Origin of the sequence: Paracoccus versutus, assembly GCF_029909795.1 — a bacterium.
In the GTDB taxonomy this organism is placed as follows: Bacteria; Pseudomonadota; Alphaproteobacteria; order Rhodobacterales; family Rhodobacteraceae; genus Paracoccus; species Paracoccus versutus.
Map to the genome: position 1 here is coordinate 1664391 of NZ_CP038197.1, position 56388 is coordinate 1720778.

At 65.7% G+C, this 56388-nt stretch carries 54 protein-coding genes (2 of these 54 running past the window's edge); 19 read left to right on the plus strand and 35 right to left on the minus strand.

What is annotated here, in order from left to right; genetic code table 11:
- Positions 1 to 225 carry the 5' portion of an FdhF/YdeP family oxidoreductase gene (locus tag E3U25_RS19510; RefSeq protein WP_116221804.1) on the minus strand. 2040 nt of this gene lie to the left of the window's left edge, so 225 of the gene's 2265 nt are visible here — the first part of the coding sequence; the start codon lies at positions 223 to 225; its stop codon lies off the left edge, out of view.
- Positions 226 to 414: 189 nt separating this feature from the next.
- Between E3U25_RS19510 and E3U25_RS19515 the strand changes: the two genes are divergently transcribed.
- Both E3U25_RS19515 and E3U25_RS19520 read left to right on the plus strand, forming a co-directional pair.
- Positions 415 to 1785, plus strand: coding sequence for a sigma-54-dependent transcriptional regulator (locus tag E3U25_RS19515; RefSeq protein WP_116222411.1), 1371 nt, complete (start codon positions 415 to 417; stop codon positions 1783 to 1785).
- The gene (locus E3U25_RS19520) at positions 1778 to 3739 is read left to right on the plus strand and encodes a sensor histidine kinase (RefSeq protein WP_116221803.1); all 1962 of its coding nucleotides are present in this window, start codon (positions 1778 to 1780) and stop codon (positions 3737 to 3739) included. Before E3U25_RS19515 ends, E3U25_RS19520 begins: the two co-directional genes overlap by 8 nt.
- A 44-nt stretch (positions 3740 to 3783) precedes the next feature.
- On the opposite strand, the gene E3U25_RS19525 is transcribed toward E3U25_RS19520, so the two are convergent.
- The 9 genes from E3U25_RS19525 to E3U25_RS19565 form a co-directional block, all read right to left on the minus strand.
- Complete coding sequence (locus E3U25_RS19525; RefSeq protein ID WP_116222410.1) at positions 3784 to 5436, minus strand: OFA family MFS transporter; 1653 nt, start codon at positions 5434 to 5436, stop codon at positions 3784 to 3786.
- Positions 5437 to 5712: 276 nt separating this feature from the next.
- Positions 5713 to 7020 carry a hypothetical protein gene (locus E3U25_RS19530; RefSeq protein WP_116221802.1) on the minus strand — a complete coding sequence of 436 codons (1308 nt, stop codon included), beginning with the start codon at positions 7018 to 7020 and terminating at the stop codon, positions 5713 to 5715.
- A gap of 15 nt (positions 7021 to 7035) precedes the next feature.
- On the minus strand, positions 7036 to 8616 hold the full coding sequence (locus E3U25_RS19535; RefSeq protein WP_208861597.1) for a S8 family peptidase: 1581 nt from the start codon (positions 8614 to 8616) through the stop codon (positions 7036 to 7038).
- Positions 8617 to 8892: 276 nt separating this feature from the next.
- Positions 8893 to 9657, minus strand: coding sequence for an ABC transporter ATP-binding protein (locus E3U25_RS19540; RefSeq protein ID WP_244295146.1), 765 nt, complete (start codon positions 9655 to 9657; stop codon positions 8893 to 8895).
- Positions 9654 to 10670 carry a FecCD family ABC transporter permease gene (locus E3U25_RS19545; RefSeq protein ID WP_116222408.1) on the minus strand — a complete coding sequence of 339 codons (1017 nt, stop codon included), beginning with the start codon at positions 10668 to 10670 and terminating at the stop codon, positions 9654 to 9656. Before E3U25_RS19545 ends, E3U25_RS19540 begins: the two co-directional genes overlap by 4 nt.
- Positions 10639 to 11670 carry an iron ABC transporter substrate-binding protein gene (locus E3U25_RS19550; RefSeq protein ID WP_116221801.1) on the minus strand — a complete coding sequence of 344 codons (1032 nt, stop codon included), beginning with the start codon at positions 11668 to 11670 and terminating at the stop codon, positions 10639 to 10641. The genes E3U25_RS19545 and E3U25_RS19550 overlap by 32 nt, the downstream gene beginning before the upstream one ends.
- On the minus strand, positions 11667 to 12128 hold the full coding sequence (tsaA, locus tag E3U25_RS19555; protein ID WP_116221800.1) for a tRNA (N6-threonylcarbamoyladenosine(37)-N6)-methyltransferase TrmO: 462 nt from the start codon (positions 12126 to 12128) through the stop codon (positions 11667 to 11669). The genes E3U25_RS19550 and tsaA overlap by 4 nt, the downstream gene beginning before the upstream one ends.
- Positions 12121 to 12330 (minus strand): TOBE domain-containing protein, encoded by a 210-nt coding sequence (locus E3U25_RS19560; RefSeq protein WP_072463037.1) that lies wholly within the window; start codon positions 12328 to 12330, stop codon positions 12121 to 12123. The genes tsaA and E3U25_RS19560 overlap by 8 nt, the downstream gene beginning before the upstream one ends.
- A 29-nt stretch (positions 12331 to 12359) precedes the next feature.
- Positions 12360 to 12872 carry a DUF2478 domain-containing protein gene (locus tag E3U25_RS19565; RefSeq protein WP_116221799.1) on the minus strand — a complete coding sequence of 171 codons (513 nt, stop codon included), beginning with the start codon at positions 12870 to 12872 and terminating at the stop codon, positions 12360 to 12362.
- A 204-nt stretch (positions 12873 to 13076) separates the two neighbouring features.
- On the opposite strand from E3U25_RS19565, the gene E3U25_RS19570 reads away from it, so the two are divergent.
- Positions 13077 to 15194, plus strand: coding sequence for a TonB-dependent receptor plug domain-containing protein (locus tag E3U25_RS19570; RefSeq protein ID WP_116221798.1), 2118 nt, complete (start codon positions 13077 to 13079; stop codon positions 15192 to 15194).
- A gap of 52 nt (positions 15195 to 15246) precedes the next feature.
- Here the strand turns inward: E3U25_RS19570 and E3U25_RS19575 are convergent, their stop codons facing one another.
- From E3U25_RS19575 to ytfE, 5 genes are all read right to left on the minus strand, one after another.
- Positions 15247 to 16572 (minus strand): MFS transporter, encoded by a 1326-nt coding sequence (locus E3U25_RS19575; RefSeq protein ID WP_072463040.1) that lies wholly within the window; start codon positions 16570 to 16572, stop codon positions 15247 to 15249.
- 524 nt (positions 16573 to 17096) lie between these two features.
- A complete protein-coding gene (gene ctaD, locus E3U25_RS19580) occupies positions 17097 to 18767 on the minus strand; it encodes a cytochrome c oxidase subunit I (RefSeq protein ID WP_116221797.1) in 1671 nt (556 codons plus the stop codon).
- A gap of 213 nt (positions 18768 to 18980) precedes the next feature.
- Positions 18981 to 19319 (minus strand): carboxymuconolactone decarboxylase family protein, encoded by a 339-nt coding sequence (locus E3U25_RS19585; RefSeq protein WP_116221796.1) that lies wholly within the window; start codon positions 19317 to 19319, stop codon positions 18981 to 18983.
- A 19-nt stretch (positions 19320 to 19338) separates the two neighbouring features.
- Positions 19339 to 19662, minus strand: coding sequence for a hexameric tyrosine-coordinated heme protein (locus E3U25_RS19590; protein ID WP_116221795.1), 324 nt, complete (start codon positions 19660 to 19662; stop codon positions 19339 to 19341).
- A 103-nt stretch (positions 19663 to 19765) separates the two neighbouring features.
- Positions 19766 to 20437 (minus strand): iron-sulfur cluster repair protein YtfE, encoded by a 672-nt coding sequence (gene ytfE / locus E3U25_RS19595; protein ID WP_116221794.1) that lies wholly within the window; start codon positions 20435 to 20437, stop codon positions 19766 to 19768.
- 140 nt (positions 20438 to 20577) lie between these two features.
- On the opposite strand from ytfE, the gene E3U25_RS19600 reads away from it, so the two are divergent.
- Both E3U25_RS19600 and E3U25_RS19605 read left to right on the plus strand, forming a co-directional pair.
- Positions 20578 to 21015, plus strand: coding sequence for an RrF2 family transcriptional regulator (locus E3U25_RS19600; protein WP_036761398.1), 438 nt, complete (start codon positions 20578 to 20580; stop codon positions 21013 to 21015).
- A gap of 21 nt (positions 21016 to 21036) precedes the next feature.
- Complete coding sequence (locus tag E3U25_RS19605) at positions 21037 to 21480, plus strand: DUF6522 family protein (protein WP_147304499.1); 444 nt, start codon at positions 21037 to 21039, stop codon at positions 21478 to 21480.
- Positions 21481 to 21488: 8 nt separating this feature from the next.
- Here E3U25_RS19605 and E3U25_RS19610 read toward each other — a convergent pair whose 3' ends face one another.
- From E3U25_RS19610 to E3U25_RS19620, 3 genes are all read right to left on the minus strand, one after another.
- Complete coding sequence (locus E3U25_RS19610; RefSeq protein WP_157034119.1) at positions 21489 to 21650, minus strand: hypothetical protein; 162 nt, start codon at positions 21648 to 21650, stop codon at positions 21489 to 21491.
- 161 nt (positions 21651 to 21811) lie between these two features.
- Positions 21812 to 23044: an aldehyde dehydrogenase family protein gene (locus E3U25_RS19615; RefSeq protein ID WP_116221792.1), complete on the minus strand. Its 1233-nt coding sequence runs from the start codon at positions 23042 to 23044 to the stop codon at positions 21812 to 21814.
- A 276-nt stretch (positions 23045 to 23320) separates the two neighbouring features.
- The gene (locus tag E3U25_RS19620) at positions 23321 to 24220 is read right to left on the minus strand and encodes an MFS transporter (RefSeq protein WP_181180983.1); all 900 of its coding nucleotides are present in this window, start codon (positions 24218 to 24220) and stop codon (positions 23321 to 23323) included.
- On the opposite strand from E3U25_RS19620, the gene E3U25_RS19625 reads away from it, so the two are divergent.
- The gene (locus tag E3U25_RS19625) at positions 24192 to 24548 is read left to right on the plus strand and encodes a hypothetical protein (protein WP_208861596.1); all 357 of its coding nucleotides are present in this window, start codon (positions 24192 to 24194) and stop codon (positions 24546 to 24548) included. The genes E3U25_RS19620 and E3U25_RS19625 overlap by 29 nt on opposite strands.
- Positions 24549 to 24918: 370 nt before the next feature.
- Here E3U25_RS19625 and E3U25_RS19630 read toward each other — a convergent pair whose 3' ends face one another.
- Positions 24919 to 25539, minus strand: coding sequence for a TetR/AcrR family transcriptional regulator (locus E3U25_RS19630; RefSeq protein ID WP_166435509.1), 621 nt, complete (start codon positions 25537 to 25539; stop codon positions 24919 to 24921).
- Between the two features lie 111 nt (positions 25540 to 25650).
- On the opposite strand from E3U25_RS19630, the gene E3U25_RS19635 reads away from it, so the two are divergent.
- Both E3U25_RS19635 and rarD read left to right on the plus strand, forming a co-directional pair.
- Positions 25651 to 26040, plus strand: a complete 390-nt coding sequence (locus E3U25_RS19635; RefSeq protein WP_166435508.1) for a cupin domain-containing protein — start codon at positions 25651 to 25653, stop codon at positions 26038 to 26040.
- 953 nt (positions 26041 to 26993) lie between these two features.
- A complete protein-coding gene (gene rarD, locus E3U25_RS19645) occupies positions 26994 to 27926 on the plus strand; it encodes an EamA family transporter RarD (RefSeq protein ID WP_116221790.1) in 933 nt (310 codons plus the stop codon).
- A gap of 291 nt (positions 27927 to 28217) precedes the next feature.
- Here rarD and E3U25_RS19650 read toward each other — a convergent pair whose 3' ends face one another.
- Entirely contained in the window at positions 28218 to 28826 is a 609-nt protein-coding gene (locus tag E3U25_RS19650) for a TetR/AcrR family transcriptional regulator (RefSeq protein ID WP_140849312.1), read from the minus strand.
- Positions 28827 to 29845: 1019 nt separating this feature from the next.
- On the opposite strand from E3U25_RS19650, the gene E3U25_RS19655 reads away from it, so the two are divergent.
- Complete coding sequence (locus E3U25_RS19655; protein WP_140849310.1) at positions 29846 to 30211, plus strand: type 2 periplasmic-binding domain-containing protein; 366 nt, start codon at positions 29846 to 29848, stop codon at positions 30209 to 30211.
- 11 nt (positions 30212 to 30222) lie between these two features.
- On the opposite strand, the gene E3U25_RS19660 is transcribed toward E3U25_RS19655, so the two are convergent.
- From E3U25_RS19660 to E3U25_RS25085, 4 genes are all read right to left on the minus strand, one after another.
- A complete protein-coding gene (locus E3U25_RS19660) occupies positions 30223 to 30840 on the minus strand; it encodes a plasmid pRiA4b ORF-3 family protein (protein WP_116221786.1) in 618 nt (205 codons plus the stop codon).
- Between the two features lie 18 nt (positions 30841 to 30858).
- Positions 30859 to 31176 (minus strand): H-NS histone family protein, encoded by a 318-nt coding sequence (locus E3U25_RS19665; RefSeq protein ID WP_116221785.1) that lies wholly within the window; start codon positions 31174 to 31176, stop codon positions 30859 to 30861.
- 78 nt (positions 31177 to 31254) lie between these two features.
- Positions 31255 to 31686 (minus strand): SAM-dependent methyltransferase, encoded by a 432-nt coding sequence (locus E3U25_RS19670; RefSeq protein ID WP_114537464.1) that lies wholly within the window; start codon positions 31684 to 31686, stop codon positions 31255 to 31257.
- Positions 31687 to 31691: 5 nt separating this feature from the next.
- Positions 31692 to 31817 (minus strand): VOC family protein, encoded by a 126-nt coding sequence (locus E3U25_RS25085; protein ID WP_425355730.1) that lies wholly within the window; start codon positions 31815 to 31817, stop codon positions 31692 to 31694.
- Between the two features lie 486 nt (positions 31818 to 32303).
- Here E3U25_RS25085 and E3U25_RS19675 point away from each other — a divergent pair, with 486 nt between their 5' ends.
- The 4 genes from E3U25_RS19675 (at position 32304) to glnT (ending at position 36590) form a co-directional block, all read left to right on the plus strand.
- Positions 32304 to 33191, plus strand: a complete 888-nt coding sequence (locus E3U25_RS19675; protein ID WP_116221784.1) for a class II glutamine amidotransferase — start codon at positions 32304 to 32306, stop codon at positions 33189 to 33191.
- Position 33192: 1 nt separating this feature from the next.
- A complete protein-coding gene (locus tag E3U25_RS19680; protein WP_036761223.1) occupies positions 33193 to 33876 on the plus strand; it encodes a GltB/FmdC/FwdC-like GXGXG domain-containing protein in 684 nt (227 codons plus the stop codon).
- 11 nt (positions 33877 to 33887) lie between these two features.
- On the plus strand, positions 33888 to 35213 hold the full coding sequence (locus tag E3U25_RS19685) for an FMN-binding glutamate synthase family protein (RefSeq protein WP_072464342.1): 1326 nt from the start codon (positions 33888 to 33890) through the stop codon (positions 35211 to 35213).
- 72 nt (positions 35214 to 35285) lie between these two features.
- Positions 35286 to 36590, plus strand: a complete 1305-nt coding sequence (glnT, locus tag E3U25_RS19690; RefSeq protein WP_116221783.1) for a type III glutamate--ammonia ligase — start codon at positions 35286 to 35288, stop codon at positions 36588 to 36590.
- Here glnT and E3U25_RS19695 read toward each other — a convergent pair.
- The gene (locus E3U25_RS19695; RefSeq protein ID WP_116222407.1) at positions 36511 to 36948 is read right to left on the minus strand and encodes a helix-turn-helix domain-containing protein; all 438 of its coding nucleotides are present in this window, start codon (positions 36946 to 36948) and stop codon (positions 36511 to 36513) included. The genes glnT and E3U25_RS19695 overlap by 80 nt on opposite strands.
- Positions 36949 to 37047: 99 nt before the next feature.
- Here E3U25_RS19695 and folD point away from each other — a divergent pair, with 99 nt between their 5' ends.
- The 3 genes from folD (at position 37048) to E3U25_RS19710 (ending at position 39684) form a co-directional block, all read left to right on the plus strand.
- Complete coding sequence (gene folD / locus E3U25_RS19700; RefSeq protein WP_116221782.1) at positions 37048 to 37953, plus strand: bifunctional methylenetetrahydrofolate dehydrogenase/methenyltetrahydrofolate cyclohydrolase FolD; 906 nt, start codon at positions 37048 to 37050, stop codon at positions 37951 to 37953.
- 132 nt (positions 37954 to 38085) lie between these two features.
- Complete coding sequence (gene purU, locus E3U25_RS19705) at positions 38086 to 38970, plus strand: formyltetrahydrofolate deformylase (RefSeq protein ID WP_116220436.1); 885 nt, start codon at positions 38086 to 38088, stop codon at positions 38968 to 38970.
- A 72-nt stretch (positions 38971 to 39042) separates the two neighbouring features.
- Positions 39043 to 39684 carry a helix-turn-helix domain-containing protein gene (locus tag E3U25_RS19710; RefSeq protein ID WP_036750938.1) on the plus strand — a complete coding sequence of 214 codons (642 nt, stop codon included), beginning with the start codon at positions 39043 to 39045 and terminating at the stop codon, positions 39682 to 39684.
- 51 nt (positions 39685 to 39735) lie between these two features.
- Here E3U25_RS19710 and E3U25_RS19715 read toward each other — a convergent pair whose 3' ends face one another.
- The 10 genes from E3U25_RS19715 to E3U25_RS19760 all read right to left on the minus strand — a co-directional run bounded on the left by E3U25_RS19715 (position 39736) and on the right by E3U25_RS19760 (position 49885).
- Entirely contained in the window at positions 39736 to 41127 is a 1392-nt protein-coding gene (locus tag E3U25_RS19715) for an ammonium transporter (protein ID WP_116222406.1), read from the minus strand.
- A gap of 308 nt (positions 41128 to 41435) precedes the next feature.
- Positions 41436 to 42479: a heme-dependent oxidative N-demethylase family protein gene (locus E3U25_RS19720; protein WP_116221781.1), complete on the minus strand. Its 1044-nt coding sequence runs from the start codon at positions 42477 to 42479 to the stop codon at positions 41436 to 41438.
- A gap of 9 nt (positions 42480 to 42488) precedes the next feature.
- A complete protein-coding gene (locus E3U25_RS19725; RefSeq protein WP_072462273.1) occupies positions 42489 to 43436 on the minus strand; it encodes a PDR/VanB family oxidoreductase in 948 nt (315 codons plus the stop codon).
- Complete coding sequence (locus E3U25_RS19730; protein ID WP_072462274.1) at positions 43433 to 44035, minus strand: dimethylamine monooxygenase subunit DmmA family protein; 603 nt, start codon at positions 44033 to 44035, stop codon at positions 43433 to 43435. Before E3U25_RS19730 ends, E3U25_RS19725 begins: the two co-directional genes overlap by 4 nt.
- A gap of 59 nt (positions 44036 to 44094) precedes the next feature.
- Complete coding sequence (locus tag E3U25_RS19735) at positions 44095 to 45231, minus strand: aminomethyl transferase family protein (RefSeq protein WP_036750924.1); 1137 nt, start codon at positions 45229 to 45231, stop codon at positions 44095 to 44097.
- Between the two features lie 67 nt (positions 45232 to 45298).
- Positions 45299 to 45937: an ABC transporter ATP-binding protein gene (locus tag E3U25_RS19740; RefSeq protein WP_052095731.1), complete on the minus strand. Its 639-nt coding sequence runs from the start codon at positions 45935 to 45937 to the stop codon at positions 45299 to 45301.
- A complete protein-coding gene (locus tag E3U25_RS19745; protein WP_036750919.1) occupies positions 45937 to 46656 on the minus strand; it encodes an ABC transporter ATP-binding protein in 720 nt (239 codons plus the stop codon). Before E3U25_RS19745 ends, E3U25_RS19740 begins: the two co-directional genes overlap by 1 nt.
- A complete protein-coding gene (locus E3U25_RS19750; protein WP_116221780.1) occupies positions 46653 to 47711 on the minus strand; it encodes a branched-chain amino acid ABC transporter permease in 1059 nt (352 codons plus the stop codon). The genes E3U25_RS19745 and E3U25_RS19750 overlap by 4 nt, the downstream gene beginning before the upstream one ends.
- Positions 47708 to 48574 (minus strand): ABC transporter permease subunit, encoded by an 867-nt coding sequence (locus E3U25_RS19755; protein ID WP_072462276.1) that lies wholly within the window; start codon positions 48572 to 48574, stop codon positions 47708 to 47710. The genes E3U25_RS19750 and E3U25_RS19755 overlap by 4 nt, the downstream gene beginning before the upstream one ends.
- Positions 48575 to 48643: 69 nt before the next feature.
- Positions 48644 to 49885 carry an urea ABC transporter substrate-binding protein gene (locus E3U25_RS19760; RefSeq protein WP_116221779.1) on the minus strand — a complete coding sequence of 414 codons (1242 nt, stop codon included), beginning with the start codon at positions 49883 to 49885 and terminating at the stop codon, positions 48644 to 48646.
- Positions 49886 to 50662: 777 nt separating this feature from the next.
- Here E3U25_RS19760 and E3U25_RS19765 point away from each other — a divergent pair.
- The 3 genes from E3U25_RS19765 to E3U25_RS19775 form a co-directional block, all read left to right on the plus strand.
- Entirely contained in the window at positions 50663 to 52846 is a 2184-nt protein-coding gene (locus E3U25_RS19765) for a hydantoinase/oxoprolinase family protein (RefSeq protein ID WP_281029289.1), read from the plus strand.
- A 35-nt stretch (positions 52847 to 52881) separates the two neighbouring features.
- Entirely contained in the window at positions 52882 to 54969 is a 2088-nt protein-coding gene (locus tag E3U25_RS19770; protein ID WP_116221777.1) for a hydantoinase B/oxoprolinase family protein, read from the plus strand.
- 198 nt (positions 54970 to 55167) lie between these two features.
- Positions 55168 to 56388 carry the 5' portion of a transporter substrate-binding domain-containing protein gene (locus tag E3U25_RS19775; protein WP_116221776.1) on the plus strand. It continues 51 nt past the right edge of the window, so the window shows 1221 of its 1272 coding nt (coding positions 1–1221); its start codon is at positions 55168 to 55170; its stop codon lies beyond the right edge, outside the window.

Below are 56388 nucleotides of genomic sequence, written 5' to 3' on the forward strand. Positions count from 1 at the left end.
CGCCTTGGCGCCGTTTTCGCAAAACTCCAGCTTCTTGCGGCAATCGGCATCGGGAAAGGCGCAGCTGGGGCATTTGAACCCGCCGGGCTGGTTCATCGACAGCAGCGCGCGCGAGCCCTTGGTCAGCACGCTCTGCTCCATCAGCACCCTGGCCGTCGCCGCCGCCGCGCCCCAGCCTCCGGCGGGATGGTGATAGGCCTTGTAGACGGGTTTGCGGTCGGGCATCGGCGCGGTTCTCCTGTCGGGCCGTGCAGGCCCCTGCCCCCGATGGCAACAGACAGGCGCCGCGATTTCAACGGACAGCCTGTCGGCCCGTCCTGGACAATCTGTCCGTTGATCTTGCCCCCGCCCCCTGCATCCGATGCTTGCCAAGCAAGGCGGGCCGGTGCCACTGTCCCGCCGAGGGAGAGGATGATGGGAACCCAGAACGACCCCCGCCAGGAAGCGCATGCCGCCCAGGGCGACGCGCTGGCGCAGGCCACGATCCTGGTGGTCGAGGACGAGCCGGGGATGCGCAATTTCCTGGAACGCATCCTGTCGTCGAAATGCCGCGCCATCCGGCTGGCCGCGAACACGGCCGAAGCCACGGCCCTGGTCGCCCAGACCGATTTCGACCTGGTGATCCTCGACAACCTGATGGAGGGCCAGCGCGGGGTCGACTGGCTGCGGGAACAGCGGCCGCTGGGCTTTTTCCCGCCCGCGATCCTGATGACCGCCCATGCCGACCTGGACACGGCCATCCAGGCGCTGCAGGCCGGGGCCTCGGATTTCCTGCTAAAGCCGTTTCGCACCAACCAGCTGCTGAACACCATCGCCCGCTGCCTGGAAGGCGAAAGGCTGCGGCGCGAGAACCTGATCCTGCAGCAGGAATTGCGCAACAATATCGACCTGGGCCGCCTGCGCAGCGAGTTGATCGGCAGCTCGCCCGCCATCGAGCGCGTGCGCCAGGTCATCGCCCGCGTGGCGCCGACCCCGTCCTCGGTGCTGATCACCGGCGCCTCGGGCACGGGCAAGGAGGTCGCGGCGCGGATGATCCACGCCCTGTCCGACCGGGCGCGGATGCCCTTCGTTGCGGTGAACTGCGCCGCCATCCCCCGCGACATGCTGGAAGACGAGCTTTTCGGCCATGTGCGCGGTGCCTTTCCCGCCGCCGACCGGAACCGCGAGGGGCTGTTCAGCTCGGCCCGCGGCGGGACGCTGTTTCTGGACGAGATCGCGGAACTGCCGGTCGCCTTGCAGGCCAAGCTGTTGCGCGCGATCGACGATCGCCGGATCCGGCCGCTGGGGTCCGAGCGCGAGACGGCGGTGGACCTGCGCCTGATCTTTGCCGCGAATGCCGACCTGGACCGCACCGTGGCCGAGGGGCGGCTGCGCGCGGACCTGCTTTACCGCATCAACGTGCTGCATATCCACATGCCGACCCTGGCCGAACGCGGCGGCGACATGTTCGACCTGGCGGAACTGTTCATGGACACCCTGTCCCGGACGCTGGCAGCGCCCAAGGTGCCGATCACCCCCGAGGTGCGCGCCGGCATGGCGACCTATGACTGGCCGGGCAATGTCCGCGAATTGCGCAACGCCGTCGAGCGCGCGCTGATCCTGGGCCGCTTCACGCCGCTGGTCGCATCGCTGGGCAGGCGCGACGGCCAGACGCTGGCCGAGATCGAGCGGCGGGCGATCCTGGGCACGGTGGCCGCCTTCGACGGCGACCGCGAGGCGGCGGCGGCGCAGCTGGGCATTTCGCGCAAGACCATCGACCGCAGGCTGGCGGACTGGAATGGCTGAGCCGGCGCGTCCGCTCAGCCGCTCGGTGCGTCACAAGCTTCTGGCCATCGCCCTGCTGCCGGTGCTGGTGATCCTGCCGGTCTTTCTGGGGGCGACCATGCATCAATGGTCACTCAAGCTCGACCGGCTGCTGCTGGTCAAGGTCAACAGCGACCTGACCGTGGCGCAGCAATACCTGGGCCGCATCCTGGAAACCACCGGCGAGCGGATCGAGATGCTGGCCCGCTCCGAAGAATTCGCGCGCACGGCCGATCCGGCCGCGCTGCTGGACAGCCATCGCCACAGGCTGGGGCTGGATTACCTGTATCTGGCCCGCCCGGATGGCCGCGTGGTGGCGTCCAGCCCGCAAGGCATCCGCCCCGCACCCCCGCGCGACGCCGCATCCGCGCGAAACACGCTGGAGGTTTTCGACCGGAACCAGCTGCGCGCCCTTTCCCCGGCGCTGGCCGCGCGCGCCGAAATGGAACGGCCCGGCAATCCGGCGGCAGGCCGGGCCCCGGTCGAGACGCGGGGCATGGTGGCACAATCGCTCGTCCTGGCCAGGCTGCCCGGCAGCGAGGCCGAGGCGGTCCTGGTCGGGGGGATCCTGCTGAACCGCAACCTGTCGGTGATCGACAGCATCAACGCCCTGATCTATCGCCCCGAAAGCCTGCCCGAGGGCAGCCACGGCACCACCTCGCTGTTCCTGGGCGACATGCGCATCGCCACCAACGTCACGGTCCCCGGCGGCGTCCGGGCGCTGGGAACCCGCGCCTCGGCCGCGGTGCGCGAGCGGGTGATCGGCCAGGGGCAGGTCTGGCTGGACCGGGCGCAGGTGCTGGACGACTGGTATGTCTCGGCCTATGCCCCGCTGGCCGACGGCGCGGGCCGCACCATCGGCATGATCTATGTCGGCATCCTGGAACGCCCCTTCGCCGAAGCCCGGCGCCGCACGGTGGGCTGGGTGCTGGTCGGCTTCCTGTGCGTGGCGCTGGTGACGGTGCCGCTGTTCTTGCGATGGGCGCGCGGCATCTTTCGCCCGCTGGAGCGTATCGGCGCCACCTTCGAGCGGGTGCGGTCGGGCGACCTGGCCGCCCGCACCGGCATCAGCCGCGGCGACGACGAGATCGCCGAACTGGCCCTGGCCCTGGACGGGGTGCTGGCGCAATTGCAGGACCACGACTGGCAGATGCGGGCCTGGAACGACGAGCTGAACCGGCGCGTGGACGAGCGCACGACGGCGCTGCGGCGGGCCGCGCAACAGCTCGAGACCGCGACATACCAGCTGGTCCAATCCGAAAAGCTGGCCGCCCTTGGCGAAATCTCGGCCGGGATCGCGCATGAGGTGAACAACCCGCTGGCGGTGATCCAGGGCAACCTGGACGTGCTGCGCGAGGTGCTGGGCAAGGCCGCCGCCCCGGCCGAGACCGAATTGCGGCTGATCGACGAGCAGGTGCAGCGCATCTCGCGGATCGTCGCGCAATTGCTGGACTTCGCCCGGACGGACCAGACCGCGGAAGAGCATCCCCTTTCCGATCCGGGCCGGGCCGTGGCCGATTGCGTGCCGCTGGTGGCGCATATGCTTGCCCGGTCCTCGGTCTCGCTGCGCCGGGACATCCGCTCGGATCGGCCGGTCCGCATCAGCCGCATCGCCCTGCAGCAGGTGCTGGTCAACCTGATCGTCAACGCGGTCCATGCCATGCCGCGGGGCGGCGAGATCCGCATCCTGGTGCAGGACCAGGACCGCGACGGCGCGGCAGGGGTGATGCTGCAGGTCTCGGACCAGGGCGAGGGCATCCCGCCCGAAGTGCTGAAGCGCCTGTTCGAGCCCTTCGTCACCAGCCGCGGGCGCAGCGGCGGCACCGGGCTGGGCCTGTCGATCTGCCGCAGGCTGGTCGAGCGGCAAGGCGGCAGCATCGCCGCCAGCAGCGATGCGGGTGGCAGCACCTTCCGCATCTGGCTGCCCGCCGCGTGATCCCGCCGCCCGGCCTTGCGGGCCATGGGCGGCGGGCGCAGCCATCAGCCGAACAGGGCCGCGGTCTTCATGATCGTCGTCCACACCCCCCAGGCCAGCGGGATGCCGACCGCCGCCCAGGCCAGCATCGCCGGCAGGTCGAACCGGCCCCGGTCGATCCCGAACGATCCGCTCTGGACCTGGCCGGCGGTTGCCTCGCCGGCCTGCAGGGCCGCGACCTCTTCGGGCTTCATGAACCACTTCTCGTCCAGCGGCCGCACCAGCGCGTTGCAGACCAGCCCGACGGCCAGGAACCCGGCAAGGATATACATCGTGTAGTCGTAGGCCTGCGCCCGCGGCACGCCCGCCGCGATCTGCGCCTCGCGCAGGTAGTTCACGACGACCGGGCCGACGATCCCCGCCGTCGCCCAGGCGGTCAGCAGCCGGCCGTGGATCGCGCCCACGAATTGCGTGCCGAAGACATCCGCCAGATAGGCCGGCACGGTCGAGAACCCGCCGCCATACATCGAGATGATGACGCAGATCATCGCCACGAACAGCACCTGGTTGCCCGAGTGCGCGGCACTTGGCGCCAGCAGGTAAAGCACGATCCCCAGGCCGAAGAAGATGAAATAGGTGGTCTTGCGCCCCAGCCGGTCCGAGGCCGAGGCCCAGCACAGCCGCCCGGCGATGTTGAACAGCGACAAGAGCCCCGCGAAACCCGCGGCGATGGCCGCGATGGCCGCTTTCTGGCCGGCGTCCAGCTGGGTAAAGCCCAGGTCCGGCCGGCCGACCAGCGATCCGGCGAAGATTTCCTGCAGCATGGGCGAGGCCATGCCGATCACCCCGATCCCGGCCGAGACGTTCAGGCACAGCACCAGCCAGATCAGCCAGAACTGCCGGGTCTTGTGCGCGTCCCTCAGGTGGACGTGATGCCGGGTGATCATCCCCGCCTTCCGGGCCGAGACCTTGGGCTGCCAGCCTTCGGGCTTCCAGCCGGCGGGCGGCACCCGATAGCCGAAGGCGCCGGCCAGCATGAAGACGAAATAGACCGCCGCCATGACGAAGAAGGTCTGCCACACGCCGACGCCGGTCACGGATTGGAAATGGTTCATCAGCCGGTCCGCCAGCGGCGCCCCGATCATCGCGCCGCCGCCAAAGCCCATGATCGCCATGCCGGTCGCCAGGCCGCGCCGGTCGGGAAACCACTTGATCAGCGTCGAGACCGGCGAGATATAGCCCAGGCCCAGGCCGATGCCGCCGATCAGGCCCGAGCCGAGCCACATCAGCCACAGTTGATGCGTCATCACCCCGAAGCCCGAAACGACCATGCCGCCCGACCAGCACAGGGCCGCGACGACGCCCGCCCTGCGCGGGCCGGCGGTTTCCAGCCAGCCGCCCCAGATCGCGGCCGAGGAACCCAGCAGCACGAAGAACAGCGTATAGATCCAGCCCAGATCGGCGACGCGCCAGTCGCAGCTGGTCGTGAACAGGGCCGAAACCAGGCCCATCCCTTCGCAGACGACCGGGTCGCTGATGCCGATGGCGCGCGACAGCGGCAGCCAGAACACCGAAAAGCCATAGGCCATGCCGATGCACAGGTGGATCGCCAGCGCGGCGGGCGGCACCAGCCAGCGGTTGAAGCCCGGCCGCGCTATCGTGCGCTCGCGGGACAACAAGGGTGCCCGGAATCCTGGAAAATCTTCTATGGCCGTCATCATTCCCCTCCCTGAAACGAATATGCGCGCGCGACCCGTCGGAACCGGCCGCCGCCTGCCCTTTTTCTTGCGAGCATGGACGCTTATCCCCCCGTCCCGCTCCCCTCGGGTTTTGGCACAAGGTGCGGAATGCATAGGGTTGATTTCAATGGACAATCTGTCCAGCCGCCAGGACAGGTTGTCCGGCGCGCCCCGGCCCAGGCCGGAAACCGTCAGGAAATCAGGCCGTTTTCGCCCGGCACGGAAGGGTCAATGCAGGTCCGGGCGACCCGGCAGTCAGAGCGAAACGATGCTTCCCAGCAATGCCCCGATCCCGGCATTGCCGATATTGTTATGCGCATCCGTTCCGCCCGGAACCGCCACTACCACCTTGTCGGCCAGATAGTTGTTCACCCTGCCCGCGACGGGCCGATGGCCGGACGAGGGGGGAAAGCCGCCATGGCGCAGGGCATCCACATGCTGCGCGCCATTGGCCCCCATCGCGCCATAGCGGTCGTTGGCGTCCCCGATCGCCATCGTCCCATCGCCCGCCAGGCGCGAGGCAAGTGCATAGTAGAAGGTGCAGGCCCGGTCGTTATGCGTATGGGTGATCGCGATCGGACCGCGGACCCGCTGTTCGGCCAGCACATCGGCAAAATATCCCGGCCCCGCCGGCGAACTGGCCGCCAGCCCGTTATGCGAGAAGGCGGCTTGCAGCAGGGTCAGGCTTTGCGGGCGCAGCGATTTCATCTGGGACGCGCAGGCCGTGACCAGCCTGCCGCCGAAACTGTGGCCCGCCAAGTGAAGCCGGGTATTCGCCAGGAAGGGCTGGGGGTCCAGGTAGCCGCCCAGCATGCGGCCGACCTTTCCCGCACGGCGCTTCATCGGGTAATAGGTGAACTGGTTCGCCAGCCGCGCGATGCTGGCCAGGGGGCCGCGGACGACCTGCCCGGCGCCCTCCCCGCCGGCCGCGCCACCGTCTTCGCCATCCCGCGGCACGAAGGGTTTCGCGCTGATCTGGAACAGCAGCTCGGGGTTGCTGTTGGCCCGGCGGGCGATCAGCTCCGCCTCGTCCGAAAGCTCGGCATCGTCCCCGGCGGCCAAGGCCTGCATCCGCCTGGCCAGTTCCGCGGCCAGGGCGGCTTTCGTCTCGGCGCTGGGATCGCTGGCCGCGGCGCGGGCCAAGCTGCGCAGCCTGGCGTTCTCCTTGCCGGGCAAGGACTGGCGCAGGATGCGTTCAAAGGTCCGGGGGTCGAGGTCGGACGGCCCCCCCGCCAAGGGCGCGGCCAGCGCCCCGCCTGCGGTCTCGCGCCCGGCCCGGTCGTCGAAATCCGTGGGAAAGGCGACCGAAGGCCAGGCGATGCCGGCCAGCACGAAGCGGCGCGAGGACGGGATATGCGGCCGGGCATTGCGCCAGATCGCCTGGTAAAGCCGCGCCGCCTGTGCCTGGGTGTTCTTCCAGCCGTGGGAAAGGACCAGCACATCGGTCGCCTGCACCCTCTGCATGGCCTCGTGCAGCGCGTGCAGGGGCTTGGGGTTGTCGCCCAGGCGGCCCTCGCTGTCGAAGCTCAGCCAGACCAGGGGGGTTCCGTCGATATCGGGCATGGTTCGCTCCTGCGGTCAGATGGATTGCAGCGCACGCATCAGGTCGGCCAGCCCGGCGCCCTGGAAGCTGGGAACGCGGCCCAGGTCGGTCGCGCTGTCCATGAGGATCTGCTTGACGCGCTCGGGCTGGCCGATGAACTCGCGCCGCACGGAAAGCAGCGCCGCGACAAGGCCCGAGACATGGGGCGCGGCCATGCTTGTGCCCGAGCGCTCCTTGAAGCTGGCGATGCGGTCCTTGTCGCCCGGATGGCACGAAACGATCCGCTCGCCCGGCGCCAGAAGATCCGGCTTCATCCGGCCATCGACGGTCGGCCCCTTGGCGGAAAAGAACGAGACCCCGTATTCATGCGGCCGGTCGCGATGGGTCGAGCCGACGGTGATGGCCAGCTCGGCATTGCCGGGATCGGCGATGGTCGAGGCGTTGGCGCTGGAATGCAGCCTGCTGTTCTGGTCGTCGACATAGCCGAAGCCCGCATTTCCCGCCGCGACCACCACCACCACGCCCGAGCGCACCAGCCGGTTGACCTCCTTGCAGATCGAGCTTTGCCCCGCTGCGAACCAGGTCGGGTCGAAGCTGTAGCCAAGGCTCAGGTTCAATCCGTGGATGCGCAGGTTGCGACCGTATTCGTTCAGCCGCTGCACATAGCCGATGGCGGCGATGACATTGCTGATGCCGCTGTCGTCGCGGGCGCGCGACAGCACCTTGAGGCTGATCAGCCGGGTTCGCGGCGCCACGCCCAGGATCACCTCGGGCGGCCGGGCAAGCGAGCTTTCCTCGACCCTGATGCCGTCGGGGCGGGTGTCGATGCTGATGTCCATGCCGTCGATCAGCGGCTTGCCCTCGGGCGTCTGCATCCTGACGTTGGTTTCGCCGGCGATGATGCCGGCGACATGGGTGCCATGCCCGTCCTGGTCGCACAGCGCCGCCTTGGCCGCGGCGCTGTCGCTTTCATGCGTCCGGGTGAAGTCGTAGTGGTTCAGGCCCGCCGGCGGCTCCAGCGTGTCGTAGGGCCGGAAATGCGGATGCGTGCCGTCGATGCCGGTATCGGCAACCGCCCAGACGATATCCTCGCCCTGCGCGCCGAAGGCGACCCGCGCGGCATCGCATTTGATGGTCTTGTAGGATTTATAGACGCTCGCCTGGAAAGGCTGGTCCAGCCACAGCTTGTAGATCGGCCCGTCCCGCTCTTCCTGGCAGTTCTGCGCGATGCGCCGGATGGTGCCGCGCGACAGCCGCCCGAAAAGATAGCCTTCGGTAAAGGACGAGGTAACAAGGTTGAGTTCGTCAGACGCGTTGAAGCCGATCTTTTTCCACGGACCCTGAATCTCGGCCAAGGCCAGGATTTCGGCAACGAATCCCAGCTTTCGTTCGTTCGCGACATCGGCCTTTTCCCGATAGCTCGCGACGAGCGCCGCCCGAGCCATGCGCGCGCCACCTGGGAAATTATTGTTCATCTCGATCATGACGGAAAATGCGTCCCTGGCCGAGCCGGGCGGTTTTCCTTGCGTCATTGCCTCGTAGAGATCCCGCGACACGCAGCTATGAAGCAGGATGCTGTTCGGATCCATATTGCCGGGGGTCTCTTCAGCGGTCATGAAGTCCACCTCATGCAGCCTTTGCAGCATATTGAGATTACCGGGGTTTTTCGAAGCGCGCAACGAGAATGGGGGCAATCCGCAAAAGCAAGGCGCCCGTTTTCGCGCGGTGAAATTGGGGACGCCGCTGAAATCCCCTTCCTTTGAATCAGCCTATGACGTGCCTATTCGGACCGAAATGCATTGCCTGGAAGGCCGGTCAATCGCCCGCGCGGCAAACTGGCGGGCAATGGCAGGCATTTTGTTTGCGACGCCCCGGTTGCCGCATCGGCGCCGTCAATAAAAGCGCAGGCGGCCGTCGTCCCCCTGTTCCCTGTGAACCGGGATGCCATAGAGGCGGGACAGGTTCCCGGCCGTCATCGTCTCTGCGACCGTCCCCGAGGCGAGCAGGCCCGAACGGTTCAGGAGCAGCGCCCGGTCGGCGATGGCGGCGGCGTGGTCGGGATCGTGGCTGGACAGGATGATCCCGGTTCCCGCATCCGCGAGGCGACGGATCGCATGGCCGACCTGCCGGCGGTTGGCGAAATCCAGGCTGGCGGTGGGCTCGTCCATCACCATTGCCGCCGCCTCCTGCGCCAGCGCCCGCGCGATCAGCACCAGCTGGCGCTGGCCGCCCGAAAGCCGGGTGACTTCGGCCCCGGCCAGGTCGGCGATGCCAAGCCTGTCCAGCGCCGCCATCGCCCGTTCCGCCTCGGCCCGGCCCGGACGGGCAAAGGGACCAAGCCGGGCCGCCGCCCCCATCAGCACGATGTCGAGGGCGGTAAAGGCAAAGGGCGTCGCCAGCGCCTGCGGCACATGGGCCAGCCGGGCGGCGACCTGGAGCCGCGACAGGCGGGACAGCGGCTCGCCGCCCAGCGCGATCCGGCCATGGACGGGCGGGATCAGCCCCAGCAGGGTCCGAAACAGCGTGGTCTTGCCGGCGCCGTTCGGTCCCAGCAGGCAAAGCACGCTTCCCCGATCCAGGCTCAGATCGATGCCCCGGATCAGCACCTTGCCGCCATGGCCGATGGCAAGGCCCGTGGCGGTCAGCAGCGGGGTCATTCGCTCCATGCCTTCGCCCCCCGCGCCAGCAGCCAGACGAAAAGCGGCGCGCCGAGGACCGCGGTCAGGATGCCCAGCGGCACCTCGACCGTGGCGATGCTGCGCGCGCTGGTATCGACCAGCACCATGAAGCCCGCGCCGATCAGGACGGCCGCCGGCAGCAGCCGGTCGAAGCGGGGGCCGGTCAGCAACCGCGCCATATGCGGCACCATCAGCCCGATCCAGCCGATCACCCCCGCCAGCGCCACCGCCGCGGCCGTCATCAGCGTGGCGCAGGCGATGACCAGCAGCCGCAGGCGGGTGGCGTCGATGCCCATCGACCGCGCCTCGTCGTCGCCCATGGCCAAAAGCCCGATCCGCCAGCGCAGCGCCAGCAGCGGCGCAAGCCCGACCAGCAGCGCAGGCAGCGCCGCCGCGATGTCCGGGCGCTTGACCCCGGCCAGGCTGCCCATCAGCCAGAAGGTGATGGCGGGCAATTGCTGCTCGGGGTCGGCCAGCAGCTTGACCAGCGAGATCCCGGCCCCCGCCAGCGCGCCGATGGCGATGCCGCACAGCACCATGACCAGCACCTGTCCCGCACCGCGCAGCACCATGGTCAGGCCCAGGACCATCGCCACGGTGGCAAGCCCGGTGCCGAAGCCCAGCATCTGGATGGCCATGACCGGCCAGCCCAGCAGGATGCCCAGCACGGCGCCGAACCCCGCCCCGGCCGACACGCCCAGGATGTCCGGCGAGACCAGCGGATTGCGGAAGGTGGTCTGGTAGGCCGCCCCCGCCGCCGCCAGAGCCGCGCCGACCATGGCCGCCGCCAGCACCCGCGGCAGGCGGATGTTCCACAGCACCGTCACCGCCTGCGGGTCCGAGCGGTCCCCCGACAGGACAGCCACCAGCTGCTGCGGCGCGATCGCATAGGGGCCGACCGCGGCGCCGATCGCCAGCGTGGCGATCAGCCCCAAAGCGAGCCAGCCGTTCAGCCGCCGCTCAGTCACCCAGCAAGGCCGCCAGCGCGGCATCGTCCGGGCGCCGGCCATAGAACAGCGCGTAGAACTCGGCGATCTTGGCGTGCAGGTCGCCGGTCGCGGCCTGGGGATAAAGCTTGTGCGAAAGCCAGATCAGCCCGGCCAGGCGATTGACCGAAGGCGGCGCGTCGATAAAGCCGAAGGGGACCGCGGGCGCCAGATGGACGCGCCCGTTCGCCACCGCGGGAATGCCCCGCCATTCCGGCATCTGCGCCACCTTGGCGGCGAAATCCCGGTCGATGGTGACGATCACGTCCGGCGCCCAGGCCTGCACCTGCTCGGGCGAGACGGTGGCAAGCCCGTCGCCTTCCGTCTCGACGACATTCCTTGCGCCCACGCGCTCGATGATCTCGGCATTGATCGAGCCGCGGCCGGCGGTCTCCACCCCTTCCGGCCCGCGCGCAAGATAAACCCTGGGCCGCGTGGTCTGCGGCACCTCGGCCAGAAGCGCGTCCAGATCCGCCAGCGTGGTTTCGGCATATGCCGCCAGGGCCTCGCCGCGCGCGGGGACGCCGAGCAGGTCGGCCATCTGCCGGATCGACCGCGGCATCTGCGCAAAGCTGCCGTCGATCAGCACATAGGGCACGCCCGCCTGTTCCTGGACCCGGCCGGCCAGATCGACATAGGTCGCGTTCACCGTGCCGTAATCCACGATCAGGTCGGGCCCCGCCGCAAGCAGCACCTCGAGGTTCAGCGTGTCGCCCCGGCCGGTCAGCCGCCCCAGTTCGGGCAGGTCCGCAACCTCGGGCCGCAGCCAGGCCAGATCGGCCGGCTTGGGCGCGCGGACCCAGCCGATCATCGCCTGGGGCTTCAGCGTATAAAGCAGCGTGGCCGCAGGGGGGCCGGCGGCAAAGACCCTGGCGGGATCGACCGGAACCCGGACCTGCCGTCCGCCGGCATCGGTCACGGTCTTGCCCTCCTGGGCAAGGGCGGGGCCGGCCGCGACCAGGATCGAAAGCACGCCGGCCAGGGCGCGGCGGGTCAGCCGCATCATGCCATCGCTCCGAACGCGGCCTTGATGTCAAGAAGCGGCGTGCCGTCCAGGCAATCCAGCCCGCGCACGATCAGCACCGGCCCCTCGACCGCCAGCAGCCGCACCACCGACGAGGCGATCGGGTTGGGACGCACCGGCGAGCGCAGGGCAAAGGTGCCGGTCGCGCGCTCGCCGAACTTCGGGTTCTGCAGGACCAGGTCGCGCCGCGCCCGGTCCATCCAGTAAAGGATCTGCAGGCTGGCATGCGCCTCGATCCCGGTCAGTCCCGGAACCCAGGGCTCGAACAGCTCGATCCGGCAGTCCGGCCCGTCGGCGGCATCGCCGCGATGCGGGCAGTCGCCGCGTCGGGTCCAGGGCGTGTGGATGCGGCCGATGAACCAAAGCTGCGCGTCGAAGCCCTGCGGCGGGACGACGGCCTGCTCATGCGGTCGCAGGTCGTCGGTGCCGACCTCATTCATCCACGCCCACCATCACGTCGGACGCCTTGATGACGGCCGAGGCGCGGCTGCCGACCGCCAGGCCAAGCTCCTTCACCGCGTCATTGGTGATCGAGGCTGTCACCACGCTGCCGCCCAGGTCGATGCGGACATGGCTGGTGACGGCGCCGGTGACGATCTCGACCACCGTGCCGGGCAGGACGTTTCTTGCGCTGAGCTTCATCTGGAAATCTCCCTTTCCATCGACTGGGTTTATGCGACCCGGCGCAGGCAGGCCGCCTGCAGCCAGGCCAGAACCTGATCCTCGTCGGCCGGCAGCGGTTCGGTCGCGCCGCCGGCAAAGGCCAGGAATGCCTCGCGCCATTGCGGCGACACGCCGACCAGCACCGGAAGCCCGCGCGCGCAGGCCTCGCCGATGGCACCGACCAGGCCGCGGCCCACGGCCTCTTGCTTGCCGAACTTGTTCACCACCAGCCCCTGCGCACCGGGCAGGCGGTCATGGACGGCCATCACCGCCGCCTCCAGCGCATCGGGGTCCAGCCGGCAGCCGGTCATGCCGGGGGCGAGGTCGAAACTGACATTCCGCCGCTCGCCGTCGGGCAGCAGGGCCAGGACGATATTGCATTTCTCGGGCGGGGCGTCGGGGTCCACCGGCTGCACGGTTCCCGCCAGCGCGATTCCCAGGGCGGCGGCCCTTTGCGCGACCGCGCTCAGCACGGCATCCGTCCTTCGTTCCTCGTCGGAACAGACATAGCGGATTTCCATTCGCGCCTCCCATCATCTCCGCGCCGTTATAGATACTGAAACATATCGGAGGGCGCTGGCAAGGCCCTGCCGCTTCAAACCGCCACCGCCCGGAAAGAAAGACTTCCGCGCCAATGCCCTATGTTCATCCGTCGCGATTTCATTATGTTTGCTCAAGCATAACGATTCTCTCCGCTGGTGGAGAGCTGTTCGGGAGGGACATGGATGCGGGTCACGACAAGGGCGGGATTGCTTTGCGCCACCATTCTGGGCTGGGCGGCCGCGCCGGCATCGGCGCAGGTGGCCGAGCCGTCGCAGGTCTTCGTGCTGGGCACGATCACCCTGACGGCGGAGGACGACGAAGGCCGGGGCGGCACCACGACCACCGTGACCGCCAAGGATGTCCTGCGCAGCAATCGCACCTCGCTGGACGATGCGTTGCGGGTCGCGCCGGGGGTGCAGGTCGGCAATACCGGCGGCAGCCGGAACGAGCGGCTGGTCTATGTCCGCGGCTTCGACCGCTTCCAGGTGCCGCTGTCGATCGACGGCATCCGCGTCTACCTGCCCGCCGACAACCGGCTGGACTATGGCCGTTTCCTGACCCCGGACCTGGCCGAGATCCAGCTGCAAAAGGGCCATGTCTCGGTCCTGAACGGGCCGGGGGGCATGGGCGGGGCGATCAACCTTGTCACCCGCCAGCCCTCCGCGCCCTTCGAGGGCGAGGCGCGCCTGGGCATCGAGGCCGGCAACCGGGGCGACATCGCCGCCCGCAGCGGCTTTCTGTCGCTGGGCACGCGGCAGGCGGATTTCTGGCTGCAAGGCAGCTACATGCGGCGCGACAGCGACGGCTTCTACCTGTCGCGCGACTTCGTGCCGCGGCCGCAGCAGGGCGCGGGCCTGCGCGAATATGCCGATACCGACGACAGCCGCCTGAACCTCAAGGCCGGCTGGACGCCGAACGCGACCGATGAATATGTCCTCAGCTATACCCGGCAGACCGGGGCGAAGCGCGCGCCCTACAACATCGACCTGCCGATGCGGGGCCGGCCGGACACCGGTTCTGGCGGATACCAGCGGGACTGGACATGGCCGGAATGGGACATCGACAGCCTTGCCTTTTATTCGCATACCGAACTGGCCGGCGGCTATCTGAAGACCCGCGCCTATTACAACCGCTTCGACAACCTGCTGTCGTCCTGGGACGATTCCACGCAGACCACGCAGGAAACCCTGGCGCCGCGCATTTTCGACAGCCGCTACAAGGACGCGGCCTGGGGGCTGAGCGCCGAAGCCGGAACCGAGTTCGGCCCGGATCACGAGGTCAAGGCGGCGCTGCATTACCGCCGCGACCGGCACGATTCCATCCAGTCCGTCGCCCCCGGCACCGGCCGGGAACCCGACCTGCCGGAACGGTCCGAGGAAGAGACGATCTCGGTCGCGCTCGAACATGGCTGGCAGTATTCGCAGGCCCTGAGGCTCGTCTCGGGCATCAGCTACGACAAGGCAAGGATGCTGCGGGCCGACAACAACGACACCAGCAGCTTCCCCGGCCCGGCCGTGCCCGGCAGCTATCCCACCGGCTCGACCGATGCGGTGAACTGGCAACTGGCGGCGATCTACAGCCACGACAGCGGCGAATATCACGCCAGCCTGTCCTCCCGCACCCGCTTTCCGACGCGGTTCGACCGCTACAGCACCCGCTTTGGCACGGCCCTGCCGAACCCCGCCCTGGAATCGGAACGCGCCACCAATATCGAGATCGGCTATGGCGGCCAGATCGGCCCGGCGACGGTCCAGACGGCGCTGTTCTACAGCAAGGTCAAGGACATGATCCAATCGATGCCGACCGACCAATGGGATGATGAGCGCGACCGGCCCATCGTGCAAAGCCAGAACGTCGGCGACGGCACCTACAAGGGTTTCGAGATCGCGGCGAACTGGCAGGTCAGCGACCGGCTGGGGCTGGTCGCGAACTACACCTGGCTGCATCGCGGCATCACCGACCCGGTCCGCGCCGACTACCGCCCGACCGACACGCCACGCCACAACGCCTATCTGCGGCTCGACTGGCGGGCGATGGACGCCCTGACCATCTCGCCCTCGGTCGAGCTTTCCAGCTCCCGCCTGTCGGAAAGCGCGATCCAGCCCTCGGATCCGGGACAGATCGCCTATACCCGCATGAGCGGCTTTGCGTTGGCCAACCTGGATGCGGAATGGCAGGCGAGCGAACAGGCGAGCGTCGTCTTCGGCATCCGCAACCTTTTCGACCGGGACTATCAGCTGGTCGAGGGCTTCCCCGAGCCGGGGCGCAGCTTCTTCCTGACCACCCGCATGACCTTCTGAAACGCAAGGAAGGGGGCTCGGGCTGGCGGGGGCCCGAGCCCCCGCCCGGCGTTCAGCGCAAGTGCTTGCCCTTGGTTTCCGGGGCCCAGAGGATCGACAGGACCAGCCCCAGCAAGGGGAAGGCGGCCATCATGATCACGGTCGCGGAAAAGCCGAACCTTTGCAGCAGGTAGGGCAGAAGATAGGTCACGCCCGCTGCCGATATGCGCGAGAAGGCAGCCGAAAACCCGACCCCCGTCGCCCGCACATGGGTGTCAAAGATCTCGGGCGGATAGACGAACTGGATGTTGTTCGCGGCCGGGGCGACGAACATGTAGATCGCGAACAGCGCGACGATGAACCAGGTCGGCGCCTGCGGGAACAGGCCCAGCGCCAGGAAGGTCAGCAGCACGATCACGAAGGTCCAGATCACGAAGCCGCGCCGGCTCATCCAGTGCAGCATGAAGACGCCGACCACGGCCCCGGCGATCTGGATGGCGTTCAGCGACATGTCCACCGCGGTCGCGTCCTGCAGGCCCAGCGATTCCAGCACCGGCATCATGAAGGTGAAGATGCCGAAGAACGGGCCGACCTGGCAGAACCAGAACAAGCCGGAATAAAGCGTCTGCCGCCAGGTCTCGGCCGTGAAAAGCTCGCGCGGCGAGGCGTGCCGCGGGTTCGGGTCGACGTCGGGGATGGCATATTCCGCGCCGAAATGCCGGTCGACGATCGCCTGCGCCTCGGCATCGCGGCCCTGCCCCTTCAGCCACATGGGCGTCTCGGGCAGGGTTATCCGCAAGGCGAAGGTGATCAGCGCCGGGATCACGCTCGAGGCCAGCAGCATCCGCCAGTTGTCGCCGTCATAGAACGAGCCGACGATGAAGGCGACGGTAAAGCCCACCTGCCAGCCGATCGAGAAGCAGCCCAGCAGCACGCCCCTGCCCTTGCGGCGCGAGAATTCCGCCAGCACCGACGAGCCCACGGCATATTCGACGCCGATCGCCAGCCCCAGCGCCAGCCGGATCGCGACCAGCTGCCAGACATCCTGCACGAAGAGTTGCAGCAGCGACAGCACGATAAAGGCCGCCAGGTTCCAGCCGAAGACCGGACGGCGGCCGAAACGATCCGCCAGATTGCCGAAGAACAGCCCGCCGATGAACACCCCGATCAGCGCGCTGGACGCGATCAGGCCCTGGCTGATCGCCGAAAGCTGCATTTCCTGCCTGGCGATGGACAGCGCCGGCCCCACGATGCCCAGGACGTAGCCGTCCAGCACCGCGCCGCCCAGGACGGCCGCGGCCGCCACGACATGAATGGTCTTGAGCGGCGCCTCGTCGATCGGCAGCCGTCCCGAGGCGTCGCGCATCGCGGGTCCGCCGGGTAAAATGGATATGGCCATAGAATACCTTCCTGGGCTCAGAACTGGGCGTTCCGCTGAAGGCTGGCGGAAGCGGCCCGATACGCATCGCGGTTTTCATGGCCCTTCCACCGACGTGGCTCCTCCGCAGGCCCATGAAGTCGCTGGTCGTGAAGCCCCGGAAAACCCCTGGGCCGCGCCAGCCTGTCTTGGGCCGCGGATGCCGGGACGCGGCCTGCATCCTCCCCCCAACATTCGACCTGGGCGCTTTTTCCGACCAGGCAACCGGAACCCGCGCCACCGGAGGCTCCGGCGGACGAAAGCAGGGTCCGGCATGTGAATTCAATTGGCCGGGGCTGATGACCGTTCATCTCCGCCAAGGCACCCCGCGACCCGGACAGGCGGTTTATTCCCCGATAGCCTCATTGGGGCAAACGAGAATATCCTCTCGGGAAGCATTAGAATTTCTAACGCAATTCTCTTGCCCTGGGCCGATGGTCCGCTTTGCGCATCGCGAGGAGGCCGGGCTGCCTCCGACCTCCTTATGGACCCGTGGGCCGCCTTGCCTACCGATGCGCCTGGGCGCGATCCCAGTCCTCGCGCTTGGGCAGGGTCTCGAAGGTATGCTCCGGCGGCGGCGAGGGCAGGGTCCATTCCAGCGTGTCGGCGTGTTCGTTCCAGTAGTTCGGCACGTTCACGCGCTTGCCGGCGAAGAGCGTGTAGAACACGATGCCGATGAAGAACAGGAAGGAGGCGAAGGAGATATAGGCGCCGATCGACGAGATGTTGTTCCAATAGGCGAACTCGACCGGATAGTCGATGTAGCGGCGCGGCATGCCCTGGCGGCCCAGGAAGTGCTGCGGGAAGAAGATCAGGTTCGAGCCGATGAACATCATCCAGAAATGCAGCTTGCCGGCCCATTCCGGGTATTGCCGGCCCGACATCTTGCCGATCCAGTAATAGACCCCGGCGAAGATCGCGAAGACCGCGCCCAGCGACATCACATAGTGGAAGTGGGCGACGACGTAATAGGTGTCGTGATAGACCCGGTCCAATGGGGCTTGGGCGATGACGACCCCGGTCACGCCGCCGACGGTGAACAGGAACAGGAAGCCGAAGGCCCAGAGCATCGGCGTCTTGAACTCGATCGAGCCGCCCCACATGGTCGCGATCCACGAGAACACCTTGATGCCGGTCGGCACGGCGATGGTCATGGTGGCCAGCATGAAATAGGCCTGCTGGGTCAAGGACATGCCGGCGGTATACATGTGGTGCGCCCAGACGACGAAGCCCAGGAAGGCGATGGCCGCCATGGCCAGCACCATCGGCAGGTAGCCGAAGATCGGCTTCCTGGCAAAGGTCGAGACCACATGGCTGATGATGCCGAAACCGGGCAGGATCAGCATGTAGACCTCGGGATGGCCGAAGAACCACAGGATATGCTGGTAAAGCACCGGGTCGCCGCCGCCGGCCGGGTCGAAGAACTGGGTGCTGAAATTGCGGTCCATCAGCAGCATGGTGATCCCCCCGGCCAGCACCGGCAGCGACAAGAGGATCATCCAGGCGGTGATGAAGACGGCCCAGGCGAACAGCGGCACCTTGAACAGCGTCATCCCCGGTGCGCGCATGTTCAGGAAGGTGGTGATGATGTTGATCGCGCCCAGGATCGAGCTGGCGCCCGAGACATGGACGGAAAAGATCGCCAGGTCCATCGCATAGCCGGCCTCGGTCGTGGAGAGCGGCGGATAGAGCACCCAGCCCACGCCCGCGCCGGACTGGTCGTTGCCGCCCGGCGACAGCAGCGAGGCGATGGCAAGAGAGACCCCGCAGACATAGAGCCAATAGCTGAGGTTGTTCAGCCGCGGGAAGGCCATGTCCGGGGCGCCGATGTGCAGCGGCATGAAATAATTGCCGAACCCCCCGAACAGCGCCGGGATCACCACGAAGAACATCATCAGGATGCCGTGATAGGTCACGACGACATTCCACAGATGGCCGTTGGGCGTGCATTCCGCCGAGGCGTCCGCGACCAGCCGCATCCCCTCCAGGCACATGTATTGCACGCCGGGATGCTGCAACTCCATCCGCATGTAGACGGTGAAGGTGACGGCGATCAGCCCGGCCGTCCCGGCGGTGAACAGGTAAAGGATGCCGATGTCCTTGTGGTTCGTCGACATGAACCAGCGGGTGAAGAAGCCCCGCTTCTCTTCGATGCTGTCGCTGATCTGGGCTGACATGGTCCTGTCCTTTATCTGTGCAGGCTCCGGTTTGCGGATACGCGGATGGTCGGGCGCGGCGGCAGGGCGACCTGGCCGGCCCTGCGGCTATCGGCAAGGCCAAGGGTGGCATCGAGCCTCGCGGTGATCCGCCGGGCTGCCGCCGCGCCCTTCATGCAGGCCTCGACCCCTCGCCATGTTCCGCAAGGGACGGCAGCAGGGCATGGGCAGGCTTCACGCGCCATCGATCTGGTCCAGCACCGCAAGCGCCTTGTTGGCATGGGCATGGGCGGCCCCGGCGCGCATCTCGGCCGCGACCCAGATCGCCTCCATGATCTGCTCGGGACTGGCGCCCTCGCGGCGGGCGCCCTTGACATGGCCCTCGATGCACCAGGGGCATTGCGTGACATGGGCCACGGCGACCGCGATCAGCTGCTTGGTGCGCTTGTCCAGCGCACCGTCGGCAAAGACGGCTTTGGACAGCGCCAGAAAGGCATCGTCGATGGCTGGCGCCAGCGCGTGACGTTTCGCGCCAAGCGCGGCGCTGGCCTTGGGCATGGAGATGTCGGCCATGATCGTCCTCCGTTCAGGTTCATTCGCGCCAATAGTCGTTCGCTGCGGCGATGGTCGCGAACCAGGCCGCCGCCACCCCCGAGACGTCGATCAGCCTGCCCGCATCGGCCGCATAGCCCGGCCGCCCCGCCTTCAGCGCCGCGACATCGGGCTGGGTCGTCCTGACCGCCCGCCGCGCCATGCCGATGGCCAGGTCGAAGCCCTGCTGCGGCGTCCGGGTCTGCAAACTGGGCAGCCATGTCTCTTCCGCCGCCGCGGCCGGGGCGGGCTGGCCGCTCTGGGCAAGGCCGGCAGCCGGCAGCAGCGCCAGCGAGGCGGCAAGGATGCAACCGGGTCGGACCATGGAACCTCCTCCTTGAAGGGGTGGCAAAAGGCGGGCTTCGGGGCGTCGGATGCGGCGCCGGCGGCGGGCGGCGCCGCATGAAACAGCGGGCGGGCAGCGGGCCTCATGCGGCCTTTTCAAAGCGCGGGAACAGCACGTTGTTTTCCAGATGGACATGCTCCATCAGGTCGGCCCGCAGCTGCGCGATCCCGGCGTAAAGCGCCTGCCAGGTCCGGCAGGCGCCCTCGGGCAGGGTATGGTCCTGCGTCAGCCGCGCCAGCTCCGCCAGGAAGGCGCCGTGATCGTCGTGATCGTGCCGCATCTCGGCGATGGGGGCGGCGATCCGGTCCGCCGCCTGCCGGCGCATGGCCGGGAACAGGATCAGCTCTTCCTTCTTCATGTGCACCTCCAGTTCGCCCCATATCCGCTGCAGCAGGTCGGCCAGGCCGCCGGGCACCTCCGGGTGGCCGGCATGGACCGCCTCGACCTTGCGCGAAAGCGCGATCAGCTCGGGGATCTGCCGGCGATGCGCCTGGTGATAGCGGGTCTGGATATGGTCGATCAGCGCCCCGGTCTCGCGTGGCGCATCGGGGATCGCCAGCGGGTCGAGGTCGCTCAGGACCGCCTCGAGCGCGCCAAGGTCCAGTTGGCGCCGATTGGCCGCCTCGGCCAGCGGCACCTCTCCGTGGCAGCAGAAGTCGATGCCGAAGCGGCGGAACACGCCGGACGCGCCGGGAAGCCGCGCGGCGATCTCGCCGACCGTCCGGTCGTGCAATGGGAATGTGGTCTGGGGCATGGCTGTCTCCATGAGCGGGGGATCTGACGGTGAGTCGGGCGCCGCGGGGCAGGAGGATGCGCGAAGCCCATATTCGGTACTTGCAATGCCGAATATCCGCCCACATAATCGGTATTGTCAATACCAATTCAGGAGAGCCGATGCGTCTTGCGACCTTTACCGACTACGGATTGCGGGTGCTGATGCGGCTGGCGGGGGCGCCGGAAAAGCCGATCTCGACCGGGCAGATCGCCAGGGAGTTCGCCATCTCGCAGCATCACCTGGCCAAGGTGGTCAGCGACCTGGGGCTTGGCGGTTTCGTGCGGTCCGAGCGCGGCAGGTCCGGCGGGCTGCGGCTGATGCGCCCGGCGCATGAGATCACGCTGGGGCAGGTGGTGCGCCATCTGGAGCGCAAGTTCGCCATCGTGGAATGTTTCCGCGCCGACGGCGGTGCATGCGTCCTGCGGCCGCGCTGCCGCCTGCGGCCGCAGCTTTCCGCGGCGCGCGAGGCCTTCATGGCCGAGCTGGACCGCACGACGCTGGAGGATTGCGCCTGGCCCGGAGCGGGTCCGGGAGGGCGCGTGGTGGCGGCCGAGTGAGGCCGGAAAAGAGAGGCGGCGATGCCTGGGATCGACTTGCAGCAGGACGGCGCCCGGATCGACGCGGCCGTCCTGGCCAGGGCGTTCGGGATCAGCGCCGACGATTTGCGGCAGGGCATGCGCGACGGCACGATCACCAGCCGGTTCGAGCGCGGCGCGGGCAAGGATGCCGGCACGGTGCGGCTGATCTTCTTTTCGTCCAGCCGCCGCATCCGGATCACCGCGGACGCAAGCGGCAGGATCCTGAGCTGCGGCGCGCTGGATTTCGCCCGATCGCCCGGCCCCGAAAGCCCAGGCGCGGAGGCCGGCGGGGATCACGAGACCCCCTTGCCGGCGAGGGACCGGGATCCGGGACAGGCGGCGCATGTCGAGACGTTTCTCGACCTGGCGCTGCAAGGAACCTTCCCCGCCAGCGACCCCATCGCCATCACCATCGACGTACAGCCCCGGACACACTGCACCTGAACCCCGGCTCAGAACGAGAACAGGGTCGGGGCGGCATCCGGGAGCCAATGGGCGATCGCCAAGGGCAAGAGGCACCGGAGCCGCAGATAGACGATGACCATGAACACGGAGTTCGGGATCGACGACAGGAAGCGGTGCAGCATGCAGGCCGGATCGAAGGTCAGTGGCATGAAGGCGCATGCGGGGAACAGTCGCCGTCCTCGATCAGCGCCGCTGCCAGCGTCGGTTCACCCTCGCGCATGCGGGGAACAAGGATGAAAATGGTAGCCGTTGTTTTCCACAGGACGGTTCATCCCCGCATATGCGGGGAACGCGCTGGCTCGACCCAATCTCACGGATCATCCCTAACCGAGGCGACAGGGCCGAAGATCTCTTCACGCGCGATGGTCATGTCATTGTGGACACTGCTGAAGACGGTCGGCGCGATGAAATAGCCGTCCGCCAGATCGCCCCCCAGCCGGCTGCCGCCTGTCCGCAGATCCGCGCCTTCCGAACCACCAACCGAGACATAATGCATCACCCGCTCCAATTGACGCTGCGAGACAAGAGGACCCAGTTGCACATTCGGATCGAAGGGGTCGCCCACGACGATCCCCTTGCTGAACTCGACCATCCGGGCCAGGAACTCCTCTTGGATGGTGCGCTGGACGAAGATGCGGGTCCCGGCTGAACAGATCTGGCCGGAATTGGTAAAGACACCCATGGCCGCGCCGGGCACCGCCTTGTCGAGATCCGCGTCGGCAAAGATCACGTCGGGCGACTTGCCGCCCAGTTCCACCTGTACACGCTTCATGTTGACCGTAGAGGCCTTGACGATCTCGCGACCGGTGGTGGTCGAGCCAGTAAAAGCGATGCGATCCACATCGGGATGGGCAGCCAAGGCCGCACCGGCCTCGGCGCCGAGGCCGGTGACCACATTCACCACCCCTTCTGGCACACCGATCTCGGCCAGCAGTTCCGCCGTGCGCAGCGCGGTCAGCGACGCATCCTCGGCGGACTTGATCACCACCGTGCAGCCGGTCGCCAGGGCGCCGCCCACGATTCCCCAGAAGCTGATAAGCGGCCCGTTCCACGGGATGATCCCGCCGACGACACCCACCGGCGCCTTCAGAGTAAGCGTGGTGACATTGCCAGGTAGCGAGTTCGGAATCGTGCTGCCGGTCCAGCTTACCGCCTGTGCAGCAAGGTAGCGGATCATGGCCAGCAAGCCGGCTTTCATGCCACGGGTCCGCGCAAGCGGCGCTCCCATATCGAGCGATTCCAGTGTGGCAAGCTCGTCGAAATTTTTCTCCACGACCTCGGCGACTCGCATCATCAGCGTCATCCGCTGTTGCGGAGTGAAACGGCTCCACGGCCCCTCGAACGCACGCCGTGCAGCTGCAACTGCGGCATCGACATCCTCCTTGCGACCGCGCGCCAGTGTAGTCAGGACCTTGCCGGTCGCGGGGTTGAATGTCTCGATACTCTCCCCGGAAGCGGATGGCCGCCATGTACCGTCGATAAAATGCTGCTTGTTTGGATCGGCTAGGAACTGCGGTTGTCCTGCCTTTGTCCTGTTATTCAATTTCTGTTCCTCGCTAGATCTTGCGGTTATCGAGAACGCAGTTCGAGCTGTTCAGGGCCGTTGTCATCGTGCTCCTGTAAGCCGATACGAAGGGTTTCTGCGCAATAACTATGCCAATGATGGCTCAGTGAGCGACTCCCGTTTCTTGGACAGATTTCCGACTGTGAGCTGCTGCGGTAATCCTCCCCATGGTTAAGGGGATGCGGACGTGGAGTTTTCTCGGCAGGATGGACGAGGAGATTCCGATGAAGAAGAGCCGTTTCACCGAAGCCCAGATCATGGGCGTGTTGCGTCAGGCTGAGGGCGGCCCGGCCTTCCCCCCCGCCCCGCCCCGCCAGAAGGCAGCCGATCGCGGCCAGTTGTATCGCCGCAGCGCAGGCGAACAGCAGCGCGGAACCGGATCCGCCGATCATGCCACCCCCGCGCAACAGGCCGAACGCCGCCGGAGCGAAGGCATGGCCGGCCTGGCCGATGGCGACGATCAGCGGCACGACGCGGGCCACCACGGCCCGGGTGAACCCCTGCTGCGCGATCAGCGGCGGCAGCGAGGTGGCATTGCCGATCCCCAACCCGAAGAGCGCAATGCCGAGCCCCGCCCTCGCCCGCCGCCAGAAGGAACAGCAGCGATCCGGCCACCTGCACGCCATAGCTGGCACAGGCGACCAGGCGGCGGTCGGCCGAGACCGGCATCATCCAGCCCACCACCGAACGCCCGAGGATCGCGGCGAGCGTCGCGCCGCCCATCGCCAGCCCCGCCATGCCCTCGCCCAGCACCGGCACCAGCAGCGAGAACAGATGCGCCAGCAACCCGATCTGGGCAAAGAGCCCCAGCATCATGCCGGCGGCCAGCGTCACGAACTTGCCGTCGGCAAAGAACCAGCGGCGCGCGGGCGAACCGCCTCGCGGCGCTCGTGGCCGGGGATCGGCCCCCTGCACGCCGTCCGGGCTTTGCCCCATGCTTTCGGGCGTGTGCCGGAACACCAGCACCGACAGGGTCGCGACCACGGCCACCATGACGCCGCCGACGGCCAGGGCCGCCGGCAGAAAGCCGATGCCCGCGATCAGCGCGATCCACGGCGGCGAGAAAATCACCCCGCCCAGGCTCGCGCCGTTATGGGCCATGCCGAGCGCGGCGGGACGGCGCAGGATGAACCAGGGCGCGATCAGCGCATTCACGGCGGCCGCCCCCATCGTGACCCAGCCGGCGCCGCTGGCCAGCGCCGCCGCGAGCAGCTGCCAGGGCTCGGGCCGGGCCAGGATACAGGCCCTCGGCATCCTGGCGGCGGATCGCGACATGCATAGCCGCCGCCCGCTCTGCCGTCCCTGCCTGGACTGGAGCGAGCGCCGCCCGCATCTGGCCGGGGCTCTGGGCGCCGCCATCTGCACCCATGCCCTGGATCGGGGCTGGGTGCGGCGCCGCGCCGGAACGAGGGCGCTGGAGATCACCCCGGCTGGCAGGATCGGTTTCTGGCAGGCGTTCGGGGTCACGGACGCTGCCGGCTGATCAGGGCAAAAAGCCTGCGTCCGACATTTCTCTCGCTGCGCAGCCTTAACCGCTGCGGCGAACACGAAACGCCGCGACGCGGAGGCCCCATTGCGGCACAGGGCTGTTCGCGAGTGGCCGGAATGGGTCGGGAATGTCAGCAACGCTCCGTCGCCACCTTTGCACCCTCTGTGCCTTTGGCCGCCTATCCTATTCGCGATGGCGGCACGAGGTGGTTCCCTAGAGCTGTGGCATGTCCGAGCAGCAGCTTCTGGAAACGCGACCTGGCCTGGTCTGACTGGGTTGATCCATGGCTCAAGGCCCATGAATATCCCCAGCACTTCCGATCCGCTTTGGGACACCCAAGGAGCGGCCAACATGAAAACTTCCCTCACGAGCGCCCCGCCGGGCATGTGAGATAAGCCATGATCATCCGCCGGCATTGGGCCGCGAGCCTTGCGGTCGGCAGGCCGGCGGGATGCTGTTCCAGCGCGCGGTGCGCGGCGGTTTCCAGCACGGCCTCCAGCATCGCCGCCGCCTCGGCCGGATCGAGATCGGCGGCCAACTCGTCCGCATGGCGCCGCAACCGCGCCTCGATCAGCGCGGCGATGCGGGCGCTGAGCGCCTTGCGATGCTCGGCCCGGCCGACGCGCGGCGCGATCTCGATCAGGGCCTGGTGCAGCCGGGGATCATGCGGATGGTCCTGGAAGGCGGTCGCGACCAGGGCATCGACCGCCTGGGCCAGCGTCTCGCCCGGCGCGGCAATCGCCTGGGCGAAGCGCGCGGCAAAGACCTCGCCGTAATGATCGACCACCGCCGCCGCCAGCGCCTGCTTGTTCGGGTAATACTGGTAGAGCGAGCCGATGCTGGCGCCGGCCCGCTCCGCCACCATCGCGGTGGTCATGCGCTCGAACCCGGCATGCGCCAGAACCTGAGCGGTCGCCTCGATGATGGCGCGAACCGTGGCGCGCGCCCGGCCCTGGCGCGGGATTTTGCGTGGATTCACCTCCATCTGCACCATCCTCCGGTCATGAACGGGGAATGCGAATATAAAAGCCGAGGGATTCGTCACATATTCCAGGCATCGATGCAAGGACATCGCGGCCGGAAAGGAAGAAACGCCATGACCGATACGAATTCCGGGCTCGACCTGAGCCGCTTTCACCTGCATCTCGAGGACGGGCCGCGGATCCGCCCGGTGTCGCTGGCCTCCGGCGACCGGCCGGCGGAGGGCAGGACGCTCGCCGTCTTCCCTGCCGAACGCCCCGAGGACGTTCACCCGGACTCCTGGGAGATGCATCCCGGCGGCGATGAGTTGCTGATCCTCTGCTCCGGCAGGCTGGAGCTGGATCTTGAGGATGCCGACGGCATGCGCACGGTGGAACTGGCACCGAGGACGGGCCAGGTGGTGCCGGCGGGCAGCTGGCATCGGCTGCGGCTCAGGGAACCGTCGGTCCTGCTGGCGATCACCCATCGCAGCGGCACGCAGCGCCGCAAGGATCGCGAGGCATAGCCGGTGCAGCCTGCGCGGACCTGTAACGACAGGGAAAACCATGGCTGAAGGCCTTCCAGGCGCGGGGGGCCGATCGGGAGCCCCCCTGCCCGCCATCGAGCGACGGCGCAAGGCCGGCATGCCGGCATACGGCCCAGCGGTGATGCTGGTCGCGCCCTCGGCTCTCGCCGTTGCCGCCCAAGGGCTCGTCTTGCTGGTATATGCAGCGCAGGGATCCGCCTCACCCTGACGCGACGCCGGGGCGTGGCTGCCGGTCTGCGGAACCCTGATCGACGCCCGGCTGCCTTGTCCATCGGCCCCCGATGACGGGCCCATTTTGATTGTTGGTGCAATGCTGGTCGTGTTTCCAGCGCGGACGGCGTTGCTGGCCCAGGTTGTCGAGCTGTCCGCGCTGGAAACGCGGGGATGAAGACTTCCCGAGCCGGAGGCTTGTAGCCGAGCGATCCATGCGGGCGCACGGTATTCTAGTGGCATCGCCACCTTTCCACGATGATCCTGGTCTCGGCGAGCCCTGGCAAATCGTTGCGGCAAGCACGGCTGTCCGGTCTGAGAAAGCCGCGCTGCAGCGTCGCCGGTCTCTCGACCGGCGGCTCGGGGCCGCCCTTGACTTACCGAGCATACAAGCAGCCGGCAGATCGAACCTCCTCTCCGCATCAAGTGCGGCAACGACTGCCTCGAACAGGTGATGGGCGTCATCGTCGGCCAACGGAGCATTCAACTGCTCCTTGGCCTTGCAACGGTTCGGATCATGTAGTTCAGGCACATATCCTTGCCCCATCTCGATCCTCCATCGGGCTGTTACCAAGGGAAAAGGAGAGGCCGATCGGGTCGACGCAGGTTTTTCGCGATTCTGGCGCCCCTTCACCCTTGGCGATTGTCGATCAGAGGCCAGCTTATCGGACCAGGCACCGCAGCGTCTGGCACGGCCGCGGATTGCAGCCTATGCAACCGATATGAGCAGCCCTGCCGATCTCAACAGCGATTCCCCCCGTGGCCTGGTCCTGGTGATCCTGACCTATGTCCTCTGGGGCTTTCTGCCGCTTTACATGAAGGCGCTGGCGCATGTGCCGCCGGTCGAGGTCGTCGCCCATCGGGTGATCTGGTCGCTACCCATCGCGGCGGCGGTGCTGATCTGGCAAGGGCGCGCGGCCGAGGTGATCGCGGCGCTGCGCACGCCGCGCCTGCTGGCAATGGCGGTGCTGACGGCGATGCTGATCTCGGTCAACTGGCTGGTCTATGTCTGGGCGATCATCAACGATCACGCGATGGAGGCGGCGCTGGGCTATTATATCAACCCTCTGTTCAGCGTTTTCCTGGGGGCGGTGCTGCTGAAGGAGCGCCTGGGACGGACGCAGCTCATGGCCATCGCGCTGGCCGCGGTCGCAGTTGTCATCATGACCGTGCAGGCAGGCCGCCTGCCGCTGGTGGCGCTGGGGCTGACCCTGACCTGGGGCTTCTACGCCTATTGCAAGAAGAGCCTGCCACTTGGTCCCAACCAGGGCTTTACGCTCGAGGTCCTGGTGCTGTGCCCCTTTGCGGCGGCCATCCTGCTGTGGCTGACGCTGACCGGCCAGTCGCATTTCGGCACGGGCGCGGGCGCCGACACGCTGCTCTTGCTCGGTTGCGGCGTGGTCACGGCCGTCCCGCTGATGCTCTATGCCAACGGCGCCAAGCTGGTGCGGCTGACCACGGTCGGCATCCTGCAATATATCGCGCCGACGCTGATCTTTCTGTGCGCGGTGCTGGTCTTCGGCGAGCCGTTCGACCAGTCGCGAAGGATCGCCTTTCCGCTGATCTGGGCGGCACTGGCGCTGTATTCCCTGGGGTTGTGGCGGCAATATGGTGCCGCCCGGCGCAAGGCCACCACGACCGGCCGGATGCAATAGGCGTCGCGACATGGGGACCCAGCATCTACCGGGCGAGAAGGCCGGGTTCCTCGGAGGGCATGGTTCGAGCGGCGAGTCCGAGGATCATCCCCGTCGACCGACGCCTCGCTCACAGGGCATGCTGCCGCCACGATGCCCTGCCGGGTCTGCGGGCCAGCGCGACGCCAGCAACTCAAGAAGAGCTTGCCGCGACCACCTCGAAAGCCGGTCATGGAAAGCGCGGTATCGGCCCGCCCTCATCAATCACGTCGCCGCAACCAGGCCGAAGGGAAAAGAGAACTCAGGTCGCAGCTATCCGACCAGCCGCTGCAGCAGCAACCGAAGGTTCGCACGCATCTCCGCCAAATCTTCTGGGTCCGGCTTTCCCTGTGGAAGGCGTTCCAGCATCACCTTGTGCAGCGCACCGCAGATGAGGGCGCGGATCAATTCCGCCAGTACTTCCGCATTGTCCTCACCGGCCAGCAGCCCGCCCTTCTTCGCACGGACCAGCAGCCGCTGCATCAGCACGATCACCGATCGCTCGAAGCGGGTGAAGCGATCGTTCTCCCGCAGCGCGCCGAGAGCCGGCGAATGGAAGGCCAGGAATACGCCCGGATGATCGATGGCCCGGCCGATATAGGCGTCGGCAAGTGCTTCCAGCTGGGCGATCGGGTCAGCACAGTCGATCACCGCCGTGACCCGGATGCAGCGATCGTGAAGCCGCAGCAGCGCGCTTTCCACCGCCACCTCCATCAGATGCGCCCCGTTACGAAAGACGGACATCATGGTCGAAGGCAAAACATCGAGCGCACTGGCCACCTCTTCGAGACTGGGCGGGTAGCCTGTTTCAGCCAGCAACCTGTGAAAGACGCTGGTCGCATCGGTGCAGAGATTCCTGCCGCTATGGTTTTGACGGGTCATATTCAATCCTAAGAAACAGCCAGATCGCGGAAACCGGAAGCCCGGGCACGGTGAAGCCGAGCATAATGAAATCATCCATTATGCCCCGGTCATCCGAGGCGAGTGGCTGGTTAAACATGTATCTTTGTCTGGTATTCGGATCGGTGGGATGCGGCGCGATCCAGGGTGCTATCCGCCCTTCATCGCTGCAGGAGCGGCACTTATCCGGCTCTGCGCAGATCTTTCACCGCGTCGCATTCCCACCACCTCACCCGGCTTTTTGCCCGGGATGAGACAGTCAGCCGCATCGGCATGGCGGCGATGAGGCCGGCGATGCCGAAGACGACATAACAAGAGAGTACCGCGACCCGGCCGTAGCCCAGTGCGAAAGTGATAACCGCCGACGTCATGCCTCCGATGACGCCGGCAACGAGATATGCCAACATATGCCGAATGGTTCCGCCAACAAGGGTTAAGATCGATCTAACAAGGGGTTCAGGCGTGAGGCCAAGTAAACATCGCCTGTGGTATTTCCCACAGACGCTCTCATGCCCGTCGAGTTATCGTCCAAGTTGTGTTTGCTTCAATATTTTCACCTAAGCCTCTGCGAGTCATGCTTTTTTCTCCTGGTCTCCGTGCATTGAACTCACTTGTCCTGGGTGAAGACATTGGCAAACATACAACTGTAGATTGGTCATCCCTTGGAGATTCCTCGCAGGTGGTTGACATTATTAGGAGGGTAATAATTTGCTTTACACTAATAACCCTGACATGATCGCCTTTACATTCGGTCGCGTGATTCTGCGCCTTGCACAGGACGGGACCCCGATCGGCGCGGATACCGTCACTCAGGCACTCATCCGAATTGCAAGCGGTGCCTCCGTCGACAGGGTTTCCCCGGAAATGGCGAAAAGCGCCCTCATGGCGCTGAGGAAACTTGATATTACAGACGAGATGGCACCCTCAGCGCCTACCCCGAAACGTCGCCTGACAGCGATGGCGAACCGGTTGGTGGCGTAGAGGTCTTAGGACCTGTCGGCTTGGGGCGCTATGCTTGGGAGTTGGAAAAGGGCGGACAGGAATTGTGGGGTCGCGTGAACGGACGACGAACCAACAACTGCTCCGCCATGATCGATGCGCCTGTTAACGGCTTCGGCATCGCCTATGCCCCCGAGGATATCGCCGCCGCGAATATCCCAGCCGGCGCGCTGGCGCGGGTGCTGGATGACGGGTCGCCGATGCTCGACGGCTGTTCCTCTACCATCCAAGCCGACGCCCGAGCCTTCACGCTTCCAAGGCCATGGTCATCAGCGCACGGCGGTATCGCGACGGGCCAAGCCGGTGGGAGACCCGTCACAACCAATCCATCACCCCGACCAGGTGATCCGGCGATCAGGTGTCGGTGATATACGCGCTGCTAACCCCTCTGCGCCTTCGGCCTCGGCTGATACAATCGGCGCCACGCGTTCACGCGCAGCGCATTGCGCAGATCCTTGTTGATCAGGTCGAGATCGAACCATTCCGGATCGAAATGCCCGCCCGCCCATCGCAGCGTGGAGCGATGGTCCTCGTGCGCCGGATCGCGGATGATCCCGAGGAAATCCGCGTAGCCCCGCGGCCCGCCGACAGCCTCGGACGGCCTTGCCTGCCCGCCTTCGAGGCAGAGCGCATGGCGAGGCGCCGGGTCGAGCGCCAGCCAGTCCTCGATCCGGATCAGGTGCTGCCAGCCGTCCCCGAAATCGTAGGCATAGGTGAAGCCGGCGTCGCGCCCGACGAAATCCTGCAGCCGGACCTCGGCATAGTCGAAAACGGGGGGGCCGCCGAAGCCGTCGTCCAGCAGGGCCGGATCGCCGTAGCGCAACCCGCCGATGCGGAATTCGTGCAGATGGCTGTCGGTCCAGCCGAAGGCCGCCTGCAGGACCAGGTGCAGCCGGTCCAGCGTCCAGCCGGAGGGAACGACCAGGCGCCGCCAGATCTCCGGCTCGATCCCGGCCAGGGAGACATGCAGCCGCACCGCATTCGAGGGCTGGAACATTTCCCCTGCCCTCCCTGATCAGATGGCGAAGTCCTCTAGGGATTTGCCGGCTTCCAGGCCCTCGACGATCCAGGCGGGCTTGCGGCCACGACCGCTCCAGGTGATCTCGGTGTTTTCCGGGTGGCGGTATTTCGGTGCCACGGTGACCCGCTTTTGCGCCGATGTCATTTCCGCCAGTTCGTCCAGCGAGAAACCGTGCTCTTTTGCCACCGCTTCCGCCGCCGCAGGGGCCTCGGCCTTGCGGCGATCCTCGAAAGAAGCAATGGCCTTCGCCACGTTCTTTTCCAGCTGCTTCAGTTCGGCCAGCGACAAGGCATGCAGGTCGATATCGGCCATAAGCGTCCCCTGTTGTTATGCCGCTCGTTTAATTCAGCAGGGGTTCAACGGCAATTCCCGCGCTCAATCCATAGCCCGTTACCTGTCCAGCCTGATCTCCCGAACCGGATGCCCCGTGTCGATGAACAGCCGTCCCGCCGGTTTCAATGCGGCCCGCAATCGTTCAAGGGCGCGTTGCACAATCTCCGGATGGCGGCCGTCCAATGCCCCGACACGCATCGCAAAGGCGATGTCGAAGCGCTCCTCGCCGGCCAGCAGTTCGAAATCCTCGATTGCCACCTGGCGAAACCGCAGCCGGCCCGAGGCGATCTCGGGTTTCGATCCGGCCACCGCGCTGTCGATCGCCCTGGCCGAGCGGTCGATGGCCAGGACGAAGCCGTTGCCGATGCGGCGGCAGACCTCGCGGGCCGCTACGCCGGGGCCACAGCCGATCTCCAGCACCCGATGGCCCGGCACCAGCGGCAGGGCGTCCACGAAACAGGCGATGCGGTTCGATATCCGCGGGGCCATGATGCTCAGGTCTTGTCGGTGACCTTTGGCCACCAGGTGCCGAAGCACCACAAATTGCCCTCGGGATCGCGGCAGATGAATTCACGGCTGCCGTAGTCGCGGTCGGTCAGCCCTTCCTCGAACTCGACCAGGCCTCGCCATCGGAAAGCAGGGCCAGCAGCCCGGCATGATCACCCTCGACCGGCGGGGCCAGCACGGCGATCCTGCGCACGCCGCACGGCTCCAGCACGAAGCCCCGGCCCGTCGCGCTGATCCCGGCCAGCGGGGAGAGGTGGATGGAAGGGAACTGCGCGAAAGGCCAATATCGCGGCAAACGTCCTTGATGTGGACCGAAAAATCCAAGCGCTTGCATGGCCGAGGTTGGGCTGGCTTGGCCAGCGCCTGACCGTTCCCAGTGCCCAGGGATGGGGAATTAGCCGGCTCACCAGCTCTGCGTTTTCGAATTGCTCATGTGCCGGGCAGTTGCCCGATCATGGTTCAGCTTCCTGAACGCCGAAGCGGCAGGAGACTTCCGCGGCATGCGCAATGGCAGGAATCCCACATATTTCCCTTGAAGAAATTTTATTTCTCATAGGTAATCATCAGGTAAGCGAAGCTGATTACGAGGACGGCAAGGGATGTGTGGTATCGTTGGTCTGTTCCTGAAGAACCAGGAATTGCAGCCGAAGCTAGGCGACCTGCTGACGGACATGCTGATCACGATGACGGATCGCGGGCCGGACAGCGCGGGAATCGCCATCTACGGCAATGATGGCGGCAAGCCGAAGATCACCGTCCAGTCGGACGACCCGGAAACGGCATTCCGTGGCCTCGACGCGGCGCTGTCCGATGCGCTGGGGGATACGGTCGGGATGCGGGTCATCGACACTCATGCGGTGCTGACCCTGCCCGAGGGCACAGAGCCCGAGGCCCGCGGCTTTCTGGCCGGGAAAGGCATCCGCGTCATGGGTTCGGGCCACGCGATGGAAATCTTCAAGGAGGTCGGCCTGCCCGAACAGGTCGCCGCCCGTTTTCACCTGCGCCAGATGGCCGGCAGCCACGGCATCGGCCATACCCGCATGGCGACGGAAAGCGCGGTGACGACGCTGGGCGCGCATCCCTTCTCGACCGGCGCCGACCAGTGCCTGGTGCATAACGGCTCGCTGTCCAATCACAACCAGATGCGCCGTGAACTGACCCAGAAGGGTTTCGCCCCGGAAACACAGAACGATACCGAGGTCGCCGCTTGCTATATCTCGTCGCGCCTGGCCGAAGGCGCCAGCCTCAGCGAGGCGCTGGAAGGCACGTTGCAGGATCTGGACGGTTTCTTCACCTTCGTCGTCGGCACCCGCAATGGCTTCGGCGTGGTGCGCGACCCCGTCGCCTGCAAGCCCGCCGTCATGGCCGAGACCGAGGATTACGTCGCCTTCGGCAGCGAATACCGCGCCCTTGCAAACCTGCCCGGCATCGAGAGCGCCCGCGTCTGGGAACCCGAGCCCGCCACCGTCTATTTCTGGGAGCGCTGAGATGCAGACCATCGACCTTGCCACCACGCCGCTGCGCGACGTCAATGCGGCGCTTCAGGCGCAGGCTTCCCGGACCAACCAGACCGAATGGGTGATCGAGAACCCCAAGGGTGCCCATGCCATCGCCGTGGGCCTGGATGCGCCCATCGAAGTCACCGTCAAGGGCTCGACCGGCTATTACTGCGCCGGGATGAACAAGCAGGCGACCGTCAAGGTCACCGGCTCGGCCGGGCCGGGCGTGGCCGAGAACATGATGTCGGGCACTGTCGTCATCGAGGGCGACGCCAGCCAATACGCGGGTGCCACCGGCCATGGCGGGCTTCTGGTCATCAAGGGCAATGCCAGTTCGCGCTGCGGCATCTCGATGAAGGGCATCGACATCGTGGTCTTCGGCAATATCGGCCATATGTCGGCCTTCATGGCGCAGTCGGGCAATCTGGTGGTGCTGGGCGATGCGGGCGACGCGCTTGGCGACAGCCTCTATGAGGCGCGGCTGTTCGTGCGCGGCGCCGTCAAGTCGCTGGGTTCGGACTGCATCGAGAAAGAGATGCGCCCCGAGCATGTCGAGATCCTGCGCGACCTGCTGGAACGCGCCGGCGCCGATGCGAAGCCCGAGGAGTTCAAGCGCTACGGCTCGGCCCGCAAGCTCTACAACTTCCACGTCGATCACGCCGGCGCCTATTGATGAGGGATATCATGGACAAGACGCCGCAAACCCTGCCGCGCGACAGCTGGACCTTCTCGCCCGGCATCAACGCCGAAATCCGCCGCGCCGCCGATACCGGCATCTACGACATCCGCGGCGGCGGCGCCAAGCGCAGGGTGCCGCATTTCGACGACCTGCTGTTCCTGGGCGCCTCGATCTCGCGCTACCCGCTGGAGGGTTACCGCGAGAAATGCGACACCTCGGTGGTGCTGGGCACGCGGTTCGCGAAAAAGCCCATCGAGTTGAAGATCCCGATCACCATCGCGGGCATGAGCTTCGGCGCGCTATCCGGTCCCGCGAAAGAGGCCCTTGGGCGCGGCGCGACGCTGGCCGGAACCTCGACCACCACCGGCGACGGCGGCATGACGAACGAGGAACGCGGGCATTCGGAAAAGCTGGTCTATCAGTATCTTCCCAGCCGCTACGGCATGAACCCCGACGACCTGCGCCGCGCCGATGCGATCGAGATCGTCGTCGGCCAGGGCGCCAAGCCCGGCGGCGGCGGCATGCTTCTGGGCCAGAAGATCACCGAGCGGGTGGCCGGGATGCGCAACCTGCCCATCGGCATCGACCAGCGCTCGGCCTGCCGCCATCCCGACTGGACCGGCCCGGACGATCTGGAGATCAAGATCCTGGAACTGCGCGAGATCACCAACTGGGAAAAGCCGATCTACATCAAGGTCGGTGGCGCGCGCCCCTATTACGACACCGCCCTGGCGGTGAAGGCGGGCGCCGACGTGGTCGTGCTGGACGGGATGCAGGGCGGCACCGCCGCGACGCAGGACGTCTTCATCGAGAATGTCGGCCAGCCGACGCTGGCCTGCATCCGCCCGGCGGTGAAGGCGCTGCAAGACCTGGGGATGCACCGCAAGGTGCAGCTTGTCGTCTCGGGCGGGATCCGCACCGGCGCGGATGTGGCCAAGGCGCTGGCGCTTGGCGCCGATGCGGTAGCCATCGGCACCGCCGCGCTGATCGCCCTGGGCGAGAACGACCCGAAATGGGACGAGGATTATGCCGCGCTCGGCACCACGGCGGATGCCTATGACGACTGGCACGAAGGCCGCGATCCCGCCGGCATCACCACGCAGGACCCCGAACTGATGAAGCGTTTCGACCCTGTCGAGGGCGCGCGGCGGCTGCGCAACTACCTGGCCGTGATGACGCTGGAATGCCAGACCATCGCGCGGGCCTGCGGCAAGAGCCATGTCCACAACCTGGAACCCGAGGATCTTTGCGCCCTGACGCTGGAAGCCGCCGCCATGGCGGGCGTCCCGCTGGCGGGCACCAACTGGATTCCCGGCCAGAACGGCTTCTGAACCAACGACCAGAGGGCAGGACATCGCATCCTGCCCCGATCCAGCTCTTTTCCTCCAACGGGAACCTTCCGCATGACCGATCTCGCCGAATTCGCCCGTGAGAAGGGCGTCAAATACTTCATGATTTCCTATACCGACCTGTTCGGATCGCAGCGCGCCAAGCTGGTGCCGGCGCAGGCCATCGCCGAGATGCAGAAGGACGGCGCCGGTTTCGCCGGTTTCGCCACATGGCTGGACCTGACCCCCGCCCATGCCGACATGCTGGCGCTGCCGGACGCCTCCTCGGTCATCCAGCTGCCGTGGAAAAGGGAAGTGGCCTGGGTCGCTTCGGATTGCGTCATGTCGGACAGCGGACCGCTGGCGCAGGCGCCTCGCAACGTGCTGGGGCGGCTGACGGCCGAGGCCGCGGAAATGGGCCTGGTGGTCAAGACCGGGGTCGAGCCGGAATTCTTCCTGCTGACGCCCGAGGGCACGCAGATCTCCGACCCCGCCGATACCGCGGTGAAACCCTGCTACGACCAGCAGGCGGTGATGCGGCGCTACGATGTGGTGGCCGAGATCTGCGACTACATGCTGGAACTGGGCTGGGAACCCTATCAGAACGACCATGAGGACGCGAACGGCCAGTTCGAGATGAACTGGAAATACGACAGCGCCATGGCCACGGCGGACAAGCACAGCTTCTTCAAGTTCATGACCCGCTCGGTCGCCGAAAAGCACGGGCTGCGCGCCACCTTCATGCCCAAGCCGATCATAGGCCTGACCGGCAACGGCTGCCATGTCCATATCTCGGTCTGGACCAGGGACGGGCGCAATGCCTTTGCCGACGACGGCAAGGAACTCAGCCTGTCAGACGAGGGCCGGCATTTCCTGGGCGGGGTCATGAAGCACGCCTCTGCGCTGGCCGCGATTACCAATCCCACGGTGAACAGCTACAAGCGCATCAACGCGCCGCGCACCGTCTCGGGGGCGACCTGGGCGCCCAATACGGTCACATGGACCGGCAACAACCGCACCCATATGGTGCGCGTCCCCGGACCGGGCCGGTTCGAGTTGCGGCTGCCCGACGGCGCGGTCAACCCCTACCTTCTGCAAGCCGTGATCATCGCGGCGGGACTTTCGGGGCTGCGCAGCAAGGCCGATCCCGGCAAGCGCCACGACATCGACATGTATGCCGAAGGCCACCGCATCATCGATGCGCCGAAGCTGCCGCTGAACCTGCTGGACGCGATCCGCGCCTATGACGACGACGCCGGGCTGAAGGCCGCGATGGGCGAGGATTTCTCGGCCGCCTATATCAAGATGAAGACACAGGAGTGGAATTCCTATTGCGGTCATCTGACCCAGTGGGAACGGGACAATACCTTGGACATCTGACGGATTCCTGGGCGCCTGCTATGGGCGGGCGCCATGCACGCTTACCGCTGACGGCCTCCGATCCGGGTGCGCCCAGCCCTTGCAGCCTGCGTTGTCCCGGCGGAACGCCGAAGGCTTGCGCGAAACACCGGCTGAAATGCTGCATGGTCGCAAAGCCGGTGATCGCGGTGATTTCGGCGATCGGCAGGGCGGAATGGCGCAGCAGCTCGTTCGCCTTCTCCAGCCGCAAACGCCGGTAGAACTCCATGACCGACAGGCCGAAGTGGTCCGAAAAGCAGCGCTGTAGCTGGCGCAGGCTGCAACCGGAAAGCTCCGCAAGCTGGTCGGCCGACAGCGGATCGGCGATATGCGAACTCATCAGCCGCACCGCCGCCTCCAGCACGGGATGGTGCAGATTGTAGCGCCGGGCCGGGCTTTTGCCTTGGGGCGGGCTGCGGACATTGAAGGAGAATGGCTTATGGGTGCAAGGATCATCGACGGGCGGGGCTTTGCGGCCGGGTTGCGGGCCCGTGTTGCCGAGGCTGTGGACCGGCTGCGGTCTGGGCACGGTGTGGTGCCCGGGCTTGCGGTTGTTCTGGTGGGCGAGGATCCTGCGAGCCAGGTCTATGTCAGGAACAAGGCGGTCCAGACGCGCGAGGCGGGGATGGCGAGCTTCGAGCACCGGCTTGCTGCCGAGACGCCGCAGGCGGCGCTGCTGGCGCTGGTCGCGCGGCTCAATGCCGACCCGGCCGTGCACGGCATCCTGGTGCAGCTGCCGCTGCCCGCGCATATGGACGCCGGGGCGGTGATCGCCGCCATCGACCCGCGAAAGGACGTGGACGGGTTCCATGCGCTGAACGTGGGGCTGCTGGGGACCGGGCAGAAGGCGCTGGTGCCCTGCACGCCCTCGGGCTGCCTGATGCTCTTGCGCGAGACGCTCGGGGATCTGTCGGGGCTGGAGGCGGTGGTGGTGGGGCGCAGCAACATCGTGGGCAAGCCGATGGCGCAGCTCTTGCTGGCCGAGAACTGCACGGTGACCATCGCCCACAGCCGCACCCGCGAGCTGGCGGCGGTCTGCCGGCGGGCCGACATCCTGGTGGCGGCGGTGGGCCGGGCGCGGATGATCCGGGGCGAGTGGATCAAGCCCGGCGCCACGGTGATCGACGTGGGCATCAACCGCATCGAGGAGGAGGGCCGGTCGCGGCTGGTCGGCGACGTGGACTTCGCGGGCGCGGCGCAGGTGGCGGGCGCGATCACCCCGGTGCCGGGGGGCGTGGGGCCGATGACCATCGCCTGCCTGCTGGCCAATACGCTGGTGGCCTGCTGCCGGGCGCATGGCCTGCCCGAGCCGGACCCGGGCCGGGCCGAAGGCGCGGCGGCCTGAGGGATGGCGCGGGACGGCGGGGGGCGCTGCCCCCCCGCTCCTGCGGCCCCTCGAGGGGGCCGCAGGAGCGTCCCCCCGGGATATTTGCACACGGAAGAAACCAGGGCGCTTGCCCTTTCAGTGGAGAGCCAGATGAAGAAATACACGCTGACGGTCGCCTGCCCCTCGACGCGCGGCATCGTCGCCACCGTGGCCGGCTTTCTGGCCGAGCATGGCTGCAACATCACCGACAGTTCGCAGTTCGACGATACCGAGACCGGGCGCTTCTTCATGCGGGTGAGCTTCGTCTCGGAGGAGGGCGTGGGGCTGGAGGCGCTGCGTGCGGGCCTGGCCGGCCCGGCCGAGCCCTTCGCCATGGACTACGCCATCCATGACGAGGCCGAGAAGATGAAGGTGGTGATCATGGTCAGCCGCTTCGGCCATTGCCTGAACGACCTTCTCTATCGCTGGCGCATCGGCGCGCTGCCGATCGAGATCGTGGCGGTGATCTCGAACCACATGGACTACCAGAAGGTGGTGGTGAACCACGACATCCCCTTCCACTGCATCAAGGTCACGCGCGAGAACAAGCCGCAGGCCGAGGCGCAGCTGATGGCGGTGGTCGAGGATTCGGGGGCCGAGCTGGTGGTGCTGGCGCGCTACATGCAGGTGCTGTCGGATGCATTGTGCAAGAAGATGTCGGGGCGGATCATCAACATCCACCATTCCTTCCTGCCGAGCTTCAAGGGCGCCAACCCCTACAAGCAGGCCTTCGAGCGCGGGGTGAAGCTGATCGGGGCGACCAGCCATTACGTGACCGCCGACCTCGACGAGGGCCCGATCATCGAGCAGGACACCGTCCGGGTCACCCATGCGCAATCGCCCGAGGACTACGTCAGCCTCGGCCGCGACGTCGAAAGCCAGGTCCTGGCCCGCGCCATCCACGCCCATATCCACCGCCGGGTGTTCCTCAACGGCAACAAGACCGTGGTCTTTCCCGCCTCGCCAGGAAGCTACGCATCCGAAAGAATGGGGTGAGCGGGGCTATTCACATTGTCGGTGCCGCGGTCTAGACTTTCCTGACAGGAAACAAGGCGCGCGGCACATGTGATGGACAGCAGCGATACATCGCAAAGACTGACCCAGAATCCCCATGCCCTGCGCGACAATCCGGAAAGAAACCTCGAGGTCGCCATCGGCCGGGTGGTGCGAGAACTGCGCAAGCGCCAGCGCCTGACCGGATCGGATCTGGCGGCGCAGTCGGGGCTTTCGGTCGGGATGCTGTCCAAGATCGAGAACGGGGTGATCTCGCCCTCGCTGGCCACACTGCAAATGCTGGCCAATGCCTTGCGGGTGCCGCTGGTCCAGCTGTTTTCCGGCTATGCCGAGCCCCGTGGGGCCATGCATGTGAAAGCCGGCGACGGGGTGGAAATCGAGCGCCAGGGCACCCGCGCCGGCCATCAATATCACCTGTTGGGCCATATCGGCGCGAACGACTCCGGCGTCGTTGTCGAGCCCTATCTGATCGTGCTGACCACGGAAAGCGACCGCTTCCCGACCTTCCAGCACGAGGGGATCGAAATGCTGTATATGCTGGAAGGAACGGTCGGCTATCGTCATGGCGAACAGATCTATCGCCTGGAGCCGGGCGATACCCTGCTGTTCGATGCGGACGCGCCGCATGGCCCGGTGGACCTGATCGAACTGCCGGCGAAATACCTGTCGGTCATCACCTATCCACAAAGCCGCTGACAGCGGAAAAGGCCGGGCCCCGCGAGGCCCGGCCCTGGAATGGGCGCGGCATCAGCCGCGCTGATTGGCGACCTGCACCGGAGAGCCCAGACCATGCGCGGCCTGCGCCGGCACCAGCGCCGCACCTCCGTAAACGCCATCGCCCAGACGATAGCCGACCTCGCCATGCTGGTGGATGTCCAGCCCCTCGGCCTCGGCCTCCTCATCGACGCGCAGGCCGACCAGCGCGCCTGCGATCTTCAGCGCGATCCAGGTCGTCACCAGCGAGACCGCGATGCTGAAGCCCATGATCAGCACCTGCGGCACCATCTGGGTCAGCATGGTGCGGCCCTCGGGATAGCCCAGCCCGCCAAGCGCGGGCGCGGCGAAGACGACCGTCAGCACGCCGCCGACCACCGCCCCGACACCGTGGACGCCGAACACGTCGAAGGAATCGTCATAGCCGACGCGGCGCTTGACCACCTCGACCGCATAGACGCAGACCGGCGCGGTGAGGAAGCCCACCAGCACCGCGCCCATGGGGCCGACGAAGCCGCAGGCGGGGGTGATCGCGACCAGGCCGGCAATCGCACCCGAGGCCAGGCCGAAGGTGCTGGGCCGCTTGCGGTGAATCCATTCCGCCGTCATCCAGCCAAGCGCGCCCCCGGCGCCGCCCAGCATGGTGTTCAGCATCACCAGCGCGCTGAAGCCATTGGCCGCCAGCGCGCAGCCGCCGCAGAAGGCCAGCCAGCCGACCCAGAGCATCGCCCCGCCGGTATAGGTCATGGTCATGTTATGGGGCACCATCATCGTGGTGCCGTAACCCTTGCGCGGCCCGAGGACCAACGCACAGACCAGCGCCGCGATGCCGGCGTTCAGATGGACGACATTGCCGCCGGCAAAGTCCAGAACACCGACATCGAAGACCCAGCCTCCGCCCCATGCCATATGCGCCATGGGCGCATAGTTGATCAGCAGCCAGACGCCCATGAAGATCAGCACCGCGGCGAATTTCATCCGCTCGGCAAAGGCGCCGACGATCAGCGGCGGGGTAATGGCCGCGAACATCATCATGAACAGCACGAAGAGATATTCCGGCAGCGTCCCCACCATGCTTTCGGTGGTTATCCCCGACAGGAAGAACTTGGAGGTCCCGCCGATGACGGCGTTCAGCGGCGTCTCGGTGTCGAAGCTCAGCGAATAGCCGAAGGCGATCCACAGCACGCAGATCAGCGCGACCGAGGCGAAGATCTGGGTCAGGACCGACAGCACGTTCTTGCTGCGCGCCATGCCCGCATAGAACAGGGCAAGGCCGGGCAGCATCATCAGCATGACGAACAGCGCGCAGGTCGCGACGAAGGCGGTATCTCCGGCGCTCAACGCCGGTTCGGCATCCTGCCCCCAGGCGAGGGCGGGAAACAGGATCGCGGGCAAGGCCGCTACAAGGGCATTCTTCTGTGTCATGGCGAATCCATCATGCGATGCGGGCATCCTCATGATGGGGTGATGGCGCCAAAAACAAAGTTTCCTGTAGATAAAAATAAGATCCTTCCAGGAATATTCCGATTCTGCCGCCATTCCGTTCACCCTGCCCGACTTCGCGCCAGGAACCGAACCGATCCCGCGCCATTGGGCGGGTTCGATCGGGGCCATGCAGGAAGGCCGTAACGGCCAGGAAGCGACACGAATCCGAGGAGATTGCGACGACACTGCCGCAGGTCGGTTCCGTCCCGCCGAATGCTGGCAGCATACAGGTTGGCAGCCCCTCGCCGTCAGTCATCGGGAAAGATCCCGGCCGAGGTCGGCGCACAGTCGTCGAACCGCGACAGGTAGTCGACGATCAGCGGCCGGTTCACGGCGAATCCCTTGTATTCGGCCAGTTCGCCCGGCAGGTCGCGCAGCACCCGGTGCAGGCGGCGTCCCCATTTGGGCACCGTCACCAGATCCTCCAGCGCCAGCAGATAGCAGCGGATCGGGAAGGCGATGGCGTTCGACCGGGGCAGGCGCCAAAGCGTCTGCAACTCCACCCGCAGATATTGCTTCGCGCCGACATTCCCGGCGGTCAGCGTGCGCTTTTCCGGCCCCCATTTGTGATAGTTCTCGGGGCTGGTATCCAGCCGGGGATTGACCGTCATCGTCCAGTTCAGCCGCCGCACGGGTGCCCCCTGCTGCAGGCTCAGCAGGAATTTCAGGGCGCGCTGGAACACCCCCAATTCATGTGCCTTCGGCACCGGGGCGTGCCATTCGAAGAAGTTCATGCCGATGTCGAAATCGAGGCTCCAATCCGCCTGGCTGGTCACCATGCCGGCATCCATCCACAGGTTGCCCTCGCGCTGGTCCAGCAGGGCATGGTCGCCCTGGGTCTGGCGGGTGATGTATTCCATCGGCCCGCAGGGCAGGCTGGTCGCGTCAAGGAAGATGAAGCGCTGTTCGATCCCCAGCGGCCGGTTGATCCAGTGCCAGCGGTCCCCGTCGCGGTGCAGTTCGAACAGTTCGGGATAGTCCTCGGCCTTCGAGACCATCACCAGTTCCAGGAAATCCCAGCCCGCCAGTTCCATATGCGGCAGCGACTGGCAGCGCAGCGGATCGTCGCGCAGCGTGATCTCTCGGTCGCGCATTTCGGCGACGTAATGTTCGTCCACGTCGAAACGGTGCTGGAACACCGAGCCCGCCGCGCCCCGGCGGTGCGGCTCGATATTGACCGAATACATGTAGCTGTCCTGGTCGAAGGGGAACGGAAAGCGCCGGATCGCCGCGGGCGAGTTGTAAAAGGTGTAATCGTCGCGGAAGGTTTCGTCGTTGAAGCGCATGGTCATGCTGGCCCCCTAGCGGTCAAGGGTGAGGTCTTCGCCCTGAAAGCGCGAAACGCAGGGCATGATCTTCTGCTGCGCGGCCTTTTCGGCATTGCTCAGCCAGTGGTCGTGATGCTCGATCCGGCCCTTGCAGGACAGGACGGCGGTCTCGCATTGCCCGCAGGCGCCGCCCCGGCAAAGCCAAGGAGCATCGACCTGCGCCTCTTCCATCGCCTCCAGCAGGCTTTGATGGGGGCCGACGGTGATCGTTATGCCTGACCGCGCCAAGGTGACCTTGAAGGCTGCGCCGGGTGGCGGGGACAGGAAGGCTTCGGAATGCAGCGCGGCCTTGGGCCAGTTAAGGCGGGTGGCGGTTCCTGCTACGGCCTCGATCAGCCCTTCGGGTCCGCAGGTATAGACATGGGTTCCCAAAGGTTGCCCCGCCAGCACCGCGCCGATGTCCAGCCGATCGCCTTCATCGGAGATATGGGCATGAACCTGCGGCAGGTCGGGCAGCAGGCTCAGGCCGGCGGCCTCGGCCCGGCTGCGGGCGCAGTAATGCAGTTCGAACGGCATTTGCAGCCGGGTCAATTGCCGAAGCTGGGCCAGGAAGGGCGTGATGCCGATGCCGCCCGCGATCAGCACATGCTTTTTCGCCCGCAGGTCCAGCGCGAAAAGGTTGACCGGCGCGCCCACGCGCAGCAGGTCGCCCACCGCCACATGGGTATGCATGAAGCGCGAGCCTCCCCGGCCGGCATCCTCGCGCCGCACCGCGATTTCATAGCCCGATCCGTCCAGCGGGTCCGAGATCAGCGAATAGGCGTTGCGGCGCAGGGTGGCGCCATCGGGCATCTCCACGACCACATGCGCACCGCCGGAGAACAGCGGCAGCGTGCCGCCTTCGGGGCATTCGAAGCGGAAGCGGGTGACAAGGGGCGACAGGGGCGTGACCTCGGCCACGCGCAGCATCCGGGCGGTCATGGCCTGATCTCCTGCACGGGTGGGAGGACGCCGGGGGTTTCGGCATCGACGCAGACGCCCTGAAAAGCGCCCAGGCGGCGCGAATAATGGTCGCGGACGAACAGCGTCAGCCCGCAATGCGAACAGGTGAAGGGATCGGTGGTGACACCCTCGGTGATGCCCTTGCAATGGACGCATTGCATCCGCCGCGCGATCGACCCGCGGTGCTCGGACTGGATGGCGCCGGCGGGTAGGCCGGCGGCCAGCGCCTCGGCCGTGGCCTGCCCGATCAGCCCCTCGGTTCCGGCCAGATAAAGCGTGGTGCCCATATGGGCATCGGCCAGCGCCTTGCGGAACCGCTCCAGGCAGGCGGCATAGCTGGGGCTTTCGTGATAGATCCGCGCGCCAAGCGCCCGCAGCCGCGCGCCATGTGGGGTGCCTGCCGGGATGAAGATCACATGCGCCCGCTCCATCACCGCCGGATCGCGGGCGGCAAGGTCGATCAGCGCCCCCGCCCCCTCGGCATCGGCCAGCATGATCGCGGGGATGGCCCCCTGCGCCACCAGCCCCGGATAGACCGGGCGGCTGGCGATCGAGGGCGAGAATTCGGTTCCTGGCATGGTTTCCCCCTGTTGACGGGAAGGGCCGGGCAACCTGCGCCACCCGGCGGGCGCTTGAGTCAGCCCTTGGCGGTGCGGACCTTCTTTTCCGGGTCGAGGAAGGGCATGGACGCGGTCACGGCAGCGATTTCGCCATGGGTGGCGCAGTTCACGGTCAGCCTGCTGCCTTCGTTCGCGCAATCGACCGGCAGGCGGGCGATGGCCACCGTCCAGCCGTTCAGCGGCGAATGCATCGCCTGGGTCACGACGCCGACCTGCACACCGTCGCGCAAGACCGGAGCGCCATTGTCCGGGGCCTTGTCGCCTTCCAGCTTCAGGCCCCAAATCCTGAAGCGCTCCCTGCCCTTCAGGCGGTAATGTTCTTCGGCCCCGCGAAAGCCGGTCTTGCCGGGCGATACGGTGAAATCCAGGCCCAGTTCCCACAGCGTATCCCCGCCCGGCTGGTCGTCGAAGGGATACATTTCCGAATTGTCATAGGGAAAGAACAGCAGATAGCTTTCCGTCCTCAGCAGGTCCAGCGTGGTGAACCGGCAGGGGATGATCCCCATCCCGGCACCCTCGTCCAGGATACGATCCCAGACCATCGGCGCATCCTGCCCACGCACGAACAGCTCGTAGCCCCGCTCACCGGTGTATCCGGTGCGCGAGATCATGGCCGGCTTGCCGAACAGCGAGGTCTGGATATGGCCGAAATAGGCCAGGTCGCGGATACCGGGCACATGTTTCGCCAGGTAGTCCACCGCCAGAGGGCCTTGGAGAGACAGGTCGTGCAGGTTGTCATCGAAGCGCACCGACACGTCGCGGCCAGAGGCAGCCATGGTCAGTTGCTCGAACCCCTGCCCCGAGCCATGCACGACCAGAAAGGCATTGGGCCCGGTGCGATAGATCACGCAATCGTCGATGAACTTGCCGGCGTCGTTCAGCATGCAGGCATAGATCGCCCGGCCCGGCATCAGCTTTTCGACATTGCGCGTGGTGGCACGGTCGATCACATGGCTGGCGGCCGGGCCGGTGACATGCACCTTCTTCAGCCCCGAGACATCCATCAGCCCGGCCTTGGTGCGGATCGCCAGATACTCGGCAACCGGATCACCGTCATAGGACCAGGCGGTTCCCATGCCCGACCAGTCCTCAAGCTTCGATCCAAGCGCGCGATGCCGGTCGGCCAATGCCGAGAATCTCCATGAAGCGGTCATCGTCAACTCCCTGTTTTCACGTTCTTGTTTGCCCCATTGCGGTCAGGGACGTTCCTTTTCCGGGGCATCACGCCACCAGGCGGCCCTTTTCAAGGCAATAGCTTCGGGTGCAGAGCGCGCCCAGAAAGGCCTCGTTCTGCTCGACCAGCAGCATGGTCAGGCGCAGCCGGTCGCGCAGCATCAGAAGCGCCTCGACGATCTCCTCGCGGATCGAGGGCTGAATCCCCTCGGTCGGCTCGTCCAGCATCACCAGGCGCGGCGCGGTGCAAAGGCATCGGGCCAGCGCGAGGATCTGCTGCTCGCCCCCCGAAAGCACCCCGCCCGGACGCTCGGCAATCGGCGCGAGACGTGGGAACAGCGCGATCATTTCCTCGGCCCGCGCCAGCGGCTGGCCGCCGGCCAGGCAGGCCGCCTGCATGTTCTCGCGCACCGTCAGGCGCGGGAAGATCCGCCGACCCTGCTTGACATAGCCAAGGCCCATCCTTGCGCGCCGGTGAACCGGCAGACGGGTGATGTCCTGCCCGCCCATCTCGATCCGGCCATCGGTCGCGGGCAGCGTCCCGCCGATGGTCATCAACAGCGTGCTCTTGCCCATGCCGTTATGGCCAAGGATGCCGACGAATTCGCCCTCGGCGACATTGAGGCTGATGTCGCGCAGGATCGGGATCTGCCCATATCCCGAATGCACTCCGACGAGTTGCAGCATCAGGCCACCTCCCTTCCCAGATAGACGTCGCGCACGCGCTGATCCGACAGGACCTGATCGGCCGGCCCCTCGACCAGGACCGAGCCCTGGTTGAAGACGGTGATGCTGCGCGCGATCCGGCGGATGAAGCTCATGTCATGCTCGACCACGATGACCGAGCAGCTTCGGGCCAGTTCGACCAGCAGGTCGCCCAGCCCCTCGACCTCTTCGCCGGTCATGCCGGCGGCGGGCTCGTCCAGCAGGATCAGCGCCGGGCGCGGGGCGATCACGGTGGCCAGTTCGACCAACTGGCGCTGGCCATGCGCCAGGATGCCGACCTTTTCGGCGGCGAGATGGCTGATGCCGATACGCTTCATCACCTCGTCGCAGCGCCGCCGCGCAAGGTTGGGCGGCAGCGCCCGGACGGCGGCGAGCATGACATTCTCGCGCACCGTCATGGCGTTGAAGACCGAAGGCACCTGGGTCTTGATCCCCATGCCGGCCCGCGCGATCTTCGCGCTGCTTTGGCCGTTGATCGACTGGCCGCGAAACAGCACCTCGCCGGAGGTCGGGCGATACTGGCCGGACAGCATGCGGAAGAAAGTGGATTTCCCGGCGCCATTCGGCCCGATCAGGCAATGCAACTCGCCCTCGCGCAGCGAGAGGCTGACATCGCGCACCGCGACGACGCCGCCGAAACGCATGGTCAGGTTGCGGGCTTCCAGCAGGTAGTCGGTCATCGTGCTTCCTCCCCGATCATGGCCTCGCCGGGTTCCGCCGCCGGTGCCGGGCGCCGGAACGCGGCCAATGCCCGGTCGCAGCCGCTCCGCATCAGCGGCAGGATGCCCTTGGGCAGCACCAGGACGAACAGCGTCAGCACCAGCCCCATCACCAGGTTCGGGTCGAGCCAGACCCCGGCGTTCAGCGTGCCCAGCCAGGCCGAGAAGGCCAGCAGCAGGAAGCAGGCCATGACCGGGCCGGCAAGCGTTCCCAGGCCCCCGACGATCACCCAGACCAGCAATTGCGAACTGGTCGTCAGGCTGAACATGTTCGGGCTGACGAATACGCAATTGGCAAACAGCACCCCCGCAAGGCCCGCAAGACCGCCGGCGATGGAAAACACCCCCAGCTTGTAGAGGCGGGTATCGTAGCCCAGCAGTTCCGCGCGCAGCTCGTTTTCCCGCAAGGCCATCACGACCCGGCCGAAATACGTCGCAAGAAGCAGGCGGCAGAGGATATAGGACAGGATCAGCGCCACCACGCAAAGCACATAGATATCTTCAGGCCAGAGCGGGTTGCCGTCCAGATCGTTGAGGATCGGCGTCGAGGGGATGCCGTTGAAGCCGCCCAGGGGCGCCTTGCCGATCTTCCATTCGCTGCCCGAGGTCTGGTTGATGAAGCGATAGAGGATCAGCGACAGGACCAGGGTGATGACGCCCAGATAGACATCGCCCAGCCGGCCCCAGAACATGAAATAGCCGATGGCGGCCGCCATCGCCGCCGCGACCAGGATCGCCAGCAGCGCCGCCGTGGTCGTATTACCGATGTTGAGGGCGAGAACCGCATAGGCATAGCCGCCGATCCCGAAGAACGCGGTCTGGCCAAAGCTGAGGATGCCGCCGAACCCCCAGATCAGCGCCAGCGAAAGCGCGAGGATTCCGAAGGCGCAATAGATCGAGCCCGAGAGGATCAGCGTCATGTCCCCGCCCGAAGGGACGATGAACAGCGCCCAGGCAGCAGCGAGGATCATCGCGACCGCGCCCAGGCGGTCCGAGGTGACAAGCGGCGTTTTCATTGCGATCTCCGGAAGAATTTGCTGGTGATCCCCTGGGGCAGCACCCGCAGCAGCACCACCGCCGCCGCAAGCAGCGCCACTTCGGCCAGGACGGGGGTCGCCAGGAAGGTCATGATCACGCCGACGCCGCCCAGCAGCCCCGAGGCGGACAAGGTGCCCGCGATGATGGCGGGACCGCCTGAGATTACCGTGATGAAGCATTTCGCCAGATAAGAGGCGCCGATGGTCGGCACCACCCCGGCAATCGGCGCGATCAGCGCACCGGCAAGCCCGCTCAGCGCGGCGCCGGTGACGAAGGTGGCGCGGTAGACGGCGCGCTGGTTGACCCCCAGCGAGGCGGCCATGTCACGGTCCTGCATCGTGGCCCGCGCGATCAGCCCGACGCGGCTGTAGCGCATCACCAGATAGCCGGCGATGACCATGACCAGGGTGACGGCGACAAGGAAGAGTTCATAGAACCCGATGCTGAACCGCCCGATGGAAAGGCTGCCGAAGGGCGTCGAGATGCCCGAGACCGAATTGCCGAAGGCCACGGTGACGAGGCCGATCAGAATCAGGCTCACCCCCCAGCTTGCCAGCATCGTGTCCAGAAGCCGCCCGTAAAGATGGCGGATCACCAGATATTCCACGACAAGCCCCACCAGCCCGACCAGCACCGGCGCCAGGATGAAGCACGAGACCAGCAGCGGCACGCCATGCTGGGTGGCAATGACCGCCGTATAGCCGCCCAGCATCAGGAACTCGCCATGGGCGAAGTTGATGACGCGCATCATGCCGAAGATGACGGCGAGGCCTGCGCTGATCAGCACCAGGTTCGCGATGCTGATCGCGGTCTGAAGAAGAATGATCGCAACATAGTCCATGAGAAGCTCCCTGGTGCGGCGGAAACGGGAAATGCGGGCGCCCTATGGCCGGGCGCCCGTGCGGGCCCGTTACTTCGGCACCTCGACCACATATTGCGTCGCATCGGTCGGGTTGACCTTCAGGTCGCAGACCGCCAGCGTGTCGCTGGGCGGTTGCTGCGCATAGCTTTCCAGCACGACGTAATTGTTGTCGCGCACCTCGGCGATATAGCTGTCGAGCGTGTTGTGATGCGTCTGGGCGTTGATCGTGGTCAGCCCCGCCGGCCCGGCGAAGGAAAGGCCGCTCTCAAGCGCCTCGATCACCGGCTCGCGTTCGATGGTGCCGGCCATCTCGACCGCCTTGGCCCAAAGATTGACGGCGTGATAGGTCATGGCGCCGCCCTCGGTGATCGCATCTGCCTTGTCGCCGAATTTCGCGTAATATTCGGCCTTGAACGCCTCGTTCTCGGGGGTCTGGATCCCATCGAAATAGGCATAGGAGACGATGATGCCGTTATGTTCGTCGGGGGTGGTCAGCACCTGTTCGTTGCCGATGCCGAAGGTCGTCGAGGCCATCGGGATCTTGTCCTTCATCCCCGAGGCGACCCATTGGCGATAGAAGGCGTTATGCGCACCGCCCACCAGGACCGACATGATGATATCGGGCTGGGCCGCCTGGATCTGGCGGATGGTCGAGCCGAAGTCGTTGACATCGAGCGGGAAGAAATCCGCCCGCACCACCTCGCCGCCGTTTTCCTTGACGAACTTCTCGATCCACAGCGCGGTGATCTGGCCGTAATTGTAGTCAGCGGCCAGCACATAGACCTTCTTGCCGCCGAATTTCTGCATCACATAGGGGGTGAATTTCTCCAGCGTCTGGCCGGGGGTCGAGCCCATGCAGAAGGTGTTGCGATCACAGACCCCGCCTTCATAAAGCAGGCTGTAGAAATAAAGCGTCCTGTAGCGGTCGAGCACCGGCCGCATCGCCTCGCGCGAGGCGGAAAGGATGCCGCCGAAGACCACAGCCGCCTTCTGGCGCGTCGCGGCCTCGGTCGCATATTGCGCGTAAAGCTGCATGTTCGATTGCGGATCGTAGTTGACCAGTTCGATCTCGCGCCCCAGCACGCCGCCGGCCGCGTTCAGTTTGTCCACGGCAAGGTTGAGGCAATTGATCATCGGGCGGCCATAGATGTCGATGCCGCCCGAGGCGTCATGAATACCGGCGACCTGGATTTTATCGGTCGCGGCAAAAGCGGGACGGGCAAGGAACGGGGTTGCAAGAATCCCTGCGGCACCCAGGCCGAGGAAATGTCTGCGTTGCAGGTCTTTCATGGTGGATTCCCTGTTTTCATTTGTGCTTTTTGGAAGAGGCATTCCCAGCAGGCCAAACTCCGAAGTCCCGAATTTCCGGAGAGCCTTTCGCGACGCTGGCCCATTTTCATGGGAGGGCGCGCAACACCACTTGGCGGCACGATGCTGTGCCTCATGGCTTTGGGCTGACAGATGGCACCTTGTTGTGCCTATGCGCCTTAGTCGAAGACAATGCCGGTGTGACGAACTCGACGCGGCGAACAAGAGCTAAACTTCGCTAACTCGTTATAGAGTGCATCGGCGATCCGAGCCGAATCGGTCAACAGGTTTTTCCGGATCGAGCGGATTTTTCCGGCAGCCGCAATCCAGCATCGCGCCCGGCGTTCAGCAGGCGGGCAGAAGGCAATGCTGCCGCGTAAATTTTGCGCAGATCGTGACTTGTCTTGCGTCGGCTTTGACAGTCGGGGTATCCATTTGCATGGGCTGGCCGTCCCGACCCGGATCTGCGCCTTCGTCGAAGCATCATCCGATGATTCTTTTCCTACCTGGACAGGCTGAAAGCGGCGATTCGCACCCTTTCCGATCTCGCAGTCCCGTCGTCAGTGCGAAAAGGATATTCCGCGGCGCGGCGCATTGCCCATGATCGCAATCCATTGATTTTTATTATGTTTCAGGAAGATTCTCCGCAACTTTCTGCACTTGAAAAAAACGCTTGTCGATCTTGATATTCATCGCGTAGTGTCGAGGAATGCATTCAACAACGAATGCAACAGATCACCATGCGCCCGAAAGCATCAGGTGATCGGCCTCCCCTCGATATCAAAGCGAAATCTATGCGCAGGTGCTCATCGGACGGATTCCGTCCTTTGCAGCCTGATTTGCGCAATGCGGATCAAAAGGAAATTCACGATGAGTATGGATGGGGCGGACGCAGGTCCGTCGATGAAACCTGCACGTGCCCGCCTTGCAATTGACGTTGGCGGGACGTTTACCGATATTTTCGTTCTGGACTCGAACGGAAAACAGACCGTTGCGAAAGTGCCCAGCACGGCCAATCCGATCGACGCGATCATGAACGGCGCCGAGGCCGCCGATCTTGACTGGAATGATGTCGAACTGTTCACCCATGGGACGACGGTTGCGACGAATGCGCTGATCACGCGCAATTTCAAGCCCGTCGCCATGGTCACGACCGAAGGTTTCCGCGACGTGCTGGAAATCGGGCGCGGCACCCGCGAAGATCCCTGGGACGCCTATAAGGAGGGGACCCCGCCCTATGTGCGGCGGCGCGACCGTTTCGCCGTGCGCGAGCGGATCAATTACCGGGGCGAGATCATCGAGCCGCTGGATGAGGAACGGGCGCGGGAAATCGCGCGCATCCTGAAGAAGCGCGAGGTCCATGCGGTCGCCGTGTGCTTCATCAACGCCTATGTGAACGGCGTCCACGAACAGCGGATGGCCGAGATCCTGGCCGAGGTGCTGGGGCCGGATGTCGCCATCTCAACCTCGCACGAAACCCATCCCGAAATCTTCGAGGACGACCGCTTCTCGACCACCGTGGCGAACACCATCCTCGCGCCGATCATCCGTCCCTATGCCCGCGACATCGCCAGCCGCACCAGTGAGGCCGGATATGAGGCCGATGTCCTGCTGTTCCATTCCGGCGGCGGCGTGATGACCCCGGCGACGGCCGAGAAATACGCCGCCCGCCTTGCCGCATCGGGAATCGCTGCAGGCGCCATCGCCAGCAAGTATTTCGCCGAGCTCTGCGGCTACAAGAACTCCATCGGCCTGGATATGGGCGGCACCTCGGCGGATATCTCGCTGACGGCGGACGGCCATCTGCGCATGACCGACAAATGGGAAGTGGACTGGGGCCATCCGATCTGTTTCCCCTCGATCGAGGTTCTGACCATCGGCGCCGGCGGCGGCTCGATCTCTTGGCTGGACAAGGCGGGATCGCTGCGCAACGGCCCGCAATCGGCTGGATCGGTGCCGGGACCGGCCTGCTACAAGGCAGGCGGAACCGAGCCGACCAATACCGATGCGAACATTATCCTGGGCCGTGTCGGCACCACCCTGGCCGGCGGCAAGAAGTCGCTGGACCGCGAGGCTGCGCTTGAGGCGATGCAGAAGATCGCCGGGCCGCTGAACCTGGATCTGGTCGAGGCATCGCTTGCCACCCTGCGCGTCGCCAATGCCAATATGGCCGATGCGGTGCGCCTGATCTCCATCGCCCGGGGTCACGATCCGCGCGATTTCGCGTTGGTGGCCTTCGGCGGCGCGGGTCCGCTGCATGGCGTCGATATCGCGCGCGAACTCAACATCCCGGTGGTCATCATCCCGCCCAATCCCGGCGTAACCTCGGCGGTGGGCTGCATCCTGGTGGATGTCCAGCATGACGTGACGCAGATGTATTTCGACAATGCCAGCACGGCCGATCCGGCGGATGTCGAAGCCGCGTTCCAGAAGCTGGAAATGGAAGGCCGCGACCGGATGCAACGCGACGGCGTCGCACCCGGCGACATGACCTTCCAGCGCTTCGTGGATATGCGCTATCGCGGTCAGTGGCGTTCGCTGGCGGTGTCGGTTCCCGGCAAGATCACCGCGATGGACGAGGCGCTGGCCATCTTCCATGCCGAATATGAAAAGGCGCACAACTTCCGCCGCGAGGATTTCCCGGTGGAGATCTACCGCCTGACCGTGCGCGCGATCGGGATCACGCCCAAGCCCTCCTTCCCCAAGGTCGCCATCGACCCGAATGCGAAGGCGGTTCCCAAGGGCACCCGCGAGGCCTGGTTCCACGACCACCCCGCGGCCATGACGACTCAGCTTTACGACCGCGAGACCCTGCCGGCCGGCGTCACCATCAAGGGCCCGGCCGTCATCGACCAGCTCGACTCGACCACCGTCATTCCGCCGGGCGACGTCGCCTATATCGACGAATGGCTCAACATCCAGATCAAGCTTGGCGCGGCATAAGCGCCTTCCCCCAACCAGCAAGGAGGACGACCGGCATGACCGGCAAGAAGCAAGCCCTGGAACTGTCCGACAAGGGCATCCAGTTCCCCCCGCCCCCCGAGAAGCGCCTGACCGAGTTCAAGTCCGAACTCGACCCGATCACCTTCGAGGTGTTGCGCAACGCCTTCGTCAACATCGTCGACCAGATGGCCGAGCAATTGCTTCGGACCTGCTATTCCTTCGTGATCTACTGCCGCGACTTCTCGTCCGGGCTCAGCGATCCGCAGGGCAACCTGGTGATGCAGGGCACCGGCGACATCGCCGCCCATGTCGGCACGCTGCATTATACCTGCAAGGCGGTGATCGAGGAGTTCGGCGACGACATCAATCCGGGCGATGTCTTCATCATCAACGATCCGTTCCGGGGCGGTAGCCACTTCAACGATACCCGCATCCTGCGCCCGATGTTCTACAAGGGCGAGTTGATCGGCTGGTCGCAGGCCAATGGCCATTGGGCCGACATGGGCGGCGCGACGCCAGGCTCGTTCAATATCACCGCGCTGGACCACATGGGCGAGGGGCTGCGCATCACCCCGGTCCGTATCTGGAGCAAGGGCGTCTGGCTTGAGGACGTGGCCAAGATGATCGCGGCCAATACCCGCAATCCGGGCGACGTGATCGGCGACATGCAGGCCCAGGCCGAGGCGACGGCGGTTGCGGAACGCGAGATCATGCGGCTTTGCGACAAATACGGCGTCGAGACCATCAAGACCGCCTTCCGCGAGGTGCAGGACTGGGTCGAGGTGCTGATGCGCAACCGCCTGGCCGAGCTTCCCGACGGAACCTGGTATGCCGAGGACTATATCGACCAGGACCCGAAGCTGGAGGAGGGCCTGATCCCGATCAAGATCAAGTTCACCATCGACGGCAACCATGCCCATTACGATCTGTCGGGCTCGCATCCGCAGATCTCGACCTTCCTGAACGCGGCCTATGGCGGCTCTTTCGCCGGGATCGTCGCAGGAACGAAATACCAGTTCCCGGACCTGCCGTTGAACTCAGGCCTCTACCGTGCGGTCACGGTCAATGTCGGCGAGCCCGGAACGGTCGTCAACGCGGAATGGCCCAGCCCCTGCGCCGGCTTCTGTTCGGGCCCGTTCGAGAAGCTGATGAACTCGGTCTTCGGGCTCTGGGCGGATATCATGCCCGAACGGACCATGGGCTGCGCCTTCAACCTGGAATACCTGCTGGTCGGCGGCCGCGACACCAGGCTTCAGGGGCGCCCCTATTTCATGTGGTATGACTGGATGGCCGGCGGCTGGGGCGGCCGCAACGGGCGCGACGGCTTCAACGCCACCGCCCCGGTCTTCGGTGCGCAATATGGCATCCAGCCGCTTGAAGGTCAGGAACGGCTGGCCCCGGTGCTGACCAAATGCCACGACTTCGTGCAGGATTCCGCCGGCCCCGGCGAGGCACGCGGCGGGCTCGGCGCCGAGAAGGGCGGCTCGGTCTTTGAGGGCGAGCGGATCGTAGTTTCCTATTGCTGCGACCGCGAGCGTTCGGTGACCTGGGGCATGTGGGGTGGCCTGCCCTCGATCCCGCATGGCGTCTGGCTGAACAAGGGCACCGAGAAGGAGCGTTACCTGGGCTCGATCTTCTCGAACCTGCCGATCGAACTGGACGACGTCTTCACCCGTCCCTCCGCCGGCGGCGGCGGGGTCGGCGATCCGCTGATGCGCGACCCGAAACTGGTCTGCGAGGATGTCGCCGACGAATATGTCAGCGTCGAGCGCGCACGCATCGACTATGGCGTCGTCATCCGGGTAGTGGATGCCGATCTGGCGCAATATGAGGTCGACGCAGCGGCAACCGCGAAGGAACGCGAGCGCATCGCTGCCGCGCGTCTGGGCTGGCTTGACGAGGATGCGGAAGCCATCGCTGCGCGCTATCGCTCGGGGGAGCTGAACGTCATGGATTGCGTCCGGCAATATGGCGTGATCCTCGACTGGGGCAATGGCCAGTTGCTTGTCAATACCACGCAGCAGTTCCGCGAAATGATGAAGCGGCGGGTTGCGCCCTATTGGGGAAAATCGCTTGCGGTGCTGAGTCTGGAAGCCAAGGAACGGGTGCAGATCGCCGCGTAACGACGGAGGGGCGGCAAGGCGATCCGCCGCCCCTGCCCGATCAGACCACACCATGGCCGCTTCGGGGTCAGTCCCTTTGTCCGGCGCCCGCTGCCACTGCCACTGCTTGTTTATCGGGCCTATCCACGCCTGAAAACCGGGCATCTTGCATGGGCCATCCGCTAAATCGGAATCGCGGACGGCGCTTTCTTGACCCTTATGCTGGGCACGCCTAGCGTCACGCCATGCCGCCCGGAGCAACGCACCATCGGAAAGCTTGAACTCCCGATCACCTATTCCTTAAAAGGAGGGCCGCACAAGATGAGAAGAGACGATCCAGTATATATCGGGGTCATGTTCTCCCAAACGGGCTGGACCGCCGTGACAGAGAAAAGCATGTTGTCGGCGACGATGTTTGCAATCGATGAGATAAACCAGTCTGGCGGCATCAATGGTCGCGAACTGATCCCCGTATATCGCGATCCGGCAGGAGAACCTGCCGCCTACAAAGCCATGGCGGCGGATATTCTCGCCGATGGCAAGGTAAAGGTCATACTGGGGTGCTACACCTCAAGCCAGCGCAAGGCGGTATTGACTGCCCTGGACAAAGAGGCGGGAATTCTCTGCTACCCAGCCCAATATGAAGGGTTCGAGTATTCCGAAAGCGCAATGTATTTCGGAGCCGTTCCAAATCAGAACAGCCTGCTTCTGGCCAGATATCTTCTCGAAAACCATTCGCCGCGCATATATATCGTAGGATCGGACTATATCTGGCCCCGCGAATCCGGTCGGATCATGGGCGACCTCATCAGATCCGGCGGCGGAGAGGTCTTGGGCGAGCGCTATCTCGGCCAGCAGGCCAAAAGGCCGGAAATGGATTCCCTCATCGCTGACATCATGAAATGCAGACCGGACATCATCTTCAACAATTTCGTCGGTCAGTCCAATCTGGATTTCTACAATGCTTATGCCGGAAATGGGCTCGACGCCGGCCAGATCATGGTTGCAAGCCTGACGACCAGCGAAGCCGATCTTCAGGAAATCGACCCCAAGGCGGCTGTTGGACATATCACGGCAGCGACGTATTTTGCATCACAGGCAAATCCAGCCAACATTTCCCTTCTTGAGCGCTACAAGACAGCGCGTGGCGAACCTGCGCATACGAATATGTGCTGGGATGCAGCCTATACTCAGACTCATATGGTTGCGCAGGCCATGAGGAATGGCTCTGCCGATAGCATCGGCTCGATCCGCGCAGGGATTCTGGGCACTTCCTTCGAGGCACCTCAGGGTAGAGTTGCAATAGATCCATCGAATCTTCACTGCTACGTCTGGCCTAAGATCGGAATTGTACGAAACGATGGCCAATTTGATATTGTTGCCCAAACGAAGAATGCTATTCGCCCCAACCCATATATGACAAGCTACTCCATAAACAGT

Bases quoted from the DNA above. Each gene is read 5' to 3' on its own strand.
- E3U25_RS19515 (WP_116222411.1), top strand. From the start codon at position 415: ATGGGAACCCAGAACGACCCCCGCCAGGAAGCGCATGCCGCCCAGGGC.
- E3U25_RS19520 (WP_116221803.1), top strand. From the start codon at position 1,778: ATGGCTGAGCCGGCGCGTCCGCTCAGCCGCTCGGTGCGTCACAAGCTT.
- E3U25_RS19525 (WP_116222410.1), bottom strand. From the start codon at position 5,436: ATGACGGCCATAGAAGATTTTCCAGGATTCCGGGCACCCTTGTTGTCC.
- E3U25_RS19530 (WP_116221802.1), bottom strand. From the start codon at position 7,020: ATGCCCGATATCGACGGAACCCCCCTGGTCTGGCTGAGCTTCGACAGC.
- E3U25_RS19535 (WP_208861597.1), bottom strand. From the start codon at position 8,616: ATGACCGCTGAAGAGACCCCCGGCAATATGGATCCGAACAGCATCCTG.
- E3U25_RS19540 (WP_244295146.1), bottom strand. From the start codon at position 9,657: ATGACCCCGCTGCTGACCGCCACGGGCCTTGCCATCGGCCATGGCGGC.
- E3U25_RS19545 (WP_116222408.1), bottom strand. From the start codon at position 10,670: ATGCCGCGCTGGCGGCCTTGCTGGGTGACTGAGCGGCGGCTGAACGGC.
- E3U25_RS19550 (WP_116221801.1), bottom strand. From the start codon at position 11,670: ATGATGCGGCTGACCCGCCGCGCCCTGGCCGGCGTGCTTTCGATCCTG.
- tsaA (WP_116221800.1), bottom strand. From the start codon at position 12,128: ATGAATGAGGTCGGCACCGACGACCTGCGACCGCATGAGCAGGCCGTC.
- E3U25_RS19560 (WP_072463037.1), bottom strand. From the start codon at position 12,330: ATGAAGCTCAGCGCAAGAAACGTCCTGCCCGGCACGGTGGTCGAGATC.
- E3U25_RS19565 (WP_116221799.1), bottom strand. From the start codon at position 12,872: ATGGAAATCCGCTATGTCTGTTCCGACGAGGAACGAAGGACGGATGCC.
- E3U25_RS19570 (WP_116221798.1), top strand. From the start codon at position 13,077: ATGCGGGTCACGACAAGGGCGGGATTGCTTTGCGCCACCATTCTGGGC.
- E3U25_RS19575 (WP_072463040.1), bottom strand. From the start codon at position 16,572: ATGGCCATATCCATTTTACCCGGCGGACCCGCGATGCGCGACGCCTCG.
- ctaD (WP_116221797.1), bottom strand. From the start codon at position 18,767: ATGTCAGCCCAGATCAGCGACAGCATCGAAGAGAAGCGGGGCTTCTTC.
- E3U25_RS19585 (WP_116221796.1), bottom strand. From the start codon at position 19,319: ATGGCCGACATCTCCATGCCCAAGGCCAGCGCCGCGCTTGGCGCGAAA.
- E3U25_RS19590 (WP_116221795.1), bottom strand. From the start codon at position 19,662: ATGGTCCGACCCGGTTGCATCCTTGCCGCCTCGCTGGCGCTGCTGCCG.
- ytfE (WP_116221794.1), bottom strand. From the start codon at position 20,437: ATGCCCCAGACCACATTCCCATTGCACGACCGGACGGTCGGCGAGATC.
- E3U25_RS19600 (WP_036761398.1), top strand. From the start codon at position 20,578: ATGCGTCTTGCGACCTTTACCGACTACGGATTGCGGGTGCTGATGCGG.
- E3U25_RS19605 (WP_147304499.1), top strand. From the start codon at position 21,037: ATGCCTGGGATCGACTTGCAGCAGGACGGCGCCCGGATCGACGCGGCC.
- E3U25_RS19610 (WP_157034119.1), bottom strand. From the start codon at position 21,650: ATGCCACTGACCTTCGATCCGGCCTGCATGCTGCACCGCTTCCTGTCG.
- E3U25_RS19625 (WP_208861596.1), top strand. From the start codon at position 24,192: ATGAACCAGGGCGCGATCAGCGCATTCACGGCGGCCGCCCCCATCGTG.
- E3U25_RS19630 (WP_166435509.1), bottom strand. From the start codon at position 25,539: ATGGAGGTGAATCCACGCAAAATCCCGCGCCAGGGCCGGGCGCGCGCC.
- E3U25_RS19635 (WP_166435508.1), top strand. From the start codon at position 25,651: ATGACCGATACGAATTCCGGGCTCGACCTGAGCCGCTTTCACCTGCAT.
- rarD (WP_116221790.1), top strand. From the start codon at position 26,994: ATGAGCAGCCCTGCCGATCTCAACAGCGATTCCCCCCGTGGCCTGGTC.
- E3U25_RS19650 (WP_140849312.1), bottom strand. From the start codon at position 28,826: ATGACCCGTCAAAACCATAGCGGCAGGAATCTCTGCACCGATGCGACC.
- E3U25_RS19660 (WP_116221786.1), bottom strand. From the start codon at position 30,840: ATGTTCCAGCCCTCGAATGCGGTGCGGCTGCATGTCTCCCTGGCCGGG.
- E3U25_RS19665 (WP_116221785.1), bottom strand. From the start codon at position 31,176: ATGGCCGATATCGACCTGCATGCCTTGTCGCTGGCCGAACTGAAGCAG.
- E3U25_RS19670 (WP_114537464.1), bottom strand. From the start codon at position 31,686: ATGGCCCCGCGGATATCGAACCGCATCGCCTGTTTCGTGGACGCCCTG.
- E3U25_RS19675 (WP_116221784.1), top strand. From the start codon at position 32,304: ATGTGTGGTATCGTTGGTCTGTTCCTGAAGAACCAGGAATTGCAGCCG.
- E3U25_RS19680 (WP_036761223.1), top strand. From the start codon at position 33,193: ATGCAGACCATCGACCTTGCCACCACGCCGCTGCGCGACGTCAATGCG.
- E3U25_RS19685 (WP_072464342.1), top strand. From the start codon at position 33,888: ATGGACAAGACGCCGCAAACCCTGCCGCGCGACAGCTGGACCTTCTCG.
- glnT (WP_116221783.1), top strand. From the start codon at position 35,286: ATGACCGATCTCGCCGAATTCGCCCGTGAGAAGGGCGTCAAATACTTC.
- E3U25_RS19695 (WP_116222407.1), bottom strand. From the start codon at position 36,948: ATGAGTTCGCATATCGCCGATCCGCTGTCGGCCGACCAGCTTGCGGAG.
- folD (WP_116221782.1), top strand. From the start codon at position 37,048: ATGGGTGCAAGGATCATCGACGGGCGGGGCTTTGCGGCCGGGTTGCGG.
- purU (WP_116220436.1), top strand. From the start codon at position 38,086: ATGAAGAAATACACGCTGACGGTCGCCTGCCCCTCGACGCGCGGCATC.
- E3U25_RS19710 (WP_036750938.1), top strand. From the start codon at position 39,043: ATGGACAGCAGCGATACATCGCAAAGACTGACCCAGAATCCCCATGCC.
- E3U25_RS19715 (WP_116222406.1), bottom strand. From the start codon at position 41,127: ATGACACAGAAGAATGCCCTTGTAGCGGCCTTGCCCGCGATCCTGTTT.
- E3U25_RS19720 (WP_116221781.1), bottom strand. From the start codon at position 42,479: ATGACCATGCGCTTCAACGACGAAACCTTCCGCGACGATTACACCTTT.
- E3U25_RS19725 (WP_072462273.1), bottom strand. From the start codon at position 43,436: ATGACCGCCCGGATGCTGCGCGTGGCCGAGGTCACGCCCCTGTCGCCC.
- E3U25_RS19730 (WP_072462274.1), bottom strand. From the start codon at position 44,035: ATGCCAGGAACCGAATTCTCGCCCTCGATCGCCAGCCGCCCGGTCTAT.
- E3U25_RS19735 (WP_036750924.1), bottom strand. From the start codon at position 45,231: ATGACCGCTTCATGGAGATTCTCGGCATTGGCCGACCGGCATCGCGCG.
- E3U25_RS19740 (WP_052095731.1), bottom strand. From the start codon at position 45,937: ATGCTGCAACTCGTCGGAGTGCATTCGGGATATGGGCAGATCCCGATC.
- E3U25_RS19745 (WP_036750919.1), bottom strand. From the start codon at position 46,656: ATGACCGACTACCTGCTGGAAGCCCGCAACCTGACCATGCGTTTCGGC.
- E3U25_RS19750 (WP_116221780.1), bottom strand. From the start codon at position 47,711: ATGAAAACGCCGCTTGTCACCTCGGACCGCCTGGGCGCGGTCGCGATG.
- E3U25_RS19755 (WP_072462276.1), bottom strand. From the start codon at position 48,574: ATGGACTATGTTGCGATCATTCTTCTTCAGACCGCGATCAGCATCGCG.
- E3U25_RS19760 (WP_116221779.1), bottom strand. From the start codon at position 49,885: ATGAAAGACCTGCAACGCAGACATTTCCTCGGCCTGGGTGCCGCAGGG.
- E3U25_RS19770 (WP_116221777.1), top strand. From the start codon at position 52,882: ATGACCGGCAAGAAGCAAGCCCTGGAACTGTCCGACAAGGGCATCCAG.